Genomic DNA, 41,187 nt, shown 5'->3' with positions numbered 1-41,187 from the left:
TTGCCGGCGACGCGCTTGCCATCGATGAAATGACCCAGTTCGTACATGAATGGTTCCTCCAGACCTTGATTGTGGCGGCATGATCGCACTACGATTTCAACAAATCAATTTCCGATATTCAGCAACCGTTGTGCAAAAATTAAAGTCCGACGGTTGGTACGAGGTTCTCGCCTATGAATTGGGACGATGTGCGGATGTTTCTAGCGGTGGCACGCACGGGACAGATCCTTTCGGCGTCGAAACGGCTCGGCGTCAACCATGCGACGCTCAGCCGCCGGGTGACGGCGCTTGAAGAGGCAATGAAGACACGGCTGCTCGTTCGCCGGCCGAACGGCTGCGAACTGACCGCCGAAGGCGAGATCTTCCTTGCGGCAGCCGAGCGGATGGAAACGGAAATGCTGGCGGCGCAATCGCAGATCGGCCGGATCGATACCGCGATCGCCGGCACGGTGCGCATCGGCGCCCCCGACGGTTTTGGCGTCTCGTTCCTCGCGCCCCGTCTCGGGCGGCTGACCGCCCGCTATCCGGAACTGAAACTGCAGTTGGTGCCGGTGCCGCGTTCCTTCTCGCTGTCGCAGCGCGAGGCGGACATCGCGATCACCATCGAACGGCCGGAACAGGGACGGCTGGTCTCCTCGAAGCTCACCGACTACACGCTCGGCCTCTATGCATCGTCGGCCTATCTTGCCGCGCACGGCACGCCGCAGACGGTTGACGACCTGCGTGGACACCGCCGCATCGGGTATGTGGAGGACCTGATCTTCACGCCGTCGCTCAACTTCTCCGCCGAGATCATGCGCAGCTGGGATGCTTCCTTCGAGATATCGAGCGCGACGGGCCAGACCGAGGCGGTCCGCTCCAGCGCCGGCATCGGCATTCTTCACAATTATATTGCCCGCCACGTGCCGGAACTGAAGCGCATCCTGCCGGACACCACCATCCGCCGCGCCTATTGGACCACCTATCATGAAAGCGCCCGCGACCTCGTGCGGGTGCGCACGGTTGTCGCTTTCCTGCAGGAACTTGTCACCGCCGAACACCAGATCTTTGCCTGACCGCCTGACGCCGAGCGCCGACACCTGCAGGCTAGAGGGAAATTCCGGCTTCGCGCAGCCCGTCCGTCAGCCGGTCGATCACGGCCGTATCCCTGTAGGGCAAGGCGCGCCTCAGATGGTCGAGCGAAAAGCCGGGATTGACCTCGAACACCTCATGCCAGTACCGGCGCGCCTCTTCGTGGCGTCCGGTTCGGCCATAAAGGCAGGCAAGATAGAAGCGCGTCATGTCTGATCTGGGCGCAAGCGCCAGCCGCCGCTTGAAGGCAATTTCGGCCTCGTCGAAGCGACCGAGATTGAGCAGGGTTCGCCCAAGGAAATGCAGCGAAAGATCGAACTGCGGATCGAGCCTGTGCGCCCGGGTGTAATAGGGCAGCGCGTCTTCGAACAGGCCCTGGAAATCCCGGATCGAACCGAGCGCCGTGTGGCCGCCGGCGGAATTGGGGTCAAGCGCAAGCACGCGCAGGGCGGCCTGTTCCGCCTCGTCGTAACGCCGGCCCCAGCAGAGCGCCAACGAAAGGGCGTGGTGACCATGCGCCTCGTTGTCGTCTGTGGCGACCGCCTTGTTCGCAAGCTCAAGCGCGCGCGAGACGTTGTCGAACGTGCCGCCGTTCCAGCGATTGATATAGTCGGTCAGGGCGACGATCGAGAGCGACGCATAGGCGGCGGCGATACCGGGGTCGATGGCGATCGAGCGCTCAAGCATGCTGCGCGCCTCGGCAGACGATTGCGCATCGAAGCGCAAGATGGCCTGACGCGAGCGCACGAACAGGTCATAGGCTTCCGGGTCGACCCTGGCCCGGGTTTCGCGCCGCTCTTCCTCTCCCGCCGTCAGCCGGACCTTCAGTGCGGTGACGATCGTGCGCGTCACCTCGTCCTGAACCTCGAAAATGTCCTCGATACCCCGGTCGTAGCGCTCGGCCCAGAGATGACCGCCGGTCGTGCCGTCGATCATCTGGGCGTTGATGCGAATGCGGTTGGCGGCGCGGCGCACGCTGCCTTCCAGCACGTAGCGAACGCCGAGCTCACGGCTGACCTGGCGGATATCCGGCGACCTGCCCTTGTAGGCAAAGGAGGAGTTGCGCGCGATCACGAAGAGGCCGGAGACCTTGGAAAGGTCGGTGATGATGTCCTCGGTGATGCCATCGGCGAAATAGCCCTGTTCCGGGTCACCCGACATGTTGTCGAACGGCAGCACGGCGATCGAGGGTCGGCTCGGGATCTGCGGCGGCGTCTCCGTCGCGACCGCGGCGGTCAGATCCTCGGCCGCGTCGATCGACCACATCCACACATGCACGGGACGCTCGATGTTCTTGACCTCGTGGTGGCCGCTGTCGACGAAGATCAGATCGGTGCGACCCTTCACATATTCATGAACGCCGTCGGAGATCGCCACACCGCCGGGTCTGGCAAGCGCCTCGATCCGGGCGGCGACGTTCACGCCGTCGCCGTAGAGGTCGTTGTCGGCGACCATGATATCGCCCATGTTGACGCCGACGCGCAGCACGATCGCCTCGTCCGGCGGCGTTTCGGCATTGGCCTCAGCCATCGCGCGCTGCAAGTGCGCGGCGCACTCGACCGCGTTCACCGCACTCGAAAATTCGGCGAAAATCCCATCCCCGGTTCTCTTGAACACCCGGCCCTGATGCTCGGCGACAAGAGGTTCCAGCACCTGCCGCCACCGCGTCATCATCCGCGTGTAGGTCGCCGTCTCGTCGCGCTCCATCAGCCGGCTGTAGCCGACGACATCTGCGGCAAGAATGGCGGCGAGCCGCCGTGTGATGGATTCGTTGGCCATGGATCGTGGCGCCTTCCGAGAATCCTCTGGCGAAATTTTACCGGCGGATGGCAGCTATGTCTATTCGCTGCCTTCGCAGCATCACGATTTCGAGGCCAGGCCGAGTTCTGAGTTCTATGCCCAGTTTCAGCCACCAGACACGGCACGGTGAAGCACGTGACCGATTGCGGGCGACAGTAGGGAGTTCTGAAGGGAGAAGAGTTTCCCCTCTCCCCGTCAGTCCTTGTGACGTACAGACTTACGGGGAGAGGGGAATGGTACGGTTGAGTGGGGTCGAACCACCGACCTCAGGTGCCACAAACCTGCGCTCTAACCAACTGAGCTACAACCGCACATCAAGCGACATCAGTCGCTTGCCGGCTCACATACGGAGACTTCCGTCCCTTTGCAAGTCCAAACTTGAGATTATCCTGCAAAAAGACCGGATGGCAAGCCACCCGGTCTTTCTGAATTTCGGCCTGGCCGGCAGATCGAGGCGACAACAGGCTGTTGTTGCCGACCAGCAGGCGCTGTTGGTCCGGCTTAGACCTTCTTGAAGGACGACATTGCCTTTTCGGCGGCATCCTTGCCGGGCTTGGCAACGTTTTCAGCAACCTTCTTGGTGGCTTCCTGCATCGACTTTGCCTGTTCGACGGCAAGCTCGGCCTGCTTGCGCACGAAGCTCGTCTGCAGCTCGACGAATTCGGAGAGCGACTTCACGCCGAGCAGCGCTTCCATGTGCGACAGCGAGTTTTCGGCATTGGTGCGCAGCGCGTCGATGGCCTTGAGACCGAGTTCGACGGTGCCGGACTGGGCGCTTTCGAGCGTCGCTTCGACGGTCTTCGTCGCTTCGTCAGCGGCCGTCTTCATCTTGGCATAGGCTTCCTTGGACTGGGCGGCACCCTTTTCCGCAAAATCGCGGAAGCTGTCGGTGAACTTCGCCGGGTCAAACGAGGAAAGCGAAAATACGTCATCGGTCTTCTTGGTAGCCATTTTATGCGCTCCTTGGTGTCAGGCCCTCTCTTGAGGCGCCGTTGATTGATGCGCACTCTATAATCGATATCCTTGTGCATTGCAATAAAATTGTGCAGCGCACAAAATCACCGGCATTAACCTTCCGCGGTGAAAGCAGTGGCGAAGCTCGGGCCCTCGCTGGACCCTTGCGGACTGGCCGGGTATTAATAGAGTGTTAACCCGCAAGCGATCCGTCAATAGGCCCATCCATGCCCGCGAGACAGTATCCCTTCATCGATATCGCCGTGCATGCACGGGTGCGTGAGCATTTCGCGCGCGGCGATGCGGCGATCCTGTTTTCACGGGACTTCGAGCGTATTCTCTGGGCGAATGACCAGGGCGCCGCCTTCTTCGGCGCCGGATCGATCTATGATTTCATCGATGCCGGCCCGAACCAGGGCGACCTGTCGCTGCGCCAATTGCGCGCCAGCGCCGCCCAGCTTTCCAAGGCAGGCGACCGGCGCCAGCTTTCGATCCGGAAGTTCTCGGGCTTCCGCGGCACCCCACTCTCGGTGACTGTCGAGATGATCCGGGTCCGACCGGATGAAGACGCGGTGCTCTTTACCGCGCCGCACACCGGCGCGCCGCTTTCGCTTCAAGATCGCGCCGCGCGGATGATCGCCGGCCTCGACGGACCGGATACGCACATGGCGGTGCTCGATGGCGACGGCGGCATTGTCGCGCATTCGCCGGGCTTCATCGACCTTGGCATGTCGGGCGAGACACGCAAGCAGCTGGTCGACGCTGTCGGCCGCGATCACGACTGGCTGATCAAGCGCCCCGTCGCCACCAGAAAAGGGCAGCTGCCGGCCGCGGTCGGCAAGATCGCCGACGATCCGTCGCTGCATCTCTTGTTCGCCGTCGAGACCATCCTCGGCACGCTCGATGCGGACGAGCCGGCCGGCGCTGCCGAACTGCCCGAGATCGCACCCCTCGCCGAGGCCGCTGCACAGGATGCAGACGTCCCGGCTGCCGTGGCGGCAAATGTCGATGAGACACAGGCGGAAACGATCCCTGCGCAGGACGCAGGATCCGACGTGACCGATGAACGCCCGGTTGAAGACACCGAAACGACGCGCGATGACGAGGCGCCTACCCTGGCCGAAGACGACCTCGACAGTGACCGCACCCTGTCGCCAGTGGAGCCTGAAACCCCTGCCGAGATGGCGGGCGACGCGCCGGATGACAACGGCGAGCAATACGCGTCTGAGAGCCAGGCCGCGCCGGCTATGGACGACCTGTCGTCCTCCGCTTCCGCCGCAGACTTTGCCAGCGAAGCGATTGGCGCAGAGACCTCAAACGCGCAGCGGCCGGATGATCCCAAGCAGGAAACCCTTGCAGAACAGGCCAGCCATTCAGAGCGCATTGGCCAGGCAGCCCACCAGCCGGGCGACACGGAGCAGGCTGGGCATGCGGATCAGCCTGGCCATGCGGATCAGGCCGGCTTCACCTTCACCCCGGGCGGCCGGGCCGTGCGGTTTGTCTGGAAGATCGATGCGGAAGGTCGCTTCAGCGAGATCTCCGAAGAGTTTGCGACCGCGGTCGGTCCACGCTCGGCCGGCGTGATCGGTGAAACCTTTGCGGATGTGGCCGGGCGCTACGACCTTGACCCGGAGCACCGGATCAATGCGCTTCTGCAGCGCCGGGACACCTGGTCCGGCAAGACGATCTTCTGGCCGATCGAGGGCACGAGCCTCAAGGTTCCGGTCGATCTCGCCGCCCTGCCCACATATTCACGCTCGCGCGAGTTCGACGGCTTCCGTGGCTTCGGCATCGTCCGGCTTGCCGATGCCGTCGAGGACGAGAACGCCAACGGGTTGTCGTTCACGACCGAGGCCGTGCCGGCGATGGAAGCCGACCCGGAGAGCGTCGACCCGCAGCAACAGGCCGAGCGCGATGCTCGATTCGGGGCGGCTGACGAACCCGCTGCCGTCGACGCGGAAGACGAGCAGGCCCCGAGCGTGCAACCGCAGCCCGACGTGGCCGCCGATGGTGGCACCGAACCGGCACTGCCGCTGTTTGCAGGTGCGACGGACGTGGCTCATTCCGGCGACGACGAGGACGTGCCCGGGCACAGCGCTGCCGCCGCCGATCCGTTCCAGGGCGAGCGCCCGGTTTTGCGCGTCGTTGCGACACCCGACCGGCCGGACGAAGGCAAAGTCGTCGAACTGGAGCAGCACCGCACCCTGACCCGTGGCGAGCAGGCGGCGTTTCGCGAGATTGCCCGCCAGCTCGGCGGCAAGCCCACTGATGCGGAAGCTTTGCCGGAGCCGATCGCGGAAGCGGCTGAGGAACAACCTGCTCCTGCCGAACCCACAGCGAGCACGCCCACGGACGCTGCCGCCGCGGTCGCCGGCGAACCGCAGAGCGCAGTGTCAGAGCCCGCGGCAGAGCAGGCACGCGACGACGACGCAGGCGTGACCGAAGACGGCATTCCGCAGGCGGACGAGCAGCCGGCGATCGCCGACATCGGCCTCAGCGGCGAGATCCTCGACAGTCTGCCGATCGGCATGCTGGTTCATCGCGGTGACAGGCTGCTGCATGCCAATCCGGAGTTCCTGCGCCTCACCGCCTATGACGACCTCGGCGAATTCATGCGCGAGGGCGGTATTGATGCGCTGTTTGCCAACGGCGAGGAGGCGACCGACCAGGACGCCGACGGCACGATGACGCTGATCCGCAAGGATGGGCAGTTGCGCCCGGTGATCGCTCGCCTGCACTCGATCCGCTGGGACGGCAAGAGCGCGCTGATGCTGGCGCTGACACCGGCCGGAACGGCAAACGTTCAGCCCGCCAATGACGACAGGGCAGTCCCGGCCGACCAGCACGTCGACCGCCTGAAGACGGAAATCGACGAATTGAAGTCGATCCTCGAAACGGCGACCGACGGCGTCGTCATCCTCGGGCACGACGGCGACATCCGTTCCATGAACCGCTCGGCAAGCGCGCTGTTCAACTATGACGAAGCCGAGATCCGTGGCAAACCTTTCGCGGCCCTGTTTGCGCATGAGAGCCAGAAGGCCGTGCTCGACTACCTGCATGGCCTGTCCGGCCACGGCGTCGCCAGCGTTTTGAATGACGGTCGCGAGGTGATCGGGCGCGAGGCTGCCGGTGGCTTCATACCGCTGTTCATGACCATCGGCCGACTTTCGGCGTCAAACGGCTTCTGCGCCGTGATCCGCGACATCACCCAGTGGAAGCGCACCGAGGAAGAACTGCGCAACGCCAAGCGCGCAGCCGAAACGGCAAATGCCCACAAGACCGAATTCCTCGCGCGCGTCAGTCACGAGATCCGCACGCCGCTCAACGCCATCATCGGCTTCTCCGACATGATGGCGAGCGAACATTTCGGTCCGGTCGGCCATCCGCGCTACATCGAGTATGCCGGCGACATCGGCCGCTCGGGCCGCCATGTGCTCGATATCGTCAACGATCTCCTTGATATCTCGAAGATCGAGGCCGGCGAGATGGAGCTCGATTTCGGGGCCGTCGAGATCAACGAGGCGGTGTCGGAGGCTGTGTCGCTCGTCCAGCCGCAGGCCAACAGCCAGCGCGTCATCATCCGCACCTCGCTCTCGGCTGCGGTTCCGAACGTCGTTGCCGACGGCCGCTCGATCAAGCAGATCGCACTCAACATTCTGGCAAATGCCATCCGCTTCACGCCATCCGGCGGCCAGATCGTGGTCTCGACCTCCTACGAGGCGAACGGCAGCGTCATCCTGCGCATTCGTGACACCGGGGTCGGCATGACGCGCAACGAGCTGGAACAGGCGATGAAGCCGTTCCGCCAGGTGACGACAGGCGCGCGCAAGCGCGGCGATGGCACCGGTCTCGGCCTGCCCTTGACCAAGGCGATGGCGGAAGCCAACCGGGCGCAATTTGCGATCACCTCGGCGCCGAACGAAGGCACGCTGGTGGAAATATCCTTCCCGTCACAACGCGTCTTGGCGAACTGAGGCCGGATGCTGTAAGGAAATGTTGACTCGCCGTGGCCAGTTTGCTGGCGGCCGGCTCGCCATTTCCGCCGTTGCGCTTCGGAACAGATCGATTGCAGTCCACCTCTCAGAGCATCAAGCGCCGCCATGCGCGTGCGGGAACCGGCCTTTCCCATCCCCTGCTTGCGATCTGGGCCGGACTGACCTCGGTCATCGTGCTGATGCCGATCCTTGCGATCGCCTGGCTGGCGGTGACCGGCGGCGGCGGCGACTGGCCGCATCTGATAGAAAACGTCATTCCGCGCGCCACAGGGCGAACGCTTCTGCTGATCTCGCTGACGGGAGCAGTGACGGCATGCGTCGGCATTCTCACGGCCTGGCTGGTCGCCAGTTGCGAGTTTCCGCTTCGGCGTTTCCTCTCGGCCGCGCTGGTGCTGCCGCTGGCCATACCGGCCTATCTCGCGGCTTACGCGTTCGGTGAACTCTTCACCTTCACCGGGCCGGTGCAGGGCATGATCCGCGCGATCTTCGGCTTCAAGACAAGCCGCGACTACTGGTTCCCGGACATCCGCTCGCTCGGCGGCGCCGTGCTCGTGCTGAGCTCGGTGCTCTACCCCTACATCTACCTCGCCTGCCGTTCGATGTTCCTGATGCAGGGCCGTGCGGCCGCCGATGTCGCCCGCACGCTCGGCGCCGGTCCGCTCAAGGTTTTCTTCCGCATCCAGATCCCGATGGCGCGACCGGCCATCATGATCGGGCTGACGCTGGTGGCGATGGAAACGCTGAACGACATCGGCGCCGTGGAGTTCCTCGGCGTGCAGACGCTGACCTTCTCGATCTTCGACACCTGGCTCAACCGCGGAAGCCTGGCTGGCGCCGCGCAGATCGCCTGCATCATGCTGGTCTTCGTCATCGGATTGATGATGATCGAACGGGCCGCGCGGCGACGCCAGCGCTTTGCCAGCCAGAAGACCACCGCCGCCGTCCAGGACGCCGCAAGGCTCGTGCTCTCCGGCTGGAAGAAGTGGGCGGCCATGCTCGCCTGCCTCTTGCCCGTGCTCTCGGGTTTTGCCGTTCCTTTCGTCATCCTCGGCAACTTCGCGCTGAAGCGCATCGACCTGTTCTTCGAAGCCCGGCTTCTCAACGCCCTCTTCCACAGCATCCTGGTTTCGGGCGCGACCGCGCTGTTCACGGTCCTGCTCGGCTTCGTGCTCGCCTATGCCGCCCGCAGCGGCCGCTCGCGGGTGACCGACATCGCCGGACGGCTCGCCTCCTTCGGTTACGGCGTGCCCGGCACGGTGCTTGCGATCGGCGTGCTCTTCCCCCTTGCCGCCCTCGACAACATGATCGACGCCGGCATGCGCGAGACGTTCGGCATCTCCACCGGCCTGATGATGACCGGCACCGGCTTCGCGATCATCTATGCCTGCAGCGTGCGTTTTCTCACCATGGCCGAGGGCACGCTCGAAGCCGGCTTCCAGAAGCTTTCGCCGCATCTCGACATGGCGGCGCGCGCGCTTGGGCGCACCGGCGGGCAGACGCTGAGAACCGTGCTGTTGCCGATGATGCGGCCCGCGGTACTGACCGCCGCTTTGCTCGTCTTCATCGAAACCATGAAGGAGCTTTCGGCGACGATCATGCTCAGGCCCTTCAACTTCAATACCTTGGCCACGCTCGTCTACGAGGATGCGTCGCGGGCGAAGGTGGAGGACGCCTCGGTCGCCGCGATGATCATCGTCGTCGCCGGCATGATCCCGGTCATCCTCGTCTCGCGCTCGCTCGAGCGCCGGTCCTGACCGTCTCCGACTCCAAGCGCGTGGCCTGAGAGCCTCGGGAACGCACAAAAAAAAGGTGGCTGGGAGGCCACCTTTGATAATCGAATGCTAAACCAACAAGCGCTCGAGAAGTAACGACATCATGTCCGCGGCGGCATCGCTGCCGGGCGCCGATCCAACATCGATCAGCCTCAAGTTGGCATGACCATGCGCTCCCAATCCTTAACAAGACCTTACCCGCCGCATCCGCAATTTTAGGGATTTTTCAGCAAGTCTGAAGGCTTGGTTAATTCCTATTGCGCGAACCCGTTAACGGCCCCTCAATTTTTAAGGGCATCGAGTCCGGCATAGAGATCGAGCGCTTCGGGGTTGGCGAGTGCCTCCTTGTTCTTGACCGGACGGCCATGCACCACGTCGCGAACCGCTAGCTCGACGATCTTCCCGGACTTGGTGCGCGGGATGTCGGCGACGGCGATCACCTTTGCCGGCACATGGCGCGGCGAGGCCCCGACGCGGATGCGGCTCTTGATCGCCTTCGTCAGGTCATCGGTCAGGGAAACGCCCGGCGCAAGCCGCACGAACAGCACGACGCGCACGTCGTCTTCCCAGTCCTGACCGATGCAGAGCGCTTCGGCCACTTCCTCCATCTGTTCGACCTGGTTGTAGATCTCCGCCGTGCCGATGCGCACCCCACCCGGGTTCAAGGTCGCGTCCGAGCGGCCGTGAATGATGATGCCGCCGTGCTCGGTCCATTCGGCAAAGTCGCCGTGGCACCAGACATTGTCGAAGCGGTCGAAATAGGCAGCGCGATACTTTGCCCCGTCCGGATCGTTCCAGAACATCACCGGCATCGACGGGAACGCCCTGGTGCAGACGAGCTCGCCTTTCTCGCCGCGCACCGACTGCCCCTGGTCGTTCCAGACGTCCATGGCGAGGCCGAGACCCGGTCCCTGGATCTCGCCGCGCCAGACCGGCTTCAGCGGGTTGCCAAGCACGAAGCAGGAGACGATATCGGTGCCGCCGGAGATCGAGGCGAGCTGCACATCCGACTTGATGCCTTCATAGACGAAGGAGAAGCCTTCCGGCGACAGCGGCGAACCGGTCGACGTCAGGAGCCTGAGGCTCGACAGGTCATGGGTCTTCCTTGGCTCCAAGCCGCCCTTGCGCACGGCGTCGATGTACTTGGCCGAAGTGCCGAAGACCGCGAACTTTTCGGCTGCCGCATAATCGAAGAGCACGTTGCCGTCCGGATGGAAGGGCGACCCGTCGAAGAGGCAGAGCGTGGCGCCGACGGCAAGGCCGGAGGCCAGCCAGTTCCACATCATCCAGCCGCAGGTGGTGAAATAGAAGAGCCTTTCGCCTCGGCGAAGGCCGCAGTGGAAACGATGCTCCTTCAGATGCTGCAGCAAGGTGCCGCCAGCCGAATGGACGATGCATTTGGGAACGCCGGTCGTACCCGACGAAAACAGCACATAGAGCGGGTGGCTGAACGGCAGGCGTTCAAAGGTCAGCGCCTTGGCCGCAAACGGTGCGATGAAATCCTCGAGGGTCTTGCCATTCTCGATCGAGGCGGCAAGTGCTGCGCTGTCGCCGGCATAGGGCACGATCAGCGCAGGCACCGACAGAGACTTCGAAACCGCGCGCACCTTCGCGTCGACGTCCTGGCGCTTTCCGTTGTACCAGTAGCCGTCGCAAGCGATGAACAGCTTCGGCGCGATCTGGCCGAACCGGTCGAGAACGCCCTGCTCGCCGAAATCGGGAGAGCAGGACGACCAGATCGCGCCGATCGAGGCCGTGGCCAGCATCAGCGCGATGGTTTCCGGCATGTTCGGCATCATCGCCGCAACCCGGTCTCCGGGGCCAATGCCCTCTGCCTTCAGCGCCTGCTGCAAGCGCGAGACGAGAGCACGCAGATCGTCCCACGACAGGCGATAGCTGACCTTGTCCTCTCCACGGAAGATCAGCGCGTCGCCCTGACCGGTTTCGCGAAGCAGGTTTTCGGCAAAGTTCAGCTTTGCGTCCGGGAAGAACCGCGCATCCAGCATCCGGTCGCCGTTGACAAGGGCGGTCGCGCCACGATCGCCGACCACACCGCAATGATCCCAGACCGCGGTCCAGAAATCGCCGCGCTCGGCCACCGACCAGGCGTGAAATGCATCGTAATCCGCAAAGGCCTGTCCAAAGCGCTCGCCGCACCAGCCCATAAACTCGGCCATAGGGCTATGTGCGCGGATTTCCGGACCTGGAATCCACAACGGCTGCTCTGCTTGCATGCTTTCCTCCACTCCTGCTCCATGCCTTCTATACCATGCTGCATCGCAAAATAAACAGCAGCCGCCACCGGCCCGACATCGCGCCGACGACATTTACCTGTCTGTTACCTGTCCATCGCATTTGATTTCTGAGGACCGAAGGCCTATCCAAGCTCACGTGACCCAAGCGACGGCGACCAGGCGGACATGACACGGAATTTCCTGCATATGATGCGCGACACACGTCCGTGGTCGCGACTGAGCCGTCGCCATTTCCTTTGGCCAGCCGCTGTTGGGGTCGGCCTTGCCGCCGGCTACAATGCCGCGCTGCCCTTGCTGATTTCAACCACCGATGTACGACCGACCGTGGAGCACATGCTCGACGCGTGGTCGGGCGGCAAGAGCCGGATCGCAGGCGATCCCGAGATCAGTTTCTGGCCGGAACCGACCATCACGCTGCACGCTGCGACGATCGAAACGGCCGATGGCACATCGCGCAAGCTCGCCCATATCGGTCGCATCACCGCTTCCTTCAGCCTGCTGTCCGCATTTACCGGCACGCCGAAGCTCAAGGACATGCGGCTGATCGAGCCCGTCGTCACCCTGCAGCGCCGGTCGGACGGCGCACTCAACTGGCAGCGCCCGCATTGGCTGAGCGCGCTGGGATCGGCGGCAGATGGCGACGACACCCCGTTTGGCGACGTGACCGTCGAGAACGGACGGCTGCAGATCATCGACCTCGTCACCAACCGAACGCAGGAATTTTCCGGCATATCCGGGACCGTCAGATGGCCTTCGTTCACCAATCACCTGAGCGCGCAGTTCTCGGGAAACCTTGGCGGGCAACAACTGGCCTGGGCATTCGAATGCAACGAACCGATGACCTTGCTCGCCGGCAATAGCACCGCCTTCAAGACATCGTTGACCTCGACGCCGCTCAATCTCTCCTTCGAAGGCACGGGCAGCCTTGCCGACGTACCGATCGTCGAAGGCCGGCTGCAGGTTTCGACCGCATCGCTTCAGACCTTCGCCGCCTGGTACCAGGGAGCGGCCGACCGCGCATTGCCGGACAAGAGTTTCAGCCTTGGCGCCAACGTCACCAGCACCAGGGCGTCGTTGAAGCTTGACGAACTGCAAATGACGCTCGGCGACGCCAATGCGACCGGCATTCTCGACATCGCCACGCCGCCGCAAGGCGCGCCGCGTATCGAAGGCACACTCGCCTTCGACCATATCGACCTCAACGGGCTCAAGCCGCTCCTTGAACAATTGTCCGCCGAGAGCGACGATTTTGTCCAGGAGTTGAGCGACACCCTCGCACGCAGCCTGCGCGCCGATATCCGGCTGTCGGCACTGGAAGCCGTCGTCGGACCGGTGCGCCTGGTGGATCTAGCCGCCGGCGTCATCGTCGATCATGGCCGCGCTACCGTCGACATCGCCGACAGCACCTACGCCAATGGCAGGCTCAGCGGCCGGATCGCCGCTTCCGCGGCCGGATTGGCTGAAGGCGGCAAGCTTGAGCTGGTGCTGAAAAACGCCGACCTTGCGGCAGCTCTTTCCGGCCTTGGATTTGCCGGCCCGGTGCCGACCGGAAAGGGCAGTGTCAATTTCGATATGGCGACCACCCATCCATTCTGGACCCAGCAGGCGGCCGAGGCCTCCGGCCGCATCCGGCTTTCGCTCGCCAACGGCAGCCTTTCCGGCTTCGATGCGAAAGCCTTTGCGGATCTTGTGCGCGCCGGCGAGTTCTTCTCCCTGGCGCAGGCGAGCGACGGCAGTTTCGCGTTCCAGACCGCAGACATCGAGGCGACCTTCGGCCAGGGATCGGCGCGGCTGAACCAGGCGCTGTTCACCAGCCAGAGCGGCAGCCTCTCGGTCAACGGTGTCATTCCCTACCGCACCGGCAGCCTGGCGCTGGCCGGCACCTATACCGACACATTGAATGCGAGCCAGAGGCTGCGTTTCTTCGTCGGCGGCTCCTGGCCGAATGCGGTGATCTCGCCGTTGTCTGTGCTCGGCGAACCCAACTGAAAAACGGCCGGCGTCGATGACACCGGCCGCCATACTCTGGGACATTCGAACTGCAGCAGATCAGGACTGGGCGAAGGCCGCCCGCTCGTCCCGCTCGCGTTGCGCCTCACGCTGCTTGGTGACAACAGAGGCGACAACCACGCCGATCGCGACGATGCCGATCAGGATCGTGCAGATGGCGTTGATTTCCGGCGTTACGCCGAGCCGCACCTGGCTGTAGATCTTCATCGGCAGCGTGGTGGCGCCCGGCCCGGTGGTGAAGCTCGAGATCACCAGATCGTCCAGCGACAGCGTGAAGGCGAGAACCCAGCCGGAAAACACCGCCGGCGCAATCACCGGCAGGGTGATGGCAAAGAAGGTCCTGACCGGCGTGGCGCCGAGATCAAGAGCCGCCTCCTCGATCGACTGGTCGAAGCTCAGGAGCCGCGACTGCACGACCACGGCGACAAAGCACATGGTGAAGGTGATGTGCGCCAGCGTGCTCGTCCAGAAGCCGAGGTCGAGACCGATCGCGACGAAGAGCAGCAGCAGCGACAGGCCGGTGATCACCTCCGGCATGACGAGTGGTGCATAGACCATGCCGGAAAACAGCATGCGACCGCGGAACCGCGTGTAGCGCACCAGCGCAAGGGCGGCGAGCGTGCCGAGCACGGTCGCGCAGGTGGCCGAGATCAGGGCGACGCGGATCGTCACCCAGGCGGCGTCGAGCAGCGCCTGATTGTGCCAGAGCTGCGTGTACCATTTGGTCGAAAAGCCGGCCCAGACCGTAACCAGCTTCGACTCATTGAAGGAGAAGATCACCAGAAGCACGATCGGCAGGTAGAGGAAGCCGAAGCCGAGCACGATCGAGGCGATGTTGAAGCGCGACCAGTTGCCCATCTCCTACCTCCCCTCGCTGTCGGCTTTGGCCTGAGCGTTCTGGAAATAGACGATCGGCAGCACCAGGATCAGAAGCAGGATCGTCGCCACCGCCGAGGAGACCGGCCAGTCGCGGTTGGCGTTGAACTCGTTCCATAGCGTCTTGCCGATCATCAGCGTTTCCGAGCCGCCGAGCAGGTCGGGGATGACGAACTCGCCAACAGCCGGGATGAAGACCAGCAGGCAGCCGGCGACGACGCCCGCCAGAGACAGCGGGAATGTCACCCGCCAGAACGCCGTGAACGGCGTGCAGCCGAGGTCGAGCGCCGCCTCGGTCAGCGTGTGGTCCATCTTTTCGAGCGAGGAGTAGATCGGCAGCACCATGAAGGGCAGATAGGAATAGACGATGCCGATGTAGATCGCCCAATTGGTATTGAGGATGATCAGCGGCTGGTCGATCACGCCGATCGAAAGGAGGAACTGGTTGAGCAGGCCCTCGGGCTTCAGGATCGCGATCCACGCATAGACGCGGATCAGAAAGCTCGTCCAGAACGGCAGGATCACCAGCATCAGCAGCGTCGGTCGGATGGTCTTCGGCGCCTTGGCCATGCCGTAGGCGACCGGATAGGCGATCAGCAGCGTCAGGACCGTCGAGACGCCCGCGATGATGACGCTCGACACGTAGGCGTTGAAATAGAGCACGTCCTCCGTCAGCCAGACATAATTGTCGAAGCTGAACTCCTTCACGTTTTCGATGATGCCCGAAAGGCCGCCGACGAAATCGAAGACCGGCGTATAGGGCGGCATCGCCACCGCCGTCTGCGACAGCGAGATACGGAAGACGATGAAGAACGGGATGAGAAAGAAGAACAGCAGCCAGGCATAGGGAATGATGATGACGAGGCGGCTGAAGACGGCGGATGCGAGACGGGCCATGACCTCAATCCTTCAGAACGACGCCGGCGTCTTCGCCGAAGGAAACCCAGACCTGCTGGTCATAACCAAGCGGATCCTCGACGGCGCGCACCGCGTTCAGCGACGATGCCTTGATCACCCGGCCATCCCTGAGTCGAACATGGAAAACCGTCATGTCGCCGAGATAGCCGATATCCCAGATCTCGCCCTCGACGGCGTTGACGGGGGCGTGTGCCGGCGGCTGGCGACTGACCCGGATCTTTTCCGGGCGCACCGCGACGGCCGATTTCGCGCCGATCGCCGGCTTTTCGGGCGATGCCATGCGGATCGGAAAGCCGTTGGTGCCTTCGAGACGAACATAGCCACCTTCGACACTGGCAACCGCGCCTTCGAAAATGTTGACGTCGCCGATGAAGTCCGCGACGAAGCGGGAGTTCGGCGCTTCGTAGATCTCGGCCGGCGTTGCCACCTGCGCGACCTTGCCGTGGCTCATCACCGCGATACGGTCCGCCATGGTCATCGCCTCTTCCTGGTCGTGGGTGACGACGACGAAGGTGAGACCAAGCTCCTGTTGCAGGTCCATCAGTTCGAACTGCGTTTCCTCGCGCAGCTTCTTGTCGAGCGCGCCGAGCGGTTCGTCGAGCAACAGAACCTTCGGGCGCTTGGCGAGCGAACGGGCCAGAGCCACGCGCTGGCGCTGGCCACCGGAGAGCTGATGCGGCTTGCGCTGGGCAAATTTCTCGAGCTTGACGAGCTTCAGCATCTGCTGGACGCGTTCGGCGATATCTGCCTTCGGCATGCCGTCCTGCTTCAAGCCGAAGGCAATGTTGTTTTCGACCGTCATGTGCGGGAACAGCGCATAGGACTGGAACATCATGTTGACGGGCCGACGGTAGGGCGGAATGCCGGCAAGGTTCTGGCCGTCCAGAATGATCTCCCCGGAGGTCGGCTGCTCGAAGCCGGCAAGCATGCGCAGGAGCGTCGACTTTCCGCAGCCGGATGCGCCCAGCAGCGCGAAGAACTCGCGCGTGTAGATATCCAGCGAAAGATCGTCGACGGCGGTGAAATCGCCGAACTTCTTGGTAACGTTCTTGACCGAAATGAATGGCTTGGAAGCGGGATCCGCCCAGGGGGCAAAGGACCGCCGGATACTGCCGAGAGACTTCATCATCTATCCCCGAATGATACAGCCGATGGGCACTCTCGTTTTCCCCGGTGCCCCCTTAAGAAAATTGCCCGGATTTTGATGTCCGGGCAATTCGTTTTCCGCTCTTACTGGCCGGTTACGACCTTGGTCCAGAGTCGGGTCAACACCCTCTGTTGTTTCGCCTCGAAGGGCGTCACCGTGAACAGTTTCTGCATCACCTCGTCAGAGGGGTAGATGGCGCTGTCTTCGAGCACCGCCTTGTCAAGAAACTGCTGCGAGGCCTTGTTGCCGTTGGCATAGAAGACGTAGTTCGATGCCTTGGCGACGACTTCGGGCTTCATCATGTAGTTGAGGAAAGCGTGCGCCTCCTCGACGTGCGGCGCATCGGCAGGGATCGCGAGCATGTCGAACCACATCTGCGCGCCCTGGGACGGGATCGCGTAGTCGACGGTCACGCCGGCCTTGGCTTCGGCTGCACGGTCGCGGGCCTGGAAGACGTCACCGGAGAAGCCGAGCGCCAGGCAGATGTCGCCGTTGGCCAGCGCATTGATGTACTCCGAGGAGTGGAACTTGCGCACATAGGGCCGAACGCTCGACAGGAGCTCGGCTGCCTTTTCGAGATCGGCTGCCTCGTGGCTATCCGGATTGAGGCCGAGATAGGCCAGCGCCGACGGCATGACGTCGGTCGGAGAATCGAGCACATGAATGCCGCAATCCTTGAACTTCGCCGCCAGTTCCGGCTTGAAGAGCACGTCCCAATTGGGCTTCTCATCGGTTCCGAGGATCGCCTTCATCTTCTCGACATTGTAGCCGATGCCGGTCGTGCCCCACATGTAATCGATGGCGTACTCGTTGCCCGGATCGTACTTCGCCGTGCGTTCCGTGATCACGTCCCACATGTTGGACAGGTTCGGCAGCTTCGACTTGTCGAGCTTCTGGAACACGCCGGCGGCAATCTGGCGCTGCAGGAAGGTCGCCGTCGGCACGACGACATCATAGCCCGAACCGCCTGCAAGAAGCTTCGTTTCCAGGATCTCGTTGGAATCGAAGACGTCGTAGACGACCTTGATGCCGGTTTCCTTGGTGAAGTCTTCCAGAATGCTGCTGTCGATGTAATCCGACCAGTTGTAGACGTTGACCACGCGCTCCTGCGCCGAGGCCAGCATGGTCGAGCCGGCCAGAATGGCAGCCGCCAGGGTTGTGACGATGAGCTTGGACATACAACTCCCCTCTTGGTTTTTCATTTCGGGTCCGGGTGACCGGTACACCGTGCAATCCGCTTCGCTCAGGCGGCGAGGTTAGGCATGTTTCTCGATAACCTCAAGCGCTTTCATGCCAATGTGACGCGCCGTCGCGTCTCCCCGCGATTTTCACAAGCCAAGGAAAAACGGGCACTTATGGCGGATGGGCGGGCGCCACCTTGCGGACGGCCGGCTTCATCGCGGCGCTCGTCCACCGCAGTCGCATCCGTGGACAGATTGCCATTCACGATTGATTAACCATGACCGGCGTGCGATTTTGCCGCCGGTTGTACATCAGCGTCCTGGGTAGTGTCATGGGTGAAAAGGCCGGCAGCGGAAAGAGGCGAAGGATCGATCCGAAGCAGTTGAAACGCCTGTCGGTGCTCGAACCGCCAAAAGCCCTTCTGGCGATCGCTTTCGACTGGGCGGTGATCGCCGCGGCCATTGCGATCAGCGAATATGCCGGCAATCCGCTGGTCTATCTCCTCGCCGTCCTGCTGATCGCCGGCCGCATGCACGCGCTCGGCTGCATGATCCACGAGGCGGCGCACTACCGCATCATCCGCAACCGCAGGCTCAGCGACTGGATGAGCGATCTGCTGCTCGCCTGGCCATTGCTCGCGACCGTCGACGGCTATCGCCAGAACCATCTTGCTCACCATCAGCACGCCAATACCGACGAGGACCCAGACTGGACGGCGAAGCTCGGCATGCCGCAGTTCACGTTTCCGCAGAAGCTGGCGCGCGGCATTACCCAGCTGCTCGGCTATCTCATCGCGGTCAATTCTCTGCGTGACATGCTGCACATGGCCAGGCGCATGGGCAAGAACGACCGCTCGACACGCCAGTACAAGATGCTGCGGCTCGGCTTCCATGTCGCTGCCGCGCTGATCTTCACGCTCTTCGGCATCTGGCGCGAAGTGGCGCTTTACTGGGTCGTGCCGTTCCTGACCTTCTTCTGCCTGTTCCTTTACGTGCGCAGCGTCGCCGAGCATTTCGGCAGCATGGACTACGGCGACGAACTGACGAGCTCACGCACCGTCTATCCGCACGCCTGGGAAAAGCTGTTCTTCGCGCCCCACAACATCAACTATCACCTGGAGCACCACCTTTATCCGGGTGTTCCCTTCTACAACCTTCCGGAACTGCACCGGATCCTGATGGGCGACAAGGCCTATGCGGAAAAGGCGCACATCACCCACGGCTACACCACCGGGCTTGCGGCCGAGTGCTTCGCGCCGAATGCGCCGCTTCTGCCGGATCAGCACCCCGCCAGCTACTGAAAATCGAAGACGCTGAGGCCGGTCACCATTTCGTCAAGCCCGAGCGGTCGGGTGACCGGCGGCTCGGCGCGCGCGAGACACCCCTGGCGCTCGCAGAGGCGACAGGCCGCGCCGATCGCGACCGCCACAGGGCTGGCATCGCCATAGATCACCTCATTGGCGAAAGACGCCTCGCAGCCGATGAGGAGCGCCGTGCGACGTACCCGTTCGGAAAACCCTGCCTGCGGGCCATCCAGCGTGCGCGCCACCGTCAGGAACTGCGCGCCATCGGGCATGTCGGCGCGATCGACCAGGATCTGCCCGGCCACGGAAAAGGCGGCGTGAATGTTGAGTTTCGGACAGCCCCCGCCGAATTTTGCCTGCGGGAAGCCGGTGGCGCCGGCCCGCCGCAGGCGATGACCGGCATTGTCGATCTCCATCAGGAAGAACGGCACGCCCTGTGCACCGGGTCGCTGCAGCATGGTCAAGCGGTTGGCGACCTGTTCGAACGAGACCTGGAACCGAGCACGCAGCACGTCGACATCGTAGCGCGCCCGCTGGGCGGCGACCAGAAACGCGGCATAGGGCATCATCAATGCATGCGCGCCGTAGCGGGCAAGCTCGAAGCGACCGATACGGCGCGCCTCGGCGGTCGAGAGGCGCAAAGCCCCCAGTTCCGCCACGATCGCGTCGTGGCAGGCGATCGATACGGCCTCCATCGCAATCTCGCGCAACTGGTCATAAGGCGAAAGCCGCTCCGAGATGAACAGGCGCATCGAATGACGGTCGAAACGGCGGCGCAGATTGGGCATCGCATGGACCGGCAGGTTGCGCACAACCAGGCTATGCTCCTTCTTCAGCCAGCCCTTCAGGGCAGCGAGCAGGTCGTCGCCGGGCGAAAGCTGTTCATGAAAAGCCTCGGTCGCCGCTTCGATCCCGGCAAAATGATTGGGTCGCGCCTCGAAGGTTTCGCGCACCTCGTCCATCGGCAGCCGCGTACCCGACAGCGCCGCCATATGCCCCTGCCCCGCCAGCAGGTCGGCGAGATCCTTCAGCCGCGCCGCCTGCTCGCGATAGGCGCGGTAGAGCTTGACCACGCCGCCGGCGGCATTGGGCGCCGCCTCGGCGACCTCGACCAGTTCCTGATCACCCGGCAACTCGGCCGACAGCAGAGGATCGGCAAAAACCTCGCGGAGCTGGGCGAGACTGCCGCCGGTTTCTCCCTGCAGTTCGTCGAGATCCACCTTGTAGACGGATGCCAGCTTCAACAGCAGCTGCACGGTCAGCGGGCGCTGGTTGCGCTCGATCAGGTTGAGGTAGGAAGGCGAGATGCCGAGCGCTTCGGCCATGGCCGTCTGGGTCAGCGCCAGCCCGTTGCGGATACGCCTGACCCGTGGACCCGCAAAGATCTTGTTTTCGGCCATTTGTAACTACCTTTACAACTCCGCGCCAAGCAATGGTTTTACATAATTTACAATTTTACTGCGCTCAGCTGTCAAAGGCAAGACAAGATAACCTTTTTGAAAACGCCAAAACGTTGTTTTCAATAGCCTCATTCCGCAGCGCAATGTAAAAACTGTCACATGAACTCGAAACACAACGGGCCATGAGACGAAAGTCGACCGGACGACGGATTTTTACAGGAGGATGGAATGACTGATTTTTACAAGCTGGTTCCGAGCGCACCGCAGGGCCGCTATGACGGCATCGAACGCCCCTATACCGCCGAGACCGTGAAGCGGCTGCGCGGGTCGGTGGAGATCCGCCATTCGCTGGCCGAGATGGGCGCGAACCGCTTGTGGAAGCTCATCCACGAGGAAGATTTCGTCAACGCGCTCGGCGCGCTCTCGGGCAACCAGGCGATGCAGATGGTCCGCGCCGGCCTGAAGGCGATCTATCTCTCGGGCTGGCAGGTTGCGGCCGACGCCAACACCGCTTCGGCGATGTATCCGGACCAGTCGCTCTATCCGGCGAATGCCGCGCCGGAACTGGCCAAGCGAATCAACCGGACCCTGCAGCGCGCCGACCAGATCGAAACCTCCGAGGGCAAGGGCCTGTCCGTCGACACCTGGTTCGCGCCGATCGTCGCCGATGCGGAAGCCGGCTTCGGCGGCCCGCTGAATGCGTTCGAAATCATGAAGGCCTTCATCGAGGCCGGGGCTGCCGGTGTTCACTACGAGGACCAACTGGCATCCGAGAAGAAATGCGGTCATCTCGGCGGCAAGGTGTTGATCCCGACGGCGGCCCATATCCGCAACCTCAACGCCGCACGGCTTGCAGCCGACGTCATGGGCACGCCGACCCTGGTCATCGCTCGCACCGACGCGGAAGCGGCAAAGCTGCTCACCTCCGACATCGACGAGCGCGATCGTCCCTTTGTCGACTACGACGCCGGGCGCACCGTCGAGGGCTTCTACCAGGTGAAGAATGGCATCGAGCCCTGCATCGCACGTGCGGTCGCCTACGCGCCGCATTGCGACCTGATCTGGTGCGAAACCTCCAAGCCGGACCTGGAACAGGCCCGCAAGTTTGCCGAGGGCGTGCACAAGGCGCATCCGGGCAAGCTGCTCGCCTACAATTGCTCGCCGTCGTTCAATTGGAAAAAGAACCTCGACGACGCGACGATCGCCAAGTTCCAGCGCGAGCTGGGCGCCATGGGCTACAAGTTCCAGTTCATCACGCTCGCCGGCTTCCACCAGCTGAATTTCGGCATGTTCGAGCTCGCTCGCGGCTACAAGGCGAGGCAGATGGCCGCCTATTCGGAGCTGCAGGAGGCAGAGTTCGCCGCTGAAGCCAACGGCTACACCGCGACCAAGCACCAACGTGAGGTCGGCACCGGCTATTTCGACGCCGTTTCGCTGGCGATCACCGGCGGCCAGTCCTCGACGACCGCGATGAAGGAATCGACCGAGCACGACCAGTTCCGCCCGGCCGCAGAGTGAACGGCAGGGGAGCGTGGCAATCCCTGCCCGCCGCGCTCCCCGAACTTTCGAAAGAACCTCGAACCTCAAGGAGAAGTCCAATGACAGTTCAGACACGCGTCAAGGAACGGGCCGAGGAACAGTCTTCGGCGATGACCCCGGACCAGCAGGCAGCCATCCGCATGGTCGCCAACGACCTGCACCGGCTCAACCAGTCGGTCATGAAGGCCGTCGACGCCGGCGTATCGGTCGAGCTGGTCCGCTCGGCACGCCATCACGGCGGCGAAGGCAACTGGGGCGACCTGCTGATCCCCGTCATCGTTACCCAGGGCCGGCCATGACCACCCTTGTCGCGATGCTTGCAATGACGCTGCTTGCCTCGGCTTCGTTTCAGTCGAAGGTCGCGACGCTCGCTGTCGATGCATGCTAAGATTGTAAAACAAGGGCGGCGGCGGCGCGCGACACCCTCTAAACCCAGAATGGCCGACCAAATCGTCGGCCATTTTTCGTTGCACTTGAGCGGCTTGAAGTAATTCCGTCGCGAGCGCGCTGCCATTTCAGGTTGATCGAATCTGCTGGACCTGACTATATTAGACAAACCTGTCTTAGGCAGAGGCACGCATGTATCGATCGATGAAAGCTGCCGATACGGCCGAACTGACCGAGCTGATCTACGGCGCCGCCTTCGGCGACTGCAGCTGGCAGGATTTTCTCGACCGGCTGACGACGACGATGCCGGACGGCCGCTCGGCGCTGCACTACCACGATCTCGCTTCGCCCAAGGCCCACGTGCCCTTTGTTTCCGGCTTCACCGCCGACGACATCGAGCAATTCAACAACCACTTCGCAGCCGTAAACCCCTGGATACCGAAATCCGTGCTGTTCCCGGTCGGGCGCGGCCTTGTCGGCGAACACATCGTCTCGCGTACGGACCTTCTCAAATCGGAATTCTACAATGACTGGCTGAAACGCCGGACCGGCTGCGAGACCAGCATCGGCGCGACGGTCGTGCGCAGTGCGACGCGAACCTTGATTGTCTCGACATGCACGTCGTCGACGGACGATGACGCCAACCTGCGCGCCGCGGACCAGTATACCATTCTGGCGCCGCACCTCAGGCGCGCCTTCGACTTCCTGCGCCGGCGAGACCTGATGACGGCGGAAAACGAAGGGGAAACGCTGCTCGATACGATCGGCGTCGGCGTCATCTATGTCGGCGACAATCTGCGCATCCGCTCCCTGAACGAACGGGCAGGGCGGATGGCCGCAAGCGGCTCGCCTTTCCGCATCACCGTCAACGGGCGGCTGTTCATGGATGCGCCGGAGACCAATGCCGCGCTCGAGCTCCTGGCAGCCCCGATCGCAAGATCGACGCAGCCGCAGGTTCGCCTCGTGCGCACGGCGGAAGGGGAGATCTATCGCGTGACCCTGGTGCGCCGCAGCTCCAGCATCTTTACCGAACTTCTGGATGGTCCGACCGTCGCCGTCTTGGTCGAGCCGGCAACGTCGCTCATCGGCGATGAACGTCTGGATCACCTGAAGGACAATTACGGCCTCACCCCGGCCGAGATCCGCATCGCATCGGGTGTCGCGGCGGGGCTGACGCTGAAGGAGATGTCGCAGGCCAACGGCGTCAGCTACGAGACCACGCGCACCCAACTCAAGAGCGTCTATGCCAAAACGAAGGTCAATTCGCAGGCCGCGCTCGTCAAGCTGCTGATGCGCTGAGCCTCCAGCCAGCCTCAGCCGCGGCGCGGTCGCTTGCCGGCAAAAATGTCCGCGTGGCTGCGCAGGAGCTTCGTCATCCGGTCGACCACGGTGCGAATTTCCTTGCGATGCCGGTCTTCGTTGTTCATCACGATCCATTGCCGGTGCCTGAGCGCCGGAATGTCCTCGCCGGCCCGCTCCAGAAGCGGATCAAGATCGCCGACGAAGCACGGAAGGACGGCGCAGCCGGCGCCCGCGCGGGCAAGGTCGAGCAGGGAGCGTGGCCGCGTGACCGTCGCGATGATGCGCCCATCGCCGCGGGCTACGACCTCTTCGTGCGGCCAGCGCAGATAGGCGGAGATCGCCTCTTCCTCGCCAACCGCCACCCATCGCTCACTGGCCGCAGCCGGAGCATTCTTCTGGCGATAGGCCGCATAGGCGACGTCGCCGACCGGACTTGCCGCCAGATAGCTTTCTTCGGGCTCGAAGGCGCGGATGCCGATATCGGTCTCGCGATAGGCGAGGCTCGCCCGGGTCTCGCCAACGGTCATCGCCAGGCTGAAACCGTCCCTCTCCGTGCAGAGCGCCGGGAAGTTCTCCGCCAGCAGCCAGGCAATCCAGGTTCCAACCGTGATCCGGATCGTCGCGCCCTCGCCTTCCCGCCGCCAGCTTTCCACCCGCCGGGCCGCCGCCTCCATTTCCTGCAACTGCTCGAACAGCAGGTCGCCGTCGCCTGTCAGCTGGTAGCCGGTCTGGCTGCGGGCAAACAGAGCCCGCCCCGTCCTCTCCTCCAGTTCGAGCATGCGCCTGCCGATGGTGGCCGGGCTCGATCCGAGCGCCTGCGCCGCCCCGGTCAGGCCGCCGGCGCGCGCCACGCTCATGAAGCAGCGGTAGATGTCCCAATCCATGTCTTTCATAAATGAAAAACATAGTCAGGTATCCCGCGTATGTAAAACAGTCTTTGATGCATAAAAGAGGTGATGCCCACCACATGAGGAGCATCACGATGGATACGATGGCAATGGTCTTCATCATCGACCTGACCATGAAAAACCGCCGCTGGGACGAGGACTTCGACCCGAAACCGCCGGGACTGCTGAGGCGCATGCTTGGCGCCCTGGCGGCAAGGATCGGCGCATGGCGCGCAAGCCGCCAGCGCGCAGAAAGTGAGCACGCGGACGAAAAAAGCACCGCGAAGCCTTGCGGCCACGCGGTGCAATGTTAGCCCCGGCCCTTGTTGGTTCGCGCGGCTAAAACAGGCCTGCCGCGCGTTCTGCCGACGGCAACAGGATCTGCCGTCAGCAATTCGTTTTCAGGCAGCGGTCAGGCCGCCCGATAGTTGCCGTAGTCCTCGGCCTCCGGCTCCAGCCGGAATTGCTCGACCAGCATCATCAGCGTGTCGGCCTGTTGGGCAAGGGCGCTGCTTGTGGCCGTCGCCTCTTCCACCATTGACGCGTTCTGCTGGGTCATCTGGTCCATCTGGTTGACGGAACCGTTGACCTCGTTGAGCGCCACCGCCTGGTCGCGGCTGGCCGTCGCGATCATTTCCACATGCTGGCTGACGGTGACGATCTGCTGGCTGATCGAGGCGAGCACCGCGCCCGTTTCCTTGACCAGATGCGAGCCCGCGTTGACCTCGTTGGTCGACTTGTTGATCAGACCCTTGATCTCGCGCGCGGCCTCCGCCGAACGTTGCGCCAGCTCGCGCACTTCCTGGGCGACGACGGCAAAGCCCTTGCCGGCCTCTCCGGCGCGTGCCGCTTCGATACCGGCATTGAGCGCCAGAAGATTGGTCTGGAAGGCGATGTCGTCGATGACCTCGATGATCTGTTCGATCTGGCGCGACGCCTCCTCGATCCGGCCCATGGCGGCGATCGCGTTGGTGACGACGGCCGCCGAACTGTCGGCGCTACGCTTGGTCTGGATCACGGCGTGGTTGGCTTCGCCGGCGCGTTCGGCCGACGAGCGGACCGTAACCGTGATCTGGTCGACGGCGGCTGCCGTCTCTTCGAGCGAGGCTGCCTGCGCCTCGGTCCGCTTCGAAAGCGAGTCTGCGGCGTGATGCATGTCGGCGCCGCTCCGCTGGATCGCCTGCGCGTTGCCGCGGATCTGTGCCAGCGTGTCCTGCAGGCGGATCAGCGAGCCGTTGAAGTCGGTGCGCAGCTGTTCGAGCCGGCCGTGGAACGGCACGTCGATCTGGCGCGACAGGTCGCCCTGGGCGAGACGACCAAGGCCGGCTGCCAGCTCGCTGACGGCGAGGTCAATCTGGCGGTCGAGCTCGCGCTTTTCCTGGTCGTTGCGGCTGCGCTCGACCTCGGCGCGGCTGCGCTGTTCCTCGCTTTCGGCCTCGATGCGGACCTTGGAGAGTGCGTTTTCCTTGAACACGCCGAGCGCACGCGCCATGTCGCCGATTTCGTCGCGACGCGCGTCGCCGTCGATCGTGGTGTCGAGGCGACCATCGGCAAGCCGGCGCATCGCCGCGGTGATCTGGCCGATCGGCTTCTTCAGCGTCAGCGTCAGGGCGATACCGGCCAGGAGCGCGATGATCACGCCGGCAACCGTTGCCGCCACCGAGATCTGGTTGGCCTCCTGACGCTCGGTACCGGCCGCAACCTTTTGCTGCTCGGCAAACACCGTCAGATCGCTCCAGATCTGGTTGATCGATTGCCCCGCGGCATCGAAGTCGGCGGTGCGCTTGACGGTAATCTCGACCAGCGCTGCGGCATCCTTCTTCATGGCCGTCAGGATCGGCATCAGCGTATCGGCAATCTTGTCGAAGGAGGCGCCGTCGCTGGCAACGCCGCGCAACGTCGCCATGTTCTGCTGAACAGCGAGTGACTTGTCGAGCAGCTTCTGGCGATTGCCCTCGTTGGTCACGCCCATGAAGGTGGCGGCCGAAATCTGGATATCGGTGATCGACGAGGAAAGACGGCGGGTGGCGGTCAGCACCGATTCCGTCGTGACGATCTGCTCGTCGAGTTCGGCGAAGATGCGCGTGGCATCACGCATCTTGCCGACCGACGCCGCTTCCAGACGGAAGCTCGCGGTGCGGAAGCGGTCGACATATTTGGAGATCCCGGCAAGCGTCTCGGGACCGGCTGGCGCCTTCAGGATCGCGCCGATCTCGGCGGAGGCCGAGGTGATGGTTTCCGTGAGCGACTTTTCGTCCTTCGGCAGAAGCCTGAAAATGTCGCGCTCGGTGCGGCCGATCATCGGAAAGCGTTCCTTGACGGCCTTCAGCTTGTCGTCGACGCTGATCGCCTTGCTGACCTCGGTACCGAATTCGTTGAAGAAGCGACTGGCGCGCATCAGCTTTTCAGCCTCGCGCAGCATGGTCTTGGCGGCGTTTTCGCTCTTGCGGACCGCATATTGCAGCCGGTTCGATTCCTCGTTGATCTTGGCGCGTTCGATGAGCAGCGCGTCGAGGTTGGTGTTCATGGCCGTACGCAGATCCTGCTCGCCGACATGGAGCGTCCAGAGACCGCCGATGCGCGCCTCGATGTCGCTCGTTGCGGCGATGGCGGCCTTCAGCTCGTCCTGGCCGTTCTGGCCGGCGACCTGGGACGCCGTTTCGGAGAGCACGTCCTTCTGCGTGGAAATCGTCGACTGAACGGCGTCGCGGGTTTCCTCCGTCGTCGAATGCAGGAACGCATTCATGCCCGCATAGACATCCTTGAAGCCGCTCAACGTCCTAAGCACGCTGTTCGAAATCTCCATGCGACCCTGAAGCAGGCCGGACGCATAAAGACCGGTGATGCCGACGGCACAGATGCTGACGACGAAGGGCAGGATGAAGAAAAGGACCTTCGTCTGGATCTTGAAACGGGCAAGTATTCTATCAATGAACATGAAAACACCTCGGCTCGCAGCTCGCATTCGCCTCCCCTGGCGGCTCGCTCAGTTTTCGCTTTCACGGACGGACGTGACGGTGCGAACGATCGAGAGCCACCCGATGCGCAAACAGGCTGATGTTTTTCGAAAAAGTCATGCGGCGCACACCGCCAGTCCGTCAGCAATCATTGCGGGACCACGCCACCTCCCCGGCAGCGAAGTCCTGACGGAACTCACTCGGTCGCAATATTCATTTTGAACGATTAAAAATTGTATAAGCGCATGAGGCCCGCGACCGAATTTCCGACGGGGCGCCGCGGCGCGTCATTCCCGCCAGAGGATCGGCCGTCCGGGGCCGATCGCCTGAAATCAAAACAAGAGGGTGAGATCAGAACCAGAGAACCGGAAGGCTCGCGAGCGCGGCAACGGCAAAGAAGGCGATCAGGGCGAGACGCGTCATCGCCGTCTTCTGCTGGCGACTTTCGTCAGTGCGGGCGATCGCGATAGCGCGGGGACGGCGGCGTGGTTGGTTCATGGCATCCTGTCCTTGTCACATCGACCGGCAATCATCGGCCCGGATGTACCGGCTTGCCAGTCACGCTCATATTGCAGCCATGCCGTGGCGGAGGAAAGTCCAAAATTTGGAAACAGTGTGATTTCCGTTTCCGCGACAATCGGTCCGCCAGCCGCCGGCTGTGCCGACAAGCGTACAGGTTCACCCAGATCCGTTAACAATCGCTAAAACTGCCAAAAGCGGTGAAGTATCAGACGTCCTGCCCGGCGGCGAACCCCGAAGCCCAGGCCCACTGAAAATTGTAGCCACCGAGCCAGCCCGTCACATCGACGCATTCGCCGATGAAGTAGAGGCCAGGCACCGCCTTTGCCTGCATGGTCCGTGAATCGAGCCCGTTCGTGTCGACGCCGCCGAGCGTGACCTCGGCGGTGCGGTAGCCTTCCGAACCGGCGGGCTTGATGGTCCAGGCCTGGATGGACGCGGCGAGCTGGTTGATCGTCTTGTCGGAGAGGTCGGCGAGCTGACGACCGCTGAGCTTTGCGCCATCGGCAAAGAACTGGGCAAGGCGGCGCGGCAGGATATCGCCGAGCGCGGTCTGCGCTGCCTGCTTGCCATGGCTGCGCCGCGCATCCTTGAGAAGGGAGGCGATGTCGATGTCAGGCATCAGCCTCAGCACGATCTCCTCGCCTTCGCGCCAATAGGAGGAGATCTGCAGGATCGCCGGTCCGCTGAGTCCACGATGGGTGATCAGCACCGCCTCGCGGAAAGCCGTCTTGCCGGATTGCGCCTCGGCATCCGCCGCAACACCTGCCAGTTCACCGATGGTTTCAAGTTGCGCCGGGTCGAGCGTCAACGGCACCAGGCCGGGCCGGGTTTCGACGAGGGCGAGCCCGAACTGCTCGGCGATCTTGTAGGCAAGTCCGGTTGCCCCCATCTTCGGGATGGACTTGCCGCCGCTGGCAATCACCAGCGACTGTGCATCGACCGGTCCGTCGCCTGTCATCACACGGAAACCCGCGCCGTGTCGCTCGACGCCTTCGATCGACGTCGCGAGCCGCAGTTCGGCATCCACCTCGCGCATCTCGGTGAGAAGCATCTTGATGATGTCCTTGGCCGAATGGTCGCAGAACAGCTGGCCAAGCGTCTTTTCGTGCCAGGCGATGCCATGCTTCTCGACAAGGGCAAGGAAATCGCGCGGCGTATAGCGCGCCAGCGCCGATTTCGAGAAATGCGGGTTGGCCGACAGGAAGTTCTTCGGCCCGGCATGGATGTTGGTGAAGTTGCAACGGCCGCCACCGGAAATCCGGATCTTCTCGCCGGGCGACTTGGCATGGTCGAGCACGGCCACGCGCCTGCCGCGCTTGCCCGCCTCGATGGCGCACATCATCCCGGCAGCGCCAGCGCCAATGATCACCACATCCTTCTTTTCGGCCACGAAACACCTTTGAGCTCTTCAGCGCATTCCATTCCGCTCGCGTCGACGAAAGTCAATCGTCCCGCACTAGCCAATTGGCAATCTGCGGTTATGATGCGCCATCCGAAGCCAAAACCGGTGATTTATGCCCTCCAAGAGAAGTGCTGCCCAACAAACAACGAAAATCAGCAAGACTTCGAAAATACCCCCTGCCCTACACTCGCTCCGCGGTGTGAAGACCTGGAAGGAAGCCACGGACTGGCTCAAGATCCGCGGCATCGAAGACGTCGAGTGCATCACGCCTGACCTTGCCGGCGTGCCGCGCGGCAAGATGATGCCGACCTCGAAGTTCACCTCCAACACCTCGCTGGCGCTGCCGTCCGCCGTCTACCGCCACACGATCTCGGGCGAGTATCCGGATGAAACCGGGCAGTTCCGCTACGATTCGCGCGACAGCGACATCAAGCTCGTGCCCGACCTCTCGACCCTTTCGGTCGTGCCCTGGGAGACCGACCCGACGGCGCAGGTCATCTGCGACATCGTCGGCTCGCAGGGCGAGCAGATCAGCTATACGCCGCGCAACGTGCTGAAGCGCGTGGTCGATCTCTACAAGCAGAAGGGCTGGAAGCCGGTCGTCGCGCCAGAGATCGAATTCTACCTCGTGGCCACCAACGACGATCCCGACTATCCGCTGCATCCGCCGAAAGGGCGTTCCGGGCGTTCGATCCTCGGCGGCCAGGGCTATTCGATCGCCGGCATCAACGAATTCGACGAGCTGATCGACGACATCTATCACTTCTCCGAGAAACAGGGTCTCGAGATCGACACGCTGATCCATGAAGAAGGCCCGGCGCAGCTCGAGATCAACCTTCGCCACGGCGACCCGATCGAGCTTGCCGACCAGGTGTTCCTGTTCAAGCGCACGATCCGCGAGGCGGCGCTGAAGCACGGCATCTACGCCACCTTCATGGCGAAGCCGATGCAGGGCCAGCCCGGCTCGGCGATGCACATCCACCAGTCGGTGGTCGAGATCAACACCGGCCGCAACCTGTTCTCGAACCCCGACGGTTCGGCATCGAAGGAGTTCTTCCACTTCATCGGCGGCATGCAGCACTACGTGCCGCGCACGCTCGTCATGATGGCGCCCTATGTGAACTCGTTCCGCCGACTGACGCCCGACATGTCGGCGCCGGTCAACACCGCCTGGGGTTATGACAACCGCACGACCGCCTTCCGCATCCCGGTGTCGGAGCCGGTCGCCCGACGCATCGAAAACCGGCTGCCGAGCTCGGACGCCAACCCGTATCTGGCACTCGCCGCCTCGCTCGCCTGCGGTTATCTCGGGATCGTCGAGCAGCGCGAGCCGACGGCACCGACCGAGGACACGGCCAACGAGGGCGAAATCGACCTGCCGCGCGGCCTGCTCGAAGCGGTGGCGCTGCTGGAATCGGCGCCGTCGCTTGCCGACGTGCTGAGCCCGGAGTTCATCGCCATCTATGCCGGCGTCAAACGGGGCGAGTTCGAAACCTTCATGCAGGTCATCAGCCCCTGGGAACGCGAATTCCTGCTTCTCAACGTCTGATCCGAAAGGCCTTCCATGCCCTGGCAAAGCCCGATTTCGCCCGGTTTCTCGTGGTATGAGGCAACCGTTCCGGATCGACCGGAGTATCCGGCAATGCCGGGTTCGCGCAAGGCCGACGTCGCGATCATCGGCGGCGGCTATACGGGCTTGCAGGCCGCTCTCAACCTCGCCCGGCAGGGCGTCGACGTCACCCTGATCGACGCCTGCCGTTTCGGCGACGGCGCCTCCGGCCGCAACGGCGGCCAGTTCGGCACCGGTCAAAGGGCCTGGGCCGACGAAACGGAGGAAAACCTCGGCCATGAGCGGGCGCAGGCGCTGTTCGACATGGCCGAGAACGCCAAGCGCTACGTGCTCGATTTCGCCAGCGCCCACGAGATCGACATAGAGTTCGTGCCCGGCCAGCTCTCGGTCGGCCACAGGCAGAGCCTGGAGAAGGATTATCGCGACCATGCCGAAGCGATGGCGACCCGCTTCGGCTACCCGCATCTTTCCTTCATGGATCGCGAGGAGACGGCAAGTCGCCTCGGATCCGATCACTATCACTTCGGTATTCGCGACGCCGGCACCGGCCACATTCACCCGATGAAGCTGCTGGTCGGGCTTGCCAAACAGGCGGCCCTTGCCGGCGCGCATCTCTTCGAGCAAACCAAGGCGCTGAAGATCGACCGGACCTCGGGTGGGATCGTCATCGCGACCGATCGCGGCACTGTTACCGCCGACCGCGTGCTGGTCGCCTGCAACGCCTATATCGGCAATCTGGAGCCGGTGAGCGCCAGCCACGTCATGCCGATCCGTTCCTTCATCGGCGCAACGAGCGTGCTTTCCGAGCATCCTGACGTCATCCCGGGTGGAGAATCGGTCGACGATTCGCGCTTCGTCGTGCGCTATTTCCGCAAATCGAAGGACGGACGCCTGCTCTTCGGCGGCCGCGAGGCCTATACCGCCGACAATCCGCGCGATATCTCGACCCACATTCGCCGGCAGATCAGCGAAATCTATCCCCAGCTCGCCAATATCGAGATCACCCATGCCTGGGGCGGCTCGGTCGGCATCACCATGCCACGCACGCCTTTCTGTCGCGAGGTGATGCCCGGCGTCACCTCGATCGGCGGATACTCCGGCCACGGCGTGATGCTCTCCAACTATTGCGGCAAGCTCTACGCCGACCTCGCGCTTGGCAAAGAGACGGAACTGGACCTCCTGAAGGCCCTGAAAATCCCGGCTTTTCCAGGCGGCACGCGGTTCCGCTCCGCCCTTCTCTTCCTCGCCCTAAGCTGGTACGCATTACGCGACAGGTTCTAAAGAGCCGCCGACGGCAGCATTTTATTGCGCCGCACCCTAGCGCGTTTAAATCGATTAGATTATATGTGCCCCTGACCTGAACAGATCGAGATATCCCATGAGCAGCCAGATCATTCCCGTCGAACCATTTGACTATGTCGTGTTCGGGGGCACCGGCGATCTTGCGGAGCGCAAGCTGTTGCCGGCGCTCTATCACCGTCAACTCGAAGGCCAGATCACCGAGCCGACCCGCATCATCGGCGCGTCGCGCGCCGCACTCAGCCATGAGGAATATCGCAAGTTTGCCGTCGACGCGCTGAAGGAACATCTGAAGGCCGACGAATACAAGGAAGAGGAAGTCGCCAAGTTCGCGGCGCGCCTCTTCTACGTCTCCGTCGACGCCAAGTCCGACCAGGGCTGGGACGCGCTGAAGAAACTGCTCGAAGAGGGCAAGGACCGCATCCGCGCCTTCTATCTCGCCGTCGGACCGGCGATCTTCGGCGACATCTCCGAAAAGATCCGCGATCACAAGCTGATCACCAAGACCACCCGTATCGTCGTTGAAAAGCCGATCGGCCGCGATCTGGCGTCCGCCACCGAACTCAACGACACCATCGGCAAGGTCTTCCGCGAAGAGCAGATCTTCCGCATCGACCACTATCTCGGCAAGGAGACGGTGCAGAACCTGATGGCGCTGCGCTTTGCCAACGCGCTCTACGAGCCGCTCTGGAATTCCGCCCATATCGACCACGTGCAGATCACGGTTTCGGAAGCCGTCGGCCTCGAAAACCGCGCCGGCTACTACGACAAAGCGGGTGCGCTGCGCGACATGGTGCAGAACCACATCCTGCAGCTCGTCTGCTTCGTCGCCATGGAAGCGCCGACCTCGATGGACGCTGAAGCGGTGCGCGACGAGAAGCTGAAGGTGCTTCGCGCGCTGAAGCCGATCACCTCGTCCAACGTCGAACAGGTGACGGTGCGCGGCCAGTACCGCGCCGGCGCCTCTGCCGGCGGGCCGGTCAAGGGCTATCTCGAAGAGCTTGAAGGCGGTGTTTCCAACACCGAGACCTTCGTGGCGATCAAGGCGGAAGTCAGCAACTGGCGCTGGGCGGGCGTGCCCTTCTACATCCGCACCGGCAAGCGCCTTGCCGGCCGCATGTCAGAAATCGTCATTACGTTCAAGCAGATCCCGCACTCGATCTTCGACAACAATGCCGGCCGCATCTCGGCCAACCAGCTGGTCATCCGCCTGCAGCCGAACGAAGGCGTCAAGCAGTCGCTGATGATCAAGGATCCGGGCCCGGGCGGTATGCGCCTGCGCAGCGTCTCGCTCGACATGAGCTTCGCCGAAGCCTTCGCCGTGCGCAATGCGGATGCCTATGAGCGGCTGCTCTTCGACGTCGTGCGCAACAACCAGACGCTGTTCGTGCGCCGCGACGAGGTCGAGGCCGCGTGGAAATGGGTCGATCCGATCCTGAAAGCCTGGGAGGAGACCGGGCAGCAGGTCCAGGGTTACACCGCCGGCACCTGGGGTCCGAGCCAGTCGATCGCCTTGATCGAGCGCGACGGCCGCACCTGGAACGATGCGATCTAAGGTACGACCATGACGATGACGCTTCATACATTCGAAAACGGTGCGGCCCTGGCCGAAGGCCTCGCCGATGCGGTCAGCACCGCCCTTTCCGCCGGTATCAAGACACGCGGTTCGGCGAGCATCGCCGTTTCCGGCGGCTCGACCCCCAAGGCATTTTTCCGGGCGCTCTCGGGCAAGGACATCGCCTGGGACAAGGTGACGATCACGCTCGTCGACGAGCGTTTCGTGCCGCCGGAAAGCGACCGTTCCAACCATGGCCTGGTTGCCGCCAACCTGCTTCAAGGCAAGGCGGCCGCGGCGAACTTCCTGCCGCTCTATCATGCCGCTCCGTCGGCAGAGGCTGCAGCCGAAATCGCCAGCCGGGAGGTCGCCGCCATCGGCGCGCCGTTCGATGTGGCGATCCTTGGCATGGGAACGGATGGGCATACGGCGTCGTTCTTCCCGGGCGGGTCTGAGCTTGCACGCGCCATCGATCCGGCGACGCCGCGCGGCGTGATCACCATGGAAGCCGAGGGCGCGGGTGAGACCCGGCTGACGCTGACCTTCGCCAGCCTGCAGGATGCACGACTTCTCGTCCTGCACATCGAGGGCGAAGGCAAGAAGACCGTTCTCGCCAAGGCCGAAGAAGCCGGTGACGAGAAGGACATGCCGATCCGTGCGATGCTGCGCCGCGCTGCATCACCGGTCGAGATCTACTGGGCGCCCTAGATCACCTTGATTGCCGGGCCGATCAGGTCCGACAGGAAGGTTGGAGACACGTTCGACCGGTGGCGCGCCCCGCCGGAACGGACACGTGTTCTTGAAAACTGCCGGGACGCAGACGCTCCCTCCCAAGCGCGTCATGTTCCGGTTCGATGACTGGATGAAGATGAGGAGTCACTGGACTCCGGAACAGGATTGACCATGTCCGCCGATTCCCGCATTGCCGCGATCACCGCTCGCATCGTCGAGCGCTCGAAACCGCACCGCGAGCCCTATCTCGACCGCGTCCGCCGCGCGGCGTCGAGCGGTCCGCATCGCAGCGTTCTTGGCTGCGGCAACCTCGCGCACGGATTTGCCGTCTGTTCCCCCGCCGAGAAAGTGGCGCTGGCGGGCGACCGCGTCGCCAATCTCGGCATCATCACCTCCTATAACGACATGCTGTCGGCACATCAGCCGTTCGAGACCTACCCGGCGCTGATCCGCGAGGCGGCGCGTGAGGCGGGCGGTGTCGCCCAGGTCGCCGGCGGCGTTCCGGCCATGTGCGACGGCGTCACGCAAGGGCAGCCCGGCATGGAACTGTCGCTCTTTTCCCGTGACCTGATCGCCATGTCGGCCGGCATCGGCCTGTCGCACAACATGTTCGATTCCACCGTCTATCTCGGCGTCTGCGACAAGATCGTGCCCGGCCTCGTCATCGCGGCGCTGACCTTCGGCCACCTGCCGGCGATCTTCGTACCTGCCGGGCCTATGACGACGGGCCTGCCGAACGACGAGAAGGCACGGGTTCGTCAGCTCTTCGCCGAAGGCAAGGTCGGCCGTGAGGAACTGCTCGAGGCCGAATCCAAGTCCTACCACGGACCGGGCACCTGCACCTTCTACGGCACCGCCAATTCCAACCAGATGCTGATGGAGATCATGGGCTTCCATCTGCCCGGCGCCTCCTTCATCAATCCCGGCACGCCGCTGCGCGATGCGCTCACCAAGGAAGCGGCGAAGCGCGCGCTGGCGATCACCGCCATGGGCAACGAATTCACGCCGGCCGGCGAGATGATCGACGAACGCTCGATCGTCAACGGCGTCGTCGGCCTGCATGCGACCGGCGGCTCGACCAACCACACGATGCATCTCGTCGCCATGGCGCGCGCGGCCGGCATCGTGCTCACCTGGCAGGACATCTCCGAGCTTTCGGACATCGTGCCGCTGCTTGCCCGCGTCTATCCGAACGGACTTGCCGACGTGAACCATTTCCATGCCGCCGGCGGCATGGGCTTCCTGATCAGCCAGTTACTGCGCAACGGCCTGCTGCACGACGACGTGCGCACCGTCGTCGGCCAGGGTCTCGACGCCTACAAGATCGACGTCCGGCTCGGCGCCGACGGCAATGTCGAGCGCGTGCCGACGCCGAAGGACAGCGCCGACCCGAAGGTGCTTGCCACCATCGACCAGCCGTTCCAGCATTCCGGTGGCCTGAAGATGCTGACCGGCAATCTCGGCAAGGCGGTCATCAAGATCTCCGCCGTCAAGCCGGACCGCCACGTCATCGAAGCGCCGGCCAAGATCTTTCACGACCAGGCCGAGCTGAACGCCGCCTTCAAGGCCGGCAAACTCGAAGGCGATTTCGTCGCCGTCGTGCGCTTCCAGGGCCCGAAGGCGAACGGCATGCCGGAACTGCACAAGCTGACGACCGTGCTCGGCATCCTGCAGGACCGTGGCCAGCGCGTGGCCATCCTGACGGACGGCCGCATGTCAGGTGCTTCCGGCAAGGTGCCGGCCGCCATTCACGTGACGCCCGAGGCCAAGGACGGCGGTCCGATCGCCCGCATCCAGGAAGGCGACATCGTCCGCATCGACGCTGTTGCCGGCACGATCGAGGTGCTGGTCGAGGATATCACGCTGAAGACGCGCGTGCCGGCGCATGCCGACCTCTCCGACAACGACTTCGGCATGGGTCGCGAGCTCTTTGCGCCGTTCCGCGCGATTGCGGGTGCGGCCGATCAGGGCGCGAGCGTCCTTTTCCATTAGGGCAATTTCCTGAGCTTATACGCGCCAGAAAAGCAGAACGCCGCTCCCCTGGAGCGGCGTTTGTCGTTGGATACGTCGCATGACGCGTGACGTTGCCGCTTAGGGCAACGGGCCAGGGAACATGTCGTTGCGCCCATCGTAGCGCTCGATGTCCAGCGTGAAGACGTCGACACCTTCGATGCAGCGCGCGTTGATCGAGACCTTGTTGTCCGGATAGCCGCTGCGAAGCACCGGCGTGCCGCAGGTCGGGCAAAACTGGTGGCCCTCGTTGAGACCGCGCCAGATGTAGCTCGTCAGACGTCGCTTCTCGGAGAGAAGCTTGATCTTCGACGCATCCACCTTCCAGTGCAGGAAACCGGAACGGCGACAGGTTGAACAATTGCAATCGATAAGGCCGGTCAGGTCCTCGTCGACGTCGAAGCGAATGTCGCCGCAATGGCATGAAAGGCGATAGGGGCGCTGCATGGTTGCCGGTCCGGATCCGTTGGAGAAGACCGCAACCATTCATTGAGTCCGTGCGACGGTCAAGCCGCCGGCAATGCACCCCCCCTTAACACTAACGATAGATGTCGAGCGTTCGGTTCCGGTGGTTCGGATGGGTGCTGTAGACGAAGATGCGGTTGAGGTCGCGATCGCTCAAAAGCCGCAGGAACCGCGCTTCGACGATGTTGTTGGCATGCACGCGCTTCAGAAGGCAGCCGACCATCTGGATGCGGGCGCTTGGAATATCCAGGTAGAAATTCTGAGGCAGCTGGTACTTCGTCAGGATGCCAAGGACAGCACCGCTCTTCGACAGCTTGATGATCTCGCAACGCCGGGAGCTCAGCTGCGTCATGCCCTTCTCGGTATATTCGATGCGCGCCTCGTTGCGCGTATCCTCCATCGGGAAATTGGTCTCCCTATCGTACATGAAGGACTCTTCCTTGTTCAGGAAGTGCTGCTGCAACGCTGCCCCGTTCATCGAAATGCCTTTCCGTATCCCCTTATGACACAGACTAGCGGCAGAGATTTAACAGACGGTTCGATCCCGCAGGCATATAAAAAACCGCCCGGAAAACCGGGCGGAACGAGGTCACGACAAGGAATCTTGGTTACGCAATTCCAAACGGAACGCCGCGTCACCCAAGTGCCGGGAAGTGCGGTTCCGCCTCGCAGGAGCGGGCGGAAGGCCGCTCCCTTGCGGGGCTAGGCGCGGTAGCTGCGGCCTTCAGCGTTGAAGAGGTGCAGCTTGGCCTTGTCGGCGGTGAAGCGCACCCGGTCGCCACGATGAACCGGCAGGATACCTGGGATCTTGGCGATGATCGGCTCCTTGTCGACCAGGCCCTCGATGTAGAGCAGGGTCACTTCGCCGAGCGCTTCGACGATCGAGATCGTGCCTTCGAACAGGAAGTCATCACTGGTCGTGGTTTGCAGGTCCTCCGGCCGCACCCCAAAGCTCGCGGTCTTGCCGTTCTGCGCTGCGTCCGTGGCTATGTCGAGCGTGACGCTCTTGCCGCCAGTCAGCTTGACCGTCGTCTGCGCGCCGGTCGCCGTCACGGTCGATGGAATGATGTTCATCGCCGGCGAGCCGATGAAACGCGCGACGAAAAGGTTGGCCGGACGCTCGTAAAGCTCGAGCGGCGGGCCTACCTGCTCGATATGGCCCTGCGACAGCACCACGATACGGTCGGCAAGCGTCATCGCCTCCACCTGGTCGTGGGTGACGTAGATCATCGTCGTGTCCGCCATCTGCTCGTTGAGCTTGGCGATCTCGATGCGGGTGGCGACACGCAGCGCGGCGTCCAGGTTCGACAGCGGCTCGTCGAACAGGAAGACCTTCGGGTCGCGGCAGATGGCGCGTCCGATGGCGACGCGCTGCCGCTGACCGCCGGAAAGCGCCTTCGGCAGCCGGTCGAGATATTTCGTCAGCTGCAGGATATCGGCGGCATTACGCACGCGGCGATCGATCTCCTCCTTCGTCTCCTTGGCGATCCGCATGCCGAAGGCCATGTTGTCGTAGACGGTCATATGCGGATAGAGCGCATAGGACTGGAACACCATTGCGATGCCGCGCTTCGATGGCGGCACGGTGTTGACCCGCTCGCCGTCGATGAACATGTCGCCGCCCGTGATCTCTTCGAGACCGGCGATCATGCGCAAAAGCGTCGACTTTCCGCAGCCGGACGGGCCGACGAAGACGATGAACTCGCCCTGCTTGATGTCGAGATTGATGCCGTGGATGACATCGACCGCGCCGTAGGATTTGCGGATATCTTTAAGCAGCAGACCCGTCATTGCACCCTCCCCTTCGGTTCTTCCCGTCAGTTCTTGCTCTCATTTCTGATTCGGCCGGCCCTTCAGACCAGCCGTGCGAAATATGCGCCCCAGGCCGGCAGCTCGACCGCCCTGCCCTTTACCTCGGCCGTAAAACCGTGTCCTTCAAGCGCCGACACCGGCTCGTCCGGCAGCGTGGCCGATGCCCGCTCGCCGCTCATGTTGAACAGGCAGAAAAGCTTCTCGTTGCCGTAGTTCCTGACGAAGGCCAGCACCTGACCATCCGTGCTCACGAAGTCGATCTCGCCCTTGGCGAAGGCCGGATGCGCCTTGCGGAAATGCAGGAAGCGACGGTAGTGCTCGAGCACAGACGCCTGATCTTTCTGCTGCGCCGAGACGGCGCGGGCGAGATGTTCGGCCGGCACCGGCAGCCAGGGTTTCGCACTGCCGAAGCCACCGTTAACCGCCGCAGCGTCCCAGACCATCGGCGTGCGGCAACCGTCGCGACCCTTGAAATCGGGCCAGAACTGGATGCCGTAGGGATCCTTCAGGTCCTCATAGGCGAGTTCGGCTTCGCTGAGTGCCAGCTCCTCGCCCTGATAGATGCAGACCGAGCCGCGCAAAGACATCAAGAGGCTCGCCAGCAGCTTGGCATGCGCGTCGCGATCGGCGACGCCGGCACCCCAGCGGCTGACATGGCGCACCACATCGTGGTTGGAAAATGCCCAGCAGGCCCAGCCCTCGGGCGCTGCCTTCTCGAAATTCCTGAGAACCTCGGCGACGGTCGCCGGTGTCAGCGGATCCGGTGCCAGGAACTCGAAGGCGTAGCACATCTGCATCTTGTCGCCGCCCGACGTGTACTCGCCGGCGATCTCCAGACCGCGCTGGCTGTCGCCGACTTCGCCGACGGCAGCGATCGCCGGGAACTCGTCCATGACGGCGCGGAAGCGCTTGAGGAATGCGAGATTTTCCGGCTGGTTCTTGTCGTAGAGATGTTCCTGGTAGTTGTAGGGGTTGACGGCCGGTGCCGTCTGCGCGTTGCGCCGCTCCGGCGCCAGCGCCGGATTGTCGCGCAACTGCTTGTCGTGGAAGTAGAAGTTGATGGTGTCGAGGCGGAAGCCGTCGACGCCGCGCTCCAGCCAGAAGCGCTCGACGCCCAGCAGCGCGTCCTGGACTTCCGGATTGTGTAGGTTGAGGTCCGGCTGCGAGGTCAGGAAGTTATGCAGGTAATATTGCAGGCGCGTCGGATCCCACGCCCAGGCCGAGCCGCCGAAGATCGACAGCCAGTTGTTGGGCGGCGTGCCATCCGGCTTGGAGTCGGCCCAGACGTACCAGTCTGACTTGGCGTTCGACCGGCTCGACCGGCTTTCGACGAACCAGGGATGCTGGTGCGCGGTATGCGACAGAACGAGGTCGATCATCACCCGGATGCCAAGGCGGTGCGCCTCGGCGATCACGGCGTCGAAATCGGCAAGGGTGCCGAAGATCGGGTCGACATCGGTGTAGTTGGAGACGTCGTAACCGAAGTCCTTCATCGGCGAGGTGAAGAACGGCGAAATCCAGATCGCATCGGCGCCCAGCGCAGCAATATGCGGCAACCGGGCGACGATGCCCTTGAGGTCGCCGATACCGTCGCCGTTGGAGTCCTGGTAGGAGCGCGGATAGATCTGATAGATCACCGCGCCGCGCCACCAGTCCCGATCGGCCTGCAAGGTGGAAGTGCTCATTTCGGTCATGCTCATTGTCTCTGGTAGTCCCTGGTTGTCAGCCGCCCTTGACCGAGCCCGCCAGCAGGCCGCGCACGAGATAGCGCTGCAGGCTGAAGAAGACGATCAGCGGAACGATGATGGTAATGAAGGCGGAAGCCGTCAGGATCTCCCAGTTGCCGCCGCGTGAGCCGAGCAGGTTGACGAGGCGACCGGTCAGAACAAGTTCGTCGGGCCCGGCGCCCAGGAACACGATCGCCACCAGCAGGTCGTTCCAGGTCCACAGGAACTGGAAGATCGCGAAGGAGGCGAGCGCCGGGAAGGACAGCGGCAGGATGATCTTGACGAAGATATCGAAATCGCTGGCGCCGTCGACGCGGGCGGATTCCATGATTTCGCGC

The 41,187-nt window shown here is 63.1% G+C and carries 31 protein-coding genes and 1 tRNA gene; 14 read left to right on the top strand and 18 right to left on the bottom strand.

Features of this window, described 5'->3' with window-relative positions:
• The first annotated feature begins 173 nt into the window (after window positions 1-173).
• The gene (locus VGO12_RS01200; RefSeq protein ID WP_327510929.1) at window positions 174-1,055 is read left to right on the top strand and encodes a LysR family transcriptional regulator; all 882 of its coding nucleotides are present in this window, start codon (window positions 174-176) and stop codon (window positions 1,053-1,055) included.
• Window positions 1,056-1,086: 31 nt separating this feature from the next.
• Here the strand turns inward: VGO12_RS01200 and VGO12_RS01195 are convergent, their stop codons facing one another.
• The 3 genes from VGO12_RS01195 to VGO12_RS01185 all read right to left on the bottom strand — a co-directional run bounded on the left by VGO12_RS01195 (window position 1,087) and on the right by VGO12_RS01185 (window position 3,822).
• A complete protein-coding gene (locus tag VGO12_RS01195; RefSeq protein WP_327510928.1) occupies window positions 1,087-2,850 on the bottom strand; it encodes an adenylate/guanylate cyclase domain-containing protein in 1,764 nt (587 codons plus the stop codon).
• Between the two features lie 255 nt (window positions 2,851-3,105).
• Window positions 3,106-3,182: transfer RNA gene (locus VGO12_RS01190), tRNA-His, on the bottom strand.
• Window positions 3,183-3,372: 190 nt separating this feature from the next.
• Window positions 3,373-3,822: a phasin gene (locus VGO12_RS01185; RefSeq protein WP_327510927.1), complete on the bottom strand. Its 450-nt coding sequence runs from the start codon at window positions 3,820-3,822 to the stop codon at window positions 3,373-3,375.
• Window positions 3,823-4,052: 230 nt separating this feature from the next.
• Between VGO12_RS01185 and VGO12_RS01180 the strand changes: the two genes are divergently transcribed.
• Window positions 4,053-7,799: an ATP-binding protein gene (locus VGO12_RS01180; protein WP_327510926.1), complete on the top strand. Its 3,747-nt coding sequence runs from the start codon at window positions 4,053-4,055 to the stop codon at window positions 7,797-7,799.
• A gap of 92 nt (window positions 7,800-7,891) precedes the next feature.
• On the top strand, window positions 7,892-9,574 hold the full coding sequence (locus VGO12_RS01175; RefSeq protein WP_327510925.1) for an iron ABC transporter permease: 1,683 nt from the start codon (window positions 7,892-7,894) through the stop codon (window positions 9,572-9,574).
• A gap of 299 nt (window positions 9,575-9,873) precedes the next feature.
• Here the strand turns inward: VGO12_RS01175 and VGO12_RS01170 are convergent, their stop codons facing one another.
• On the bottom strand, window positions 9,874-11,826 hold the full coding sequence (locus tag VGO12_RS01170) for an acetoacetate--CoA ligase (protein WP_327510924.1): 1,953 nt from the start codon (window positions 11,824-11,826) through the stop codon (window positions 9,874-9,876).
• A 186-nt stretch (window positions 11,827-12,012) separates the two neighbouring features.
• On the opposite strand from VGO12_RS01170, the gene VGO12_RS01165 reads away from it, so the two are divergent.
• Entirely contained in the window at window positions 12,013-13,836 is a 1,824-nt protein-coding gene (locus VGO12_RS01165) for an AsmA-like C-terminal region-containing protein (protein ID WP_414650654.1), read from the top strand.
• Window positions 13,837-13,896: 60 nt separating this feature from the next.
• Here VGO12_RS01165 and VGO12_RS01160 read toward each other — a convergent pair whose 3' ends face one another.
• From VGO12_RS01160 to VGO12_RS01145, 4 genes are all read right to left on the bottom strand, one after another.
• Window positions 13,897-14,715, bottom strand: coding sequence for an ABC transporter permease (locus VGO12_RS01160; protein WP_327510922.1), 819 nt, complete (start codon window positions 14,713-14,715; stop codon window positions 13,897-13,899).
• Between the two features lie 3 nt (window positions 14,716-14,718).
• Window positions 14,719-15,630: an ABC transporter permease subunit gene (locus VGO12_RS01155; protein WP_327510921.1), complete on the bottom strand. Its 912-nt coding sequence runs from the start codon at window positions 15,628-15,630 to the stop codon at window positions 14,719-14,721.
• A gap of 4 nt (window positions 15,631-15,634) precedes the next feature.
• A complete protein-coding gene (locus VGO12_RS01150) occupies window positions 15,635-16,777 on the bottom strand; it encodes an ABC transporter ATP-binding protein (RefSeq protein WP_327510930.1) in 1,143 nt (380 codons plus the stop codon).
• 104 nt (window positions 16,778-16,881) lie between these two features.
• Entirely contained in the window at window positions 16,882-17,976 is a 1,095-nt protein-coding gene (locus tag VGO12_RS01145; protein ID WP_327510920.1) for a polyamine ABC transporter substrate-binding protein, read from the bottom strand.
• 335 nt (window positions 17,977-18,311) lie between these two features.
• Here VGO12_RS01145 and VGO12_RS01140 point away from each other — a divergent pair, with 335 nt between their 5' ends.
• On the top strand, window positions 18,312-19,280 hold the full coding sequence (locus VGO12_RS01140) for a fatty acid desaturase family protein (RefSeq protein WP_327510919.1): 969 nt from the start codon (window positions 18,312-18,314) through the stop codon (window positions 19,278-19,280).
• Here the strand turns inward: VGO12_RS01140 and VGO12_RS01135 are convergent.
• A complete protein-coding gene (locus VGO12_RS01135) occupies window positions 19,274-20,683 on the bottom strand; it encodes a helix-turn-helix domain-containing protein (RefSeq protein ID WP_327510918.1) in 1,410 nt (469 codons plus the stop codon). The genes VGO12_RS01140 and VGO12_RS01135 overlap by 7 nt on opposite strands.
• A gap of 228 nt (window positions 20,684-20,911) precedes the next feature.
• Between VGO12_RS01135 and aceA the strand changes: the two genes are divergently transcribed.
• The 3 genes from aceA (at window position 20,912) to VGO12_RS01120 (ending at window position 23,908) form a co-directional block, all read left to right on the top strand.
• Window positions 20,912-22,201, top strand: a complete 1,290-nt coding sequence (gene aceA / locus VGO12_RS01130) for an isocitrate lyase (RefSeq protein ID WP_327510917.1) — start codon at window positions 20,912-20,914, stop codon at window positions 22,199-22,201.
• Window positions 22,202-22,281: 80 nt separating this feature from the next.
• Window positions 22,282-22,521: a hypothetical protein gene (locus VGO12_RS01125; RefSeq protein ID WP_034800815.1), complete on the top strand. Its 240-nt coding sequence runs from the start codon at window positions 22,282-22,284 to the stop codon at window positions 22,519-22,521.
• A gap of 280 nt (window positions 22,522-22,801) precedes the next feature.
• Window positions 22,802-23,908 carry a helix-turn-helix transcriptional regulator gene (locus VGO12_RS01120; RefSeq protein WP_327510916.1) on the top strand — a complete coding sequence of 369 codons (1,107 nt, stop codon included), beginning with the start codon at window positions 22,802-22,804 and terminating at the stop codon, window positions 23,906-23,908.
• A gap of 14 nt (window positions 23,909-23,922) precedes the next feature.
• Here VGO12_RS01120 and VGO12_RS01115 read toward each other — a convergent pair whose 3' ends face one another.
• On the bottom strand, window positions 23,923-24,804 hold the full coding sequence (locus VGO12_RS01115; protein WP_327510915.1) for a LysR family transcriptional regulator: 882 nt from the start codon (window positions 24,802-24,804) through the stop codon (window positions 23,923-23,925).
• 104 nt (window positions 24,805-24,908) lie between these two features.
• Between VGO12_RS01115 and VGO12_RS01110 the strand changes: the two genes are divergently transcribed.
• Window positions 24,909-25,112 carry a hypothetical protein gene (locus VGO12_RS01110; protein WP_327510914.1) on the top strand — a complete coding sequence of 68 codons (204 nt, stop codon included), beginning with the start codon at window positions 24,909-24,911 and terminating at the stop codon, window positions 25,110-25,112.
• 98 nt (window positions 25,113-25,210) lie between these two features.
• Here VGO12_RS01110 and VGO12_RS01105 read toward each other — a convergent pair whose 3' ends face one another.
• The 3 genes from VGO12_RS01105 to VGO12_RS01095 all read right to left on the bottom strand — a co-directional run bounded on the left by VGO12_RS01105 (window position 25,211) and on the right by VGO12_RS01095 (window position 29,667).
• Window positions 25,211-27,736 carry a HAMP domain-containing methyl-accepting chemotaxis protein gene (locus VGO12_RS01105; RefSeq protein WP_327510913.1) on the bottom strand — a complete coding sequence of 842 codons (2,526 nt, stop codon included), beginning with the start codon at window positions 27,734-27,736 and terminating at the stop codon, window positions 25,211-25,213.
• 370 nt (window positions 27,737-28,106) lie between these two features.
• Complete coding sequence (locus tag VGO12_RS01100; RefSeq protein ID WP_327510912.1) at window positions 28,107-28,253, bottom strand: hypothetical protein; 147 nt, start codon at window positions 28,251-28,253, stop codon at window positions 28,107-28,109.
• Between the two features lie 229 nt (window positions 28,254-28,482).
• Window positions 28,483-29,667: an NAD(P)/FAD-dependent oxidoreductase gene (locus VGO12_RS01095; RefSeq protein WP_327510911.1), complete on the bottom strand. Its 1,185-nt coding sequence runs from the start codon at window positions 29,665-29,667 to the stop codon at window positions 28,483-28,485.
• Window positions 29,668-29,791: 124 nt separating this feature from the next.
• Here VGO12_RS01095 and VGO12_RS01090 point away from each other — a divergent pair, with 124 nt between their 5' ends.
• From VGO12_RS01090 to edd, 5 genes are all read left to right on the top strand, one after another.
• Entirely contained in the window at window positions 29,792-31,228 is a 1,437-nt protein-coding gene (locus VGO12_RS01090; RefSeq protein WP_327510910.1) for a glutamine synthetase family protein, read from the top strand.
• Between the two features lie 15 nt (window positions 31,229-31,243).
• The gene (locus tag VGO12_RS01085; RefSeq protein WP_327510909.1) at window positions 31,244-32,530 is read left to right on the top strand and encodes an FAD-binding oxidoreductase; all 1,287 of its coding nucleotides are present in this window, start codon (window positions 31,244-31,246) and stop codon (window positions 32,528-32,530) included.
• A 97-nt stretch (window positions 32,531-32,627) separates the two neighbouring features.
• Window positions 32,628-34,103, top strand: coding sequence for a glucose-6-phosphate dehydrogenase (zwf, locus tag VGO12_RS01080; RefSeq protein WP_327510908.1), 1,476 nt, complete (start codon window positions 32,628-32,630; stop codon window positions 34,101-34,103).
• Window positions 34,104-34,112: 9 nt separating this feature from the next.
• Window positions 34,113-34,811 carry a 6-phosphogluconolactonase gene (gene pgl, locus VGO12_RS01075; RefSeq protein WP_327510907.1) on the top strand — a complete coding sequence of 233 codons (699 nt, stop codon included), beginning with the start codon at window positions 34,113-34,115 and terminating at the stop codon, window positions 34,809-34,811.
• Window positions 34,812-35,006: 195 nt separating this feature from the next.
• Window positions 35,007-36,827, top strand: a complete 1,821-nt coding sequence (gene edd, locus VGO12_RS01070; protein ID WP_327510906.1) for a phosphogluconate dehydratase — start codon at window positions 35,007-35,009, stop codon at window positions 36,825-36,827.
• Between the two features lie 99 nt (window positions 36,828-36,926).
• On the opposite strand, the gene VGO12_RS01065 is transcribed toward edd, so the two are convergent.
• From VGO12_RS01065 to VGO12_RS01045, 5 genes are all read right to left on the bottom strand, one after another.
• Window positions 36,927-37,331, bottom strand: a complete 405-nt coding sequence (locus VGO12_RS01065) for a Gfa-like protein (protein ID WP_327510905.1) — start codon at window positions 37,329-37,331, stop codon at window positions 36,927-36,929.
• A gap of 52 nt (window positions 37,332-37,383) precedes the next feature.
• On the bottom strand, window positions 37,384-37,788 hold the full coding sequence (locus VGO12_RS01060; protein WP_327510904.1) for a hypothetical protein: 405 nt from the start codon (window positions 37,786-37,788) through the stop codon (window positions 37,384-37,386).
• 224 nt (window positions 37,789-38,012) lie between these two features.
• On the bottom strand, window positions 38,013-39,101 hold the full coding sequence (locus VGO12_RS01055) for a sn-glycerol-3-phosphate ABC transporter ATP-binding protein UgpC (RefSeq protein ID WP_327510903.1): 1,089 nt from the start codon (window positions 39,099-39,101) through the stop codon (window positions 38,013-38,015).
• Between the two features lie 62 nt (window positions 39,102-39,163).
• The gene (locus VGO12_RS01050; RefSeq protein ID WP_414650653.1) at window positions 39,164-40,816 is read right to left on the bottom strand and encodes an alpha-glucosidase family protein; all 1,653 of its coding nucleotides are present in this window, start codon (window positions 40,814-40,816) and stop codon (window positions 39,164-39,166) included.
• A 28-nt stretch (window positions 40,817-40,844) separates the two neighbouring features.
• The coding region (locus VGO12_RS01045) for a carbohydrate ABC transporter permease (RefSeq protein ID WP_327494539.1) at window positions 40,845-41,187 on the bottom strand (343 nt) is incomplete at its 5' end.

The organism is Ensifer sp. (assembly GCF_035999135.1).
Taxonomy (GTDB): Bacteria; Pseudomonadota; Alphaproteobacteria; order Rhizobiales; family Rhizobiaceae; genus Ensifer.
This window is presented reverse-complemented; position numbering and strand designations above follow the sequence as displayed.

Excerpts from the sequence above, each read along its gene's own strand:
- VGO12_RS01200 (WP_327510929.1), top strand. The coding sequence starts at position 174 with ATGAATTGGGACGATGTGCGGATGTTTCTAGCGGTGGCACGCACGGGA.
- VGO12_RS01195 (WP_327510928.1), bottom strand. The coding sequence starts at position 2,850 with ATGGCCAACGAATCCATCACACGGCGGCTCGCCGCCATTCTTGCCGCA.
- VGO12_RS01185 (WP_327510927.1), bottom strand. The coding sequence starts at position 3,822 with ATGGCTACCAAGAAGACCGATGACGTATTTTCGCTTTCCTCGTTTGAC.
- VGO12_RS01180 (WP_327510926.1), top strand. The coding sequence starts at position 4,053 with ATGCCCGCGAGACAGTATCCCTTCATCGATATCGCCGTGCATGCACGG.
- VGO12_RS01170 (WP_327510924.1), bottom strand. The coding sequence starts at position 11,826 with ATGCAAGCAGAGCAGCCGTTGTGGATTCCAGGTCCGGAAATCCGCGCA.
- VGO12_RS01165 (WP_414650654.1), top strand. The coding sequence starts at position 12,013 with ATGACACGGAATTTCCTGCATATGATGCGCGACACACGTCCGTGGTCG.
- VGO12_RS01160 (WP_327510922.1), bottom strand. The coding sequence starts at position 14,715 with ATGGGCAACTGGTCGCGCTTCAACATCGCCTCGATCGTGCTCGGCTTC.
- VGO12_RS01155 (WP_327510921.1), bottom strand. The coding sequence starts at position 15,630 with ATGGCCCGTCTCGCATCCGCCGTCTTCAGCCGCCTCGTCATCATCATT.
- VGO12_RS01150 (WP_327510930.1), bottom strand. The coding sequence starts at position 16,777 with ATGAAGTCTCTCGGCAGTATCCGGCGGTCCTTTGCCCCCTGGGCGGAT.
- VGO12_RS01145 (WP_327510920.1), bottom strand. The coding sequence starts at position 17,976 with ATGTCCAAGCTCATCGTCACAACCCTGGCGGCTGCCATTCTGGCCGGC.
- VGO12_RS01140 (WP_327510919.1), top strand. The coding sequence starts at position 18,312 with ATGGGTGAAAAGGCCGGCAGCGGAAAGAGGCGAAGGATCGATCCGAAG.
- VGO12_RS01135 (WP_327510918.1), bottom strand. The coding sequence starts at position 20,683 with ATGGCCGAAAACAAGATCTTTGCGGGTCCACGGGTCAGGCGTATCCGC.
- aceA (WP_327510917.1), top strand. The coding sequence starts at position 20,912 with ATGACTGATTTTTACAAGCTGGTTCCGAGCGCACCGCAGGGCCGCTAT.
- VGO12_RS01125 (WP_034800815.1), top strand. The coding sequence starts at position 22,282 with ATGACAGTTCAGACACGCGTCAAGGAACGGGCCGAGGAACAGTCTTCG.
- VGO12_RS01120 (WP_327510916.1), top strand. The coding sequence starts at position 22,802 with ATGTATCGATCGATGAAAGCTGCCGATACGGCCGAACTGACCGAGCTG.
- VGO12_RS01115 (WP_327510915.1), bottom strand. The coding sequence starts at position 24,804 with ATGAAAGACATGGATTGGGACATCTACCGCTGCTTCATGAGCGTGGCG.
- VGO12_RS01110 (WP_327510914.1), top strand. The coding sequence starts at position 24,909 with ATGGTCTTCATCATCGACCTGACCATGAAAAACCGCCGCTGGGACGAG.
- VGO12_RS01105 (WP_327510913.1), bottom strand. The coding sequence starts at position 27,736 with ATGTTCATTGATAGAATACTTGCCCGTTTCAAGATCCAGACGAAGGTC.
- VGO12_RS01100 (WP_327510912.1), bottom strand. The coding sequence starts at position 28,253 with ATGAACCAACCACGCCGCCGTCCCCGCGCTATCGCGATCGCCCGCACT.
- VGO12_RS01090 (WP_327510910.1), top strand. The coding sequence starts at position 29,792 with ATGCCCTCCAAGAGAAGTGCTGCCCAACAAACAACGAAAATCAGCAAG.
- VGO12_RS01085 (WP_327510909.1), top strand. The coding sequence starts at position 31,244 with ATGCCCTGGCAAAGCCCGATTTCGCCCGGTTTCTCGTGGTATGAGGCA.
- zwf (WP_327510908.1), top strand. The coding sequence starts at position 32,628 with ATGAGCAGCCAGATCATTCCCGTCGAACCATTTGACTATGTCGTGTTC.
- pgl (WP_327510907.1), top strand. The coding sequence starts at position 34,113 with ATGACGATGACGCTTCATACATTCGAAAACGGTGCGGCCCTGGCCGAA.
- edd (WP_327510906.1), top strand. The coding sequence starts at position 35,007 with ATGTCCGCCGATTCCCGCATTGCCGCGATCACCGCTCGCATCGTCGAG.
- VGO12_RS01065 (WP_327510905.1), bottom strand. The coding sequence starts at position 37,331 with ATGGTTGCGGTCTTCTCCAACGGATCCGGACCGGCAACCATGCAGCGC.
- VGO12_RS01060 (WP_327510904.1), bottom strand. The coding sequence starts at position 37,788 with ATGAACGGGGCAGCGTTGCAGCAGCACTTCCTGAACAAGGAAGAGTCC.
- VGO12_RS01055 (WP_327510903.1), bottom strand. The coding sequence starts at position 39,101 with ATGACGGGTCTGCTGCTTAAAGATATCCGCAAATCCTACGGCGCGGTC.
- VGO12_RS01050 (WP_414650653.1), bottom strand. The coding sequence starts at position 40,816 with ATGACCGAAATGAGCACTTCCACCTTGCAGGCCGATCGGGACTGGTGG.